General features: G+C 40.1%; 48 protein-coding genes and 1 tRNA gene (1 of these 49 running past the window's edge). 21 read left to right on the forward strand and 28 right to left on the reverse strand.

Going from position 1 to position 57,671, the window contains the following annotated elements:
• Window positions 1-363 precede the first annotated feature (363 nt).
• Window positions 364-723 (forward strand): hypothetical protein, encoded by a 360-nt coding sequence (locus RT138_RS16205; RefSeq protein ID WP_313191507.1) that lies wholly within the window; start codon window positions 364-366, stop codon window positions 721-723.
• A gap of 97 nt (window positions 724-820) precedes the next feature.
• Here the strand turns inward: RT138_RS16205 and RT138_RS16210 are convergent, their stop codons facing one another.
• From RT138_RS16210 to RT138_RS16230, 5 genes are read right to left on the reverse strand one after another with little or no spacing between them, the layout of a single operon-like run.
• Window positions 821-1,039: a DUF2892 domain-containing protein gene (locus RT138_RS16210; RefSeq protein WP_313191508.1), complete on the reverse strand. Its 219-nt coding sequence runs from the start codon at window positions 1,037-1,039 to the stop codon at window positions 821-823.
• A gap of 17 nt (window positions 1,040-1,056) precedes the next feature.
• Entirely contained in the window at window positions 1,057-1,362 is a 306-nt protein-coding gene (locus RT138_RS16215) for a hypothetical protein (RefSeq protein ID WP_313191509.1), read from the reverse strand.
• An 18-nt stretch (window positions 1,363-1,380) separates the two neighbouring features.
• A complete protein-coding gene (locus RT138_RS16220) occupies window positions 1,381-4,581 on the reverse strand; it encodes an efflux RND transporter permease subunit (RefSeq protein ID WP_313191510.1) in 3,201 nt (1,066 codons plus the stop codon).
• A gap of 44 nt (window positions 4,582-4,625) precedes the next feature.
• Complete coding sequence (locus tag RT138_RS16225) at window positions 4,626-5,711, reverse strand: efflux RND transporter periplasmic adaptor subunit (RefSeq protein WP_313191511.1); 1,086 nt, start codon at window positions 5,709-5,711, stop codon at window positions 4,626-4,628.
• A gap of 8 nt (window positions 5,712-5,719) precedes the next feature.
• Window positions 5,720-7,030, reverse strand: coding sequence for a TolC family protein (locus RT138_RS16230; RefSeq protein WP_313191512.1), 1,311 nt, complete (start codon window positions 7,028-7,030; stop codon window positions 5,720-5,722).
• 484 nt (window positions 7,031-7,514) lie between these two features.
• On the opposite strand from RT138_RS16230, the gene RT138_RS16235 reads away from it, so the two are divergent.
• The 5 genes from RT138_RS16235 to RT138_RS16255 all read left to right on the forward strand — a co-directional run bounded on the left by RT138_RS16235 (window position 7,515) and on the right by RT138_RS16255 (window position 12,599).
• Window positions 7,515-8,219: a hypothetical protein gene (locus RT138_RS16235; protein ID WP_313191513.1), complete on the forward strand. Its 705-nt coding sequence runs from the start codon at window positions 7,515-7,517 to the stop codon at window positions 8,217-8,219.
• Window positions 8,220-8,224: 5 nt separating this feature from the next.
• A complete protein-coding gene (locus RT138_RS16240) occupies window positions 8,225-9,625 on the forward strand; it encodes an RtcB family protein (RefSeq protein ID WP_313191514.1) in 1,401 nt (466 codons plus the stop codon).
• 101 nt (window positions 9,626-9,726) lie between these two features.
• On the forward strand, window positions 9,727-10,164 hold the full coding sequence (locus RT138_RS16245; RefSeq protein WP_313191515.1) for a hypothetical protein: 438 nt from the start codon (window positions 9,727-9,729) through the stop codon (window positions 10,162-10,164).
• Between the two features lie 144 nt (window positions 10,165-10,308).
• Complete coding sequence (locus tag RT138_RS16250; protein ID WP_313191516.1) at window positions 10,309-11,835, forward strand: glycosyltransferase family 39 protein; 1,527 nt, start codon at window positions 10,309-10,311, stop codon at window positions 11,833-11,835.
• Between the two features lie 140 nt (window positions 11,836-11,975).
• Window positions 11,976-12,599: a hypothetical protein gene (locus RT138_RS16255; protein ID WP_313191517.1), complete on the forward strand. Its 624-nt coding sequence runs from the start codon at window positions 11,976-11,978 to the stop codon at window positions 12,597-12,599.
• 73 nt (window positions 12,600-12,672) lie between these two features.
• On the opposite strand, the gene RT138_RS16260 is transcribed toward RT138_RS16255, so the two are convergent.
• Window positions 12,673-14,049, reverse strand: a complete 1,377-nt coding sequence (locus tag RT138_RS16260) for a tryptophanase (protein ID WP_313191518.1) — start codon at window positions 14,047-14,049, stop codon at window positions 12,673-12,675.
• A 195-nt stretch (window positions 14,050-14,244) separates the two neighbouring features.
• Here RT138_RS16260 and RT138_RS16265 point away from each other — a divergent pair, with 195 nt between their 5' ends.
• Window positions 14,245-15,336: a Gfo/Idh/MocA family oxidoreductase gene (locus RT138_RS16265; RefSeq protein ID WP_313191519.1), complete on the forward strand. Its 1,092-nt coding sequence runs from the start codon at window positions 14,245-14,247 to the stop codon at window positions 15,334-15,336.
• Between the two features lie 358 nt (window positions 15,337-15,694).
• Here RT138_RS16265 and RT138_RS16270 read toward each other — a convergent pair whose 3' ends face one another.
• The gene (locus RT138_RS16270) at window positions 15,695-15,919 is read right to left on the reverse strand and encodes a hypothetical protein (protein ID WP_313191520.1); all 225 of its coding nucleotides are present in this window, start codon (window positions 15,917-15,919) and stop codon (window positions 15,695-15,697) included.
• 570 nt (window positions 15,920-16,489) lie between these two features.
• On the opposite strand from RT138_RS16270, the gene RT138_RS16275 reads away from it, so the two are divergent.
• Window positions 16,490-16,993, forward strand: coding sequence for an ankyrin repeat domain-containing protein (locus RT138_RS16275; RefSeq protein WP_313191521.1), 504 nt, complete (start codon window positions 16,490-16,492; stop codon window positions 16,991-16,993).
• A 12-nt stretch (window positions 16,994-17,005) separates the two neighbouring features.
• On the opposite strand, the gene RT138_RS16280 is transcribed toward RT138_RS16275, so the two are convergent.
• Window positions 17,006-17,413: a hypothetical protein gene (locus RT138_RS16280; RefSeq protein WP_313191522.1), complete on the reverse strand. Its 408-nt coding sequence runs from the start codon at window positions 17,411-17,413 to the stop codon at window positions 17,006-17,008.
• Window positions 17,414-17,545: 132 nt separating this feature from the next.
• On the opposite strand from RT138_RS16280, the gene RT138_RS16285 reads away from it, so the two are divergent.
• Window positions 17,546-18,292 (forward strand): copper homeostasis protein CutC, encoded by a 747-nt coding sequence (locus RT138_RS16285; protein ID WP_313191523.1) that lies wholly within the window; start codon window positions 17,546-17,548, stop codon window positions 18,290-18,292.
• A gap of 37 nt (window positions 18,293-18,329) precedes the next feature.
• Here RT138_RS16285 and RT138_RS16290 read toward each other — a convergent pair whose 3' ends face one another.
• Together RT138_RS16290 and RT138_RS16295 are read right to left on the reverse strand one after the other, a co-directional pair.
• The gene (locus RT138_RS16290; protein WP_185213581.1) at window positions 18,330-18,509 is read right to left on the reverse strand and encodes a spore protein; all 180 of its coding nucleotides are present in this window, start codon (window positions 18,507-18,509) and stop codon (window positions 18,330-18,332) included.
• Window positions 18,510-18,540: 31 nt separating this feature from the next.
• Window positions 18,541-18,611 (reverse strand) — tRNA-Cys (locus RT138_RS16295).
• 303 nt (window positions 18,612-18,914) lie between these two features.
• On the opposite strand from RT138_RS16295, the gene RT138_RS16300 reads away from it, so the two are divergent.
• Both RT138_RS16300 and RT138_RS16305 read left to right on the forward strand, forming a co-directional pair.
• A complete protein-coding gene (locus tag RT138_RS16300; RefSeq protein WP_313191524.1) occupies window positions 18,915-19,553 on the forward strand; it encodes a porin family protein in 639 nt (212 codons plus the stop codon).
• A gap of 241 nt (window positions 19,554-19,794) precedes the next feature.
• Entirely contained in the window at window positions 19,795-20,430 is a 636-nt protein-coding gene (locus RT138_RS16305; RefSeq protein ID WP_313191525.1) for a porin family protein, read from the forward strand.
• Between the two features lie 200 nt (window positions 20,431-20,630).
• Here RT138_RS16305 and rpsJ read toward each other — a convergent pair whose 3' ends face one another.
• The 7 genes from rpsJ to fsa form a co-directional block, all read right to left on the reverse strand.
• On the reverse strand, window positions 20,631-20,936 hold the full coding sequence (gene rpsJ / locus RT138_RS16310; RefSeq protein WP_013667229.1) for a 30S ribosomal protein S10: 306 nt from the start codon (window positions 20,934-20,936) through the stop codon (window positions 20,631-20,633).
• A 78-nt stretch (window positions 20,937-21,014) separates the two neighbouring features.
• Window positions 21,015-23,138 carry an elongation factor G gene (gene fusA, locus RT138_RS16315; RefSeq protein WP_185217259.1) on the reverse strand — a complete coding sequence of 708 codons (2,124 nt, stop codon included), beginning with the start codon at window positions 23,136-23,138 and terminating at the stop codon, window positions 21,015-21,017.
• A gap of 126 nt (window positions 23,139-23,264) precedes the next feature.
• Window positions 23,265-23,732, reverse strand: coding sequence for a 30S ribosomal protein S7 (gene rpsG, locus RT138_RS16320; protein ID WP_093095001.1), 468 nt, complete (start codon window positions 23,730-23,732; stop codon window positions 23,265-23,267).
• Window positions 23,733-23,747: 15 nt separating this feature from the next.
• Window positions 23,748-24,161 carry a 30S ribosomal protein S12 gene (gene rpsL, locus RT138_RS16325; RefSeq protein ID WP_002993550.1) on the reverse strand — a complete coding sequence of 138 codons (414 nt, stop codon included), beginning with the start codon at window positions 24,159-24,161 and terminating at the stop codon, window positions 23,748-23,750.
• 224 nt (window positions 24,162-24,385) lie between these two features.
• Window positions 24,386-26,515 (reverse strand): ribonuclease R, encoded by a 2,130-nt coding sequence (gene rnr, locus RT138_RS16330; RefSeq protein WP_313191526.1) that lies wholly within the window; start codon window positions 26,513-26,515, stop codon window positions 24,386-24,388.
• 538 nt (window positions 26,516-27,053) lie between these two features.
• A complete protein-coding gene (locus tag RT138_RS16335) occupies window positions 27,054-27,518 on the reverse strand; it encodes a Fur family transcriptional regulator (RefSeq protein ID WP_185213585.1) in 465 nt (154 codons plus the stop codon).
• A gap of 86 nt (window positions 27,519-27,604) precedes the next feature.
• Window positions 27,605-28,264: a fructose-6-phosphate aldolase gene (fsa, locus tag RT138_RS16340; protein WP_185213586.1), complete on the reverse strand. Its 660-nt coding sequence runs from the start codon at window positions 28,262-28,264 to the stop codon at window positions 27,605-27,607.
• A 276-nt stretch (window positions 28,265-28,540) separates the two neighbouring features.
• Here fsa and RT138_RS16345 point away from each other — a divergent pair, with 276 nt between their 5' ends.
• Window positions 28,541-29,770 (forward strand): MFS transporter, encoded by a 1,230-nt coding sequence (locus RT138_RS16345; protein WP_313191527.1) that lies wholly within the window; start codon window positions 28,541-28,543, stop codon window positions 29,768-29,770.
• On the opposite strand, the gene RT138_RS16350 is transcribed toward RT138_RS16345, so the two are convergent.
• The 4 genes from RT138_RS16350 to RT138_RS16365 form a co-directional block, all read right to left on the reverse strand.
• Window positions 29,737-30,189, reverse strand: a complete 453-nt coding sequence (locus RT138_RS16350; protein ID WP_185213588.1) for a retropepsin-like aspartic protease — start codon at window positions 30,187-30,189, stop codon at window positions 29,737-29,739. The two genes, RT138_RS16345 and RT138_RS16350, sit on opposite strands and share 34 nt — an antisense overlap.
• Window positions 30,190-30,217: 28 nt before the next feature.
• Window positions 30,218-31,162 carry a malate dehydrogenase gene (locus RT138_RS16355; RefSeq protein ID WP_313191528.1) on the reverse strand — a complete coding sequence of 315 codons (945 nt, stop codon included), beginning with the start codon at window positions 31,160-31,162 and terminating at the stop codon, window positions 30,218-30,220.
• A 214-nt stretch (window positions 31,163-31,376) separates the two neighbouring features.
• The gene (locus RT138_RS16360) at window positions 31,377-33,701 is read right to left on the reverse strand and encodes a BamA/TamA family outer membrane protein (protein ID WP_313191529.1); all 2,325 of its coding nucleotides are present in this window, start codon (window positions 33,699-33,701) and stop codon (window positions 31,377-31,379) included.
• The gene (locus RT138_RS16365; RefSeq protein WP_313191530.1) at window positions 33,667-38,856 is read right to left on the reverse strand and encodes a translocation/assembly module TamB domain-containing protein; all 5,190 of its coding nucleotides are present in this window, start codon (window positions 38,854-38,856) and stop codon (window positions 33,667-33,669) included. Before RT138_RS16365 ends, RT138_RS16360 begins: the two co-directional genes overlap by 35 nt.
• A 585-nt stretch (window positions 38,857-39,441) precedes the next feature.
• Here RT138_RS16365 and RT138_RS16370 point away from each other — a divergent pair.
• Complete coding sequence (locus RT138_RS16370; RefSeq protein WP_313191531.1) at window positions 39,442-39,921, forward strand: Dabb family protein; 480 nt, start codon at window positions 39,442-39,444, stop codon at window positions 39,919-39,921.
• Between the two features lie 76 nt (window positions 39,922-39,997).
• Here RT138_RS16370 and RT138_RS16375 read toward each other — a convergent pair whose 3' ends face one another.
• The gene (locus tag RT138_RS16375; protein WP_313191532.1) at window positions 39,998-40,312 is read right to left on the reverse strand and encodes a DUF4342 domain-containing protein; all 315 of its coding nucleotides are present in this window, start codon (window positions 40,310-40,312) and stop codon (window positions 39,998-40,000) included.
• A gap of 157 nt (window positions 40,313-40,469) precedes the next feature.
• Complete coding sequence (locus RT138_RS16380) at window positions 40,470-41,258, reverse strand: sulfite exporter TauE/SafE family protein (RefSeq protein ID WP_313191533.1); 789 nt, start codon at window positions 41,256-41,258, stop codon at window positions 40,470-40,472.
• Between the two features lie 159 nt (window positions 41,259-41,417).
• On the opposite strand from RT138_RS16380, the gene RT138_RS16385 reads away from it, so the two are divergent.
• The 5 genes from RT138_RS16385 (at window position 41,418) to RT138_RS16405 (ending at window position 44,832) form a co-directional block, all read left to right on the forward strand.
• Window positions 41,418-41,966 (forward strand): YeeE/YedE thiosulfate transporter family protein, encoded by a 549-nt coding sequence (locus RT138_RS16385; RefSeq protein ID WP_313191534.1) that lies wholly within the window; start codon window positions 41,418-41,420, stop codon window positions 41,964-41,966.
• Window positions 41,967-41,969: 3 nt separating this feature from the next.
• The gene (locus RT138_RS16390; protein WP_313191535.1) at window positions 41,970-42,383 is read left to right on the forward strand and encodes a DUF6691 family protein; all 414 of its coding nucleotides are present in this window, start codon (window positions 41,970-41,972) and stop codon (window positions 42,381-42,383) included.
• 73 nt (window positions 42,384-42,456) lie between these two features.
• Window positions 42,457-42,765 (forward strand): rhodanese-like domain-containing protein, encoded by a 309-nt coding sequence (locus RT138_RS16395; RefSeq protein WP_313191536.1) that lies wholly within the window; start codon window positions 42,457-42,459, stop codon window positions 42,763-42,765.
• Window positions 42,766-42,814: 49 nt separating this feature from the next.
• The gene (locus tag RT138_RS16400) at window positions 42,815-44,194 is read left to right on the forward strand and encodes an MBL fold metallo-hydrolase (protein ID WP_313191537.1); all 1,380 of its coding nucleotides are present in this window, start codon (window positions 42,815-42,817) and stop codon (window positions 44,192-44,194) included.
• An 11-nt stretch (window positions 44,195-44,205) separates the two neighbouring features.
• Window positions 44,206-44,832, forward strand: a complete 627-nt coding sequence (locus RT138_RS16405) for a Crp/Fnr family transcriptional regulator (RefSeq protein ID WP_185217252.1) — start codon at window positions 44,206-44,208, stop codon at window positions 44,830-44,832.
• Between the two features lie 3 nt (window positions 44,833-44,835).
• Here RT138_RS16405 and RT138_RS16410 read toward each other — a convergent pair whose 3' ends face one another.
• The 5 genes from RT138_RS16410 to RT138_RS16430 all read right to left on the reverse strand — a co-directional run bounded on the left by RT138_RS16410 (window position 44,836) and on the right by RT138_RS16430 (window position 53,135).
• Window positions 44,836-45,420: a sigma-70 family RNA polymerase sigma factor gene (locus RT138_RS16410; RefSeq protein ID WP_313191538.1), complete on the reverse strand. Its 585-nt coding sequence runs from the start codon at window positions 45,418-45,420 to the stop codon at window positions 44,836-44,838.
• A 305-nt stretch (window positions 45,421-45,725) separates the two neighbouring features.
• Window positions 45,726-46,559: a hypothetical protein gene (locus tag RT138_RS16415; RefSeq protein WP_313191539.1), complete on the reverse strand. Its 834-nt coding sequence runs from the start codon at window positions 46,557-46,559 to the stop codon at window positions 45,726-45,728.
• Window positions 46,560-46,576: 17 nt separating this feature from the next.
• Entirely contained in the window at window positions 46,577-48,274 is a 1,698-nt protein-coding gene (locus RT138_RS16420) for a RagB/SusD family nutrient uptake outer membrane protein (protein WP_313191540.1), read from the reverse strand.
• Window positions 48,275-48,282: 8 nt separating this feature from the next.
• On the reverse strand, window positions 48,283-51,774 hold the full coding sequence (locus RT138_RS16425; RefSeq protein ID WP_313191541.1) for a TonB-dependent receptor: 3,492 nt from the start codon (window positions 51,772-51,774) through the stop codon (window positions 48,283-48,285).
• A 173-nt stretch (window positions 51,775-51,947) separates the two neighbouring features.
• Window positions 51,948-53,135, reverse strand: a complete 1,188-nt coding sequence (locus RT138_RS16430; protein ID WP_313191542.1) for a FecR family protein — start codon at window positions 53,133-53,135, stop codon at window positions 51,948-51,950.
• Between the two features lie 105 nt (window positions 53,136-53,240).
• Between RT138_RS16430 and RT138_RS16435 the strand changes: the two genes are divergently transcribed.
• From RT138_RS16435 to RT138_RS16445, 3 genes are all read left to right on the forward strand, one after another.
• On the forward strand, window positions 53,241-53,642 hold the full coding sequence (locus tag RT138_RS16435; protein WP_185217249.1) for a hypothetical protein: 402 nt from the start codon (window positions 53,241-53,243) through the stop codon (window positions 53,640-53,642).
• Window positions 53,643-53,778: 136 nt separating this feature from the next.
• Window positions 53,779-55,134 (forward strand): TolC family protein, encoded by a 1,356-nt coding sequence (locus RT138_RS16440; protein WP_313191543.1) that lies wholly within the window; start codon window positions 53,779-53,781, stop codon window positions 55,132-55,134.
• Between the two features lie 8 nt (window positions 55,135-55,142).
• Window positions 55,143-57,671, forward strand: the 5' portion of a protein-coding gene (locus RT138_RS16445; protein WP_313191544.1) for an efflux RND transporter permease subunit. It continues 627 nt past the right edge of the window; 2,529 of the gene's 3,156 nt are visible here — the first part of the coding sequence; the start codon lies at window positions 55,143-55,145; its stop codon lies beyond the right edge, outside the window.

Below are 57,671 nucleotides of genomic sequence, written 5' to 3' on the forward strand. Positions count from 1 at the left end.
GGTTAAGGGCATGTGCGCTAATACACTCTTATTTGTATAGTTCCGAGACCCTTCCTGTGTCAGGGTGACAGTGTGGGGTTAACGTTCGGTTAAGGGCATGTGCGCTAATACACTCTTATTTGTATAGTTCCGAGACCCTTCCTGTGTCAGGGTGACAGTGTGGGGTTAACGTTCGGTTAAGGGCATGTGCGCTAATACACTCTTATTTGTATAGTTCCGAGACCCTTCCTGTGTCAGGGTGACAGTGTGGGGTTAACCTTCGGTTAAGGGCATGTACGCCAAAACAATCATTATTTGTATAGTTCCGAGACCCTTCCTTCGTCAAGGTGACACAGTAAAGGGATTTTTCTTTATATTTAAATCATGAAACTATGGTCGCTAGCTATTTTATTTTTTTTCATTTCTTGCCAAACTAATTATGTAGGAAAGAAAGAGCCAAAATCGTTATACATAAATACAACCATACCAGCTAAGAGCTCTTTGGAGATTTCAACTGAGGATAACAAATCATTTTCTATAGATGGGCAAAACATCTCGAGCGATCCAATTATTGTGTCAATAGCTACACTGGATACTGCAATGACAAAAAATAGCAAATTCTCTTTTAATGTTGGAGATAATGGAATTGTATTCTTGAAAAATTCCTCAAATCAGGAAGCTGCAGTAAAAGTTAGGATCTATAATCATTCCTCAAAAGTATTACAGAAAACTAGTGCTTTGTAATGGATTCTGCTGTCGGTAAGTGCTTAGGAAATGATAGGCATAAAAAGATAAGAGCTGCCCATTACAGGCAGCCCTTCCTTATTAAACTCATAGGTAATTAACATTTTTCTGTTCCGCAGCATTCCAACTCTGATTTTATCCCCAATGCCTTCAAGATGTTGTTCAACAGGCACCATTTGGTAATGGAAAATTGCAATAGGTTTGCGCCTACAAAAACTGCGAGCCATATCCAATTGATATTGATAAAATAGGCTCCTAAGCTGGATATTAAAACCATCGCCCCAGCGATCATTTTAATGTAGCGTTCTCTAGTCATATATGATATTTAACTGGTTAATTTGATTTTTCAATAGAACTAATGGCGATGTGCACTTTCGAATGCAGGTCCATCGTCCGGTTTAACTCTTCCACCGCCGCGAAAATCTGTTCGGATTGTTCATCCTGGACAAAGGCAAAGAACAGCAAGGATTCGGTCTTGTTCATTTCTGAAGCGAACCAATTATCCTTCACGGCATCCTTTGTACTATCCCTATAGCCTGTTACGGCGCTATAGGAATAGGTGATCACCTTATTTTCTGCTAGCAAATTCTTGACGCTGTATTGGTAGCTATTTGCTGCTGTAATGATTAATAGTTTCATAATAGTAGATCTTAAAAATTAATCCTTATTGTTAGCCCACTTCTTGCGTTCCACGATATAGTATACCAATGGCACGACGAACAAGGTCAGGATCGTAGATACGATGGCACCACCCACCAGGGAGATGGCAAGACCTTGGAAAATAGGGTCGAAAAGAATAACCGATGCACCGATAACAACCGCCCCAGTCGTCAATAGGATAGGAGTGGTCCGTACTGCACCAGCATCAATGATGGCCTGTTTCAATGGAATTCCATCCTTCAGCCTGATCTCGATAAAGTCGATCAATAGCACGGAGTTCCTTACCATGACTCCAGCGAGGGCTATCATCCCAATAAATGAAGTAGCGGTGAAGAAGGCCCCCAGTAGCCAGTGGCCGAGTACAATTCCGATCAGTGATAATGGGATTGCCACCATCATGACGATCGGTGTTTTGAAATCTTGGAACCAGCCTACGATCAACATATAGATAATGATGATCACGACCATGAAGGCAATTCCTAAGTCACGGAAAACCTCTAAGGTAATTTGCCATTCACCGTCCCATTTCACCGTGAAATTGCTGGTTTCTTCGGGCTGCCCCATATACAGGTCGGAGATTTCATATCCTATAGGTAATTTCATTTCCTTCAAGGTTTTCTCCATGCCCAAGATGGCATAAGCAGGACTTTCCAGATCACCAGCCATATCCGCAAGAACATAGACCACGCGCTGTTGATCCTTTCTACTGATGGATTTTCTCAGGGTATCCTGTTTTACCTGTACGATATCACGAACAGGGACCATATTGCCTTGCTGACCTTTGATCTTCAGGTTCTGTATATCCTCTATGTTCGTTTTGTCCTTATCATCTAAGGCCATTACGATTCCCACCGGATTCACCGACTTTTCATCGTATAGATTAGAAATAGGGTATTCACGCAATAGGTAAGTCAGATTACCGACCACTTGTTGTGGAGCAATACCATTCAACATGGCTTTCTCCTTGTCTACCTCTAATTTATATTCGGTCTGCACATCTTCAACTCCCCAGTCCACATCGACTACATCGTTGGTCTTTTTCAGGATTTCCTTGACCTGATAGGCCACCTTAATCTGCTCTTGATAGTCAGGACCATAAACCTCCGCAACAATGGTGGAGAGAACAGGAGGGCCAGGAGGGACCTCGACAATCTTCACATTGGCATGGTGCTTTTGAGCAATGGCCTGAATAGCTGGTCTAATGCGCTTGGCAATAGCATGGCTCTGCTCATCACGATCTGTTTTGTTCAACAAATTAACCTGGATATCCGCCATGTTACTTCCTCCGCGCAGGTCATAATGGCGAACCAAACCATTAAAGGTAATAGGAGCCGAAGTTCCGATGTAATTCTGATAGTTTACAACCTCAGGTACGCTGGTTAAATATTGCGATATCTCCTTGGCAACAGCCGATGTTCTTTCTAAGGTCGTGCCTTCAGGCATATCGATTACCACCTGGAACTCATTCTTGTTGTCAAACGGAAGCATCTTTACAGCGACAGATTTAGTGAAGAACATCCCCACAGAACCTATCAGGAGAACTACTGTAAGACCAAGAACCACCCAACGTTTTTTGGAGTTGTCCAATAATGGTTTTTCAAACTTGTTATAGATCTTGTAGATCCAACTGGTCTGGTGTCCCTGTTCTTCCTTTTCATGTTGCTTCTCTTTTTCATTCAACAAGTGATAGCCTAGGTAAGGCGTAATCGTCAAAGCGACAAACAGCGAAAGCAACATGGCAATGGATGCACCAATTGGCATAGGGCTCATATAAGGCCCCATCATTCCTGAAACGAAAGCCATCGGAAGTATGGCCGCAATAACAGTGAAGGTTGCCAAGATAGTCGGATTACCTACTTCGTTGATCGCATAGATGGCGGCATCTTTGAATGGTAGTTTCCGCATCTTGAAATGCCTGTGCATATTCTCTGCGATGATAATACTGTCATCCACCACGATACCGACGACAAAGACCAGAGCAAAAAGGGTAATCCGGTTCAAGGTGTAGCCCAGCATATAATAGCTAAATAGGGTCAGAGCAAAGGTCAGGGGTACAGAAAGGAACACGACCAATCCACCACGCCAGCCCATAGCCAGCATAACCAATGCCGTAACTGCTACAATAGCTACTCCAAGGTGGAACAGCAACTCATTTACTTTATGTGAAGCAGTTTCGCCATAGTTTCTGGTAACTTCTACTTTTACATTCTTGGGGATCAAGTTATCCTGTAATTTCTCTACGCGCTGCAAGATCTGTTCTGAGATCTGCATCGCATCTGCTCCTTGCACCTTTGCAATAGACAGGGTGACAGCGGGGTATTCCGATGGATTGCTCTCGAAGTTCTCATTGTTCTTGCTGTATCCAAAAGACACATAGCTTTTGGCAGTTCCCGCGGCATCATTGATCTGTGCTACCTGTTTGAGATAAACAGGCATCTGTTGGTGGACACCTACGACTAGGTTTTCCATGTCTTCTTTGGTTGCCAAGAATTGTCCGGTCGTTAATAAAAACTCCTGATCGTGCTGAACAAAGCTACCAGACTGCATACTGCCATTATTGGCTTGGATCATCTGCATGATACTCAAGGCATCCACGCCATTTTCAGCCATCTTATCTTTGTCCAAGATTACCTTTAGCTCACGACTTCGGCCACCAATCTCCTTAATGGTAGAGACATCCTTGATCTTTTTGATTTCTGCGGATACTTCTTCGGCCATCTGACGGATCTGGAAGTCGTCATATCGATCGCTCCATAGGGTCAGTGCCAACATAGGCACATCGTTTATCGACCTTGTTTTTACAATAGGAGGATATACGCCCTGAGGGAATATATGCTGATTTTTAATGAGCTCATCATAGAGTTTTACATAGGAGCGTTCAATATCTTCGCCAACATAAAATTGGACGATGATCATCGCCTGTCCGTTCATGGCCGTACTATGTAGGTGCTCTACACCTTTGATATTGGAAATGATTTTCTCCAAGGGTTCCAATACCCTTCTTTCAACCTCCTCTGGACTAGCTCCAGGATAACCGACCATAATATCGGCCATTGGGACGTTGATTTGAGGTTCTTCCTCTCTAGGTATCAACGAAGAACTATATACACCGATGATCATCAAACCGACCATCAACAGGATGGATAGTTTGGAGTTCAAGAACATCGAGGCTATTTTACCTGATATACCACTTTGCATTGCTCTGAATTTAAATTTTAAAGAATTCTGTCTGTTCTGATGGTCTATTTAGCCTTGATTTGAACGCCGTTGAATAGGCGACCATCTGCTTTTAGCACATACTTTTCATTCTCGGATAATCCGGATAGGACCTCAACATCATTTCCATAGGTCTTACCCAACCTTACCCATCTCAATAGTGCAATGTTCTGGTCATTTAGGACATAGATTCCTTTCAGTTGCCCTTCTTCAATGATGGCTTCCTTCGGGATAACGGTCATGGTAGTTTCAGCAGCTGCCGAAGCACTGCGTTCTATTGGGAATACCGCTTGTACAAACATGCCCGAAAGGATCTCTGCCGGTTCATCCAAGTTGATCTTAACGATGTATTGGCCGCCCGTATTCTGAGCAGAACTACTCATTTCGGCTACTCTACCTTTAATGGTTTTTTGAGTCGATTTTATGGTCACATCGGCCTGCATGCCATTTTTAATATTTAAGATCTCACTCTCCGAGACCATGACTACGGCTTGGAGTTTGGATGCTCCTTCCATACTGATTATCGGCATTCCGGGATTCGCCATATCACCTTTCTTCATGAAGGTTCCGGTAATGACACCACTGAAGGGTGCCGTGATATTGGAATAGGAGAATTGAGCCATTACTTCATTACGCATCTGTTTGGCAGCTTCCAGTCCAGCCTTTGCCATTTCCATGCGGGTGCTCATATCATCCAGTTCCTTTTGGCTTGCACTTTTTTGTGCAAATAGGGCTTCAAAACGTTCGTAATCTTTTCTGGCATTGTTGTAACCGGCATTCGCTTGGGCAATTCCAGCCTCTGCCTGTGCTTTTTTTGCACTTAGGTCATTGCTGCTGATTCGAGCCAATAGTTGCCCTTGAGAGACCTTTTGTCCGGTTTTAACGGTGATATCAGTTACGAATCCCATTAAACGGGTACTGATCATGGCGCTGTTCTCTGCTTCAATTTTACCACTGGCGGTTACATATTTTCCTTGGTTTGTTCCTGCAGTCTGTCCAATAGTTGCAGCAATGGCAGGAAGTTCTACCTTCTTTGGCTCTGCTTGATTCGAGCAGGAAGAAAGAGAACCCAAAAGAGCTAAAAAGCTTATAGATGTTAATATTGTCTTCATTTTATGAGTTAATTTGATGGTTGGGTTAAAAACTTGATTTGTATGATGGAAAGGTTATATTCTTTTATCGCTTCCAGCAATTCCACTTGTTTCTCGAAATCCTTTGCTTGGGCAACCAATAGGTCAGAGGTTTTTTCCAGACCTTGGCTGTAGCGGTTTTCCAAAATCCTTAAGGATTCGGAAGCCTGCTTTTGTGCAGTCTCCGTTAAGCGGATCTTGGCTTGGTTGGCTACTAGATCGCGTTTAGCCTTCTGCAATTCCAATTCATGTTTTTCAACATAGACCAGCATTTCGGATTCAGCCTTTGCGTAAGAAATCTGACTTTGTTTGATTTTATTCTGGGTTTCATTTCCATTGAATACATCCCAAGAGAGCGAGATTCCAGCTAGGTAGCCATTGGCACCGAAGCCAACAATCTTCTTGTCGTTGAAATTATATTCTCCAAAGGCATTGATCCTAGGCAGAAGTTTTTTCCTGTTCATATCAATCATCTGTCCCTGAGCCGCAAGACCAGAAACCATGGCCCTGACATCTGCTCTTTCTTGTGAGAATGTCAATTGATCAGTTGCTAAGGTCATGCTAGCCAGAGGCGTGTCAGGTATGTAGATTTCATCGGCAGGCTTGCCCATTAACCAGTTGAGGTAATCGGAAAGGTTAGAGATATGGTTATTGACTTCAATACCTTTATTCTGAACCTCGGATAACCCTACCTGCACCAAATAGACATCTGAAGTCTTGGCATATCCTTGTTGCTCCATGTTTTTGGTATTTCGCAATACCTCTTCATATGCAATCTGTCCTTTTTCTACAGCCTTCTTAGCTTCATATAAGAACTGAAGGTTGCTATATGCTTTTTCGATTTCCACAATCAGCATCTCCTCCGCAAATTTCTTTTGGTATTGATTGGCAGCAATTTTTTCTTTCAATGCTTTTCTTGCCGAATAGACATCGAAATTCAAAAGTGGTTGTTGAACGGCTAGTTTGGTATTGAAATGAGTCATATCATCAGGGTTATTCAGCAGATGTGGATTGAAGTCTGCTGCGGTCACCGATTTTTGTTGAAGCTTGAATCCGAATGAATTCAAGGGGTCATTGGTGAAAAACGCTGTGTGGCTCACAGAAACCTTCGGGAGAAATCCTGATTTAGTTCCTTCCAGTTCTGCATTTGAGAAATCAATATCTTTTTGTTGTACCCGAAGCTGCGAATTGTTCTGCTTCATTTGGCTGATCGCTTCTTCTAGGCTTAGTGGCTGCTGTGCCATTAAATATGAGCTCCATGAAGAAAGGATAATAATTAGTACTATAAATCTTTTATACATACCTGATCGTATTTAATTAATAATGCAAAATTCAGATATGGCGAAGTGATTCTAGGTTACAGTAGTTACACAAGGAAAAAAAATAATGATTATTTTTTAAAGGGATAAAATGTAGCTGAGTTTAAAGAAAATGATCGTTTTTGATTAATAGAGCGTCTTTTTGAAACTTTAATTTGCAGACTTTTAAACAATTACATACTTTTGCCCATAATTCTTAGATTTATTCACCTATAAATCCAAAGAAATCATGACAGAGCACAACAACATATCATCCCTTTCGCTCATTGCCTAAAAAGGCAGTCAAATCCCTTATATTTTAATATATAGTGAGTATTGTTTATCAACAATGCTGCTGCCTTAATTTCCTTGGGTTTTCTGAGCACTTTCAAAAGGGTATATCCTGATCAAGGACGAACAGAATCAGAAAATCAAATTCAAAAACATGTAATTCATTGCGATGAGCAATTTGGATTGGTCGTGCGTTATGAAATCTGCACGACGCAAAAAGCAACTTGTCAAGAAAGACCGAGACAAAAGGTTGATTGCATTGTGGCGGCGTTATAGCAAACTCAGTAAATACAAATGGAGCTTGCCTTTCGTCGAACTTGAACAGCCTTATCAACGTGGTTGGAAGCGATATTTTGTGTTGCAAGATGATTTAAGGTATAATCCGAAAAAGGATTTCTACGAAGCATTATTGGAAAAGATCAACACTGTTGAATACCATCATGATAAGGACTTTAAGTATAAGAAACGAAAAAGAAAGCGGTCAGGTTATGAATATAGAAGACAATACCTTCGTGAATTCGCTTCTTATGAATGGCTTGAAAATAAAATGAAGTTGACTGAAGAGGAGAAAGCCTATTTCATGGAAGTGGAATCCTACAATGTATATGCAAAACGGACGAGTATCAGCTATGTGTTTACTGAACCGTGGCGTTATAAGTTGAAAGTTTCTCCACATTTTGTGACGCATGCAAGAAAGCTCGATGTTGAAGTAGAGCGAGAGTTGGCATTAGTCAATAATCATATCAACAGGAATTTTCTATGGCCTAGGATCGATCGCTTGACTTCCGGTAAAGGCTATCGAGGTAATCGCTTTCTTGACGAGAAACCGAAGTATAAAAACAGGATTAAAAACATTCCCAGGTACAGTTCAAAAGAACGATTCCTGGAATTAGATATTTAGAGCCAATGGGCAATTTAAGAACAAAAGATTTAAGTAAAATAGGTTATCACAATGATCAGCTGAGAAGCTTGGTCATTAACATAGCCAGCAAAAATTTCAAGCATCACAGTAAACAAGAATTGCTTGACTTGCTTGTGGATATAAAAAATAATCCAGAGGCATTTTTAGAAAACGAAGGGACTCGTAAAATAGCAGAAAAGGTTATCGGAAAAGTGAAGGAGGTAAGTTTTAAAGCTTATGAACTAAGCGAAGAACCAAGCTCCTGCAAGGTGTATGGTAGTAAGGGGATTGAGTCTTCTGCCAAACAGCAGATGGAGATAGCCTGCATGTTGCCGGTAAGTGTACAGGCTGCATTAATGCCGGATGCCCACATGGGTTTTGGTTTACCTATTGGTGGGGTTTTGGCAACAGATCAAGCCATTATTCCATACGCTGTGGGGATGGATATTGGTTGCCGAATGGCACTCTCCATTTTAGATGCTGCAGCAGGATTTAGCAAAAGGAATGAGTTCCAGATCATCCAAGCCATGAAAAACCATACCCATTTTGGTATGGAAGGAGGCTTGGCAATCAGGCAGGATCATGAAATCCTTGACCATCCTCTATTCAATGAAATTCCTTTTCTCAAGCCTTTGCGAGGAAAGGCCGCCAGACAATTGGGGACTTCAGGCAATGGCAACCATTTTGTGGAGTTTGGTGAAATCGAGTTGTTGGAAAATAATAGTCTCGGCCTGGAGCCCAAGGTCTACACTGCTTTGCTAACGCATTCTGGTAGCCGAGGGCTAGGAGCCGCTATTGCCAAACAGTACACCCATATCGCTATGGAAACCTGTAAGTTGCCTCGGCATGCACAGCAATTAGCTTGGTTGGATATAGATACTGAAGCAGGACTGGAGTATTGGCTAGCCATGAATTTAGCCGGTGATTACGCCAAAGCTTGTCATGATCGTATCCATAAAAACCTGTTATCTGCCTTAGGGTTGAAGGCGATGGCACTGGTGGAGAATCATCATAATTTTGCTTGGAAGGATAGTCTTTCGAATGGAAAAGAGATCATAGTACATCGAAAAGGTGCAACCCCTGCCCATCAAGGAGAATTAGGAATTATCCCTGGTAGTATGACAGCCGCGGCATATTTAGTTGCGGGCAGAGGAAATGAACATGCCTTAAATTCGGCTTCCCATGGTGCCGGACGTGCAATGAGTCGCCAAAAAGCGAAGGACAACATGACCAACTCTGCAATGAAGAAGCTGATCTCCAATGCAAATGTTAAACTGATCGGGGGATCGGTGGAAGAGAATCCTTTGGCTTACAAGGATATTGAACAGGTTATGTTGGCACAAAAGGAACTAGTCGATATCCAGGGAAAGTTTATACCGAAGATTGTAAGAATGCACAAGGAGTAAAGTTTTAATGGAGAATAATTAAGGCGGCAAGAAATTGCCGTTTTATTTTTATTCGTTTGTTTTTAAAGGAACTAGTCCTAAAATTAACTTATATTTAAGAAGTGAAAAACACATTAATATCTTTAGGATCCATCTTCATTGCTTTTTCAGTCGGTTTCCTTCAAAGCTGTTCGGAATCGAAACAAAAGGGTTTAATTGAAAAAAAACTAATCTCTTATCAAGGTAGAGATACCGTCACGATTGATTTGATGCTACATCAGAAGCGTTTTGTTGGGAAGTATACCGTTAATGGTCCTGGTAATTATCTCGTAACTGGGGAGGTAGAAGGCGAAATCAAAGCCGATACATTGCTGGGCAGCCTCTATTATACCCCTTTTGGTTGGCGTGATAAAAAACGTAAAGCCTTTGCATTACTGGCCAAAAACGACCAATATCTTTCGGGTAAAGGCACTGAATTGATCTATATGGGCATTCCTTATTTTGTGCCGAATACAGTTAGCTTCGGTCCTGAAAAGGGAGTCTATCAAGTTGTTGAGTAAATATTAATTCTATTTGCAACTTATTTAAGATCAATAAGCTACCTCAAATTAATCTTAAATTTTAGTAACTTGGATAAATAAAACTCATTCAGATTGTTTTGCATGTCTATGTAATAAATTGCATTGCTATTCTGTCTTTGAATTATGACCAAGACTAACATTATTATCCTAATCAGCTTTATTATCTTAAAGTTTATCCTGCAATATGCTTTGGTTCACCCTATCTATGATCTCCAACGTGATGAGTTTTTACATTTAGATCAAGCCAATCATCTGGCATGGGGTTTCCAGTCTGTACCGCCGATGACTTCTTGGATTTCCCTAATCATAAAGTTCTTGGGCAATGGAGTCTTTTGGGTTCGGTTCTTTCCTGCACTTTTTGGAGCATTGACCGTATTTGTAGTTTGGAAGGCCATCGAAGAACTGAAAGGAAATCTATTTGCACTGATATTGGGCGCTACTTGTGTCACCTTCTCCGTTTACCTGCGATTGAATAGCCTTTATCAGCCTAATTCATTGGATGTGCTCTGTTGGACTTTGATGTTCTATTTCTTGATCAAATACCTGAACAGAAATGAAAGCAAATGGCTTTTTTACCTATGCCTATCCTTTGCTGCTGGTTTCTTGAACAAATACAATATCCTATTTCTTGTGTTGGGATTGATCCCAGCCTTTATGCTTGTGCCAGAAAGGAAGGTCTTTGGGAACCGTAAATTATATTTCGGTATCCTTGTGGCATTCCTCTTGGTCCTTCCCAATATCATTTGGCAATACAGTAATGATTTCCCTGTCTTGCGCCATATGAAGGAATTGTCCGAAACCCAACTCGTTCATGTGGACAGATGGGGATTTATCCGTTCTCAATTGATGTTCTTTCCAGGTACCTTTCTGTTGTTTTTTCTTGGGCTTTATGCCTTAATAAAATATCCAGCGTTTAAAAAATACAGGGTTTTCTTTTGGACCTTTTTCTTTGTCCTCAGCATATTCCTGTTCTTAAAGGCCAAGGATTATTATGCATTAGGACTTTATCCTATTTATTTTGCATTTGGAGCAGTATACTTATCGAATTTATTGGAAAAGAAAGATTGGACAAAAAAATTAAAGCCAGTCATCTTAGTTTTGTGTTTTGTGCTATTCCTTCCTTTGCTTTTTATTGCTTTCCCAAATAAAACCCCTGAATATATAGTTAAACATCCTGAATATTACCGAGAGTTTGGAATGTTGCGATGGGAAGATGGACAAGAGCATCAATTGCCACAGGATTTTGCCGATATGTTAGGTTGGTCTGAATTAGCTCGCAAGGTAGATTCTTTGTATAAAACAATGCCTGAACCTCAGAATACCCTAGTATTATGCGATAATTATGGTCAGGCTGGAGCAATAAATTATTATTCAAAGTTAGGCATCCAAGCCGTTTCTTTTAATGCCGACTATCTGAATTGGTTTGATTTGGAAATCCCTTATAGAAACATCATACGTGTTAAGAATGCTTCCGAAGTTGAGAAAGAGTTAGCAGAAACTGGGGCCTTCTTTGAGCGGTCACATTTAGCTGCTTCAATCGATAACCCCTATGCGAGGGAATATGGAACAGGCATCTTTTCCTTTATTGGTGCAAAGCTGAATGTAAATGAACGTATTAGGAATGAAATCGAAGAGGAAACTACTTATTGATCTTTTAGATGTATGCTTTGTAGGATTATATTTACCTATTTGTTAACAATGTAATAATAATTTAACTCTATTTCTATTGAGTTATATCTTTGCTGATTGTATGATTTCATATCAAGCAGGCTTGATGATTATTGAATTTTATGGTTAAAAAAAGTGTATTAGAAAAGCTATCAGACAAGGAGCTTGAAGGATTTATCCAACCAGGCTCGAGAAAGGTGCCTGATGCGAAAAAGATGGCCTATGAAATCTTGGTTGAAAGAGGGCGTGTGTTTTCAGAGGAGGAGAAAATCAAGGTAGAAAGTTTAATCGAAGAGCAAATCCAAACCGAATACCAAGAAGATCTAACAAGAAGAAAGGCAATGGATAAGCAGTTGACAGATGATCAAAATGCTGTCGCACTGTACACTAATTTTTTCATCTTCGTCATCAGTATAATATTTGGTGTTTTATATGGCTTTATTCTGGCCATGATAAATTATATTATCCTGAAAAAGTATGGTTTAGCCCTATTGTTATTTGCGATTGGTATTATTGCATTTTCTATTTCTACTTATTTTGTTGGCTTACTCATGACGAAAGTCTCTTTGTCGATTGATATTTTAGGTTTTATTGTTGGGGTTTTTGTTTCTGCCTTTGGTTTGGCTATCATCTCCTTGTTCAATAAGAACTTTATTCCGAAAGACCTCGAGTACAGGTCAAGATCCATTCTTATTCCAACAATCATTTGTATTGGTCTTTCTATTCTAATCAATTTCTATACATAAGGAAAGCTTGGTTTATATTCAAAAAAGAGTGAACATGGGATTTATCCTTAATGTTCACCCTTTTTTATGCTTTTTATTTCTTTTTCAGCAAGATGGTGAAATGTCTCAAGATTTCTGACTCCCACACGATTTCTAGACCTGATTTGATCTCTTCTCTTCTATCAAAAATGTTTTTTAGGGCAGCTGCTACATAATCCAGATGTTTATAGCTATAAGTCCTTCTTGGTATTGCCAATCGAAGTAATTCTAACTTTGGAAAACGATCCTTTCTTGTTTCAGGGTCCCGATCTGCAAGTAAGGTCCCAATTTCAACGCCGCGAACACCGGATTCCTTATAGAGCTCGATCGCTAAGGTTTGGGCAGGATATTCCTCGCGCGGTACATGGGTCAGGAAGTTTAAGGCATCCACAAACACAGCATGTCCTCCAATGGGTTTCTGGATTGGGATTCCGTATTCAATAAGTTTATTGCCTAGGTATTCCACTTGATCGATCCTGGCTTTTAAATAGGGAAGCTCCGTGGATTCCAACAGCCCTTGTGCCAATGCTGCCAAGTCTCTTCCTGCAAGACCTCCGTAAGTGATAAATCCTTCGTAGATAATACCCATATTGCCACAGGCACGGTAAAGCTGTTCGTTTCGCATTCCCAGAAGCCCTCCTATATTCACCAAACCATCTTTTTTGGCAGACATCGTAAATCCATCCCCATAGGAGAACATTTCTTTCACGATTTCCTTGATAGTTCTGTCTTTGTACTCAGCTTCGCGCTCTTTGATGAAATATGCATTTTCGGCAAATCGAGCAGCATCAAAGAATACCGGGATTCCATATTGCTCGGATAGGGCCTTGACATCCTTGATATTTTGCATGGATACCGGTTGACCTCCAGAAGAGTTACAGGTAACTGTAATCATGCAGAACGGAATGTTTTCTTTAGGATGCGCCTTATAGACCTCTTCAAGTTTTATGAGATCGATGTTGCCTTTGAATGGATGTAGGTTATTGATGTCAAATGCTTCATCAATGGTACAGTCTATTGCATGGGCCTTGCGGAATTCGATATGTCCTTTGGTCGTGTCAAAATGAGAGTTTCCAGGTACCACATTGTTTTCTTTCACGAGGATGCTGAAAAGTACATTCTCGGCAGCTCTTCCTTGGTGCGTTGGCAAGAAATAAGGAAAGCCCAGGGTATGGCGTACGACTTCGCGGAGCTTCAGATAGGATTGAGACCCGGCGTAGCTTTCATCGCCCATCATAATTTCTGCCCATTGTTTATCGGACATAGCTCCCGTTCCGGAATCTGTCAATAAATCAATAAAAACACGGTCGCTTGCCAGGTTAAAAAGATTGTTTCCTTCCTCCTCAATCCACTTTTCACGTTGTTCTCGGCTAGACATAAAGATTTCTTCAACCATCTTTACTTTATAGGGCTCTGCCCATGGTAGTTCCATAAAATTTATATTTGGTTCACTGTTGTTAAAGTTAAAAAATTAATCTAGGATATTTTATATTGCTGCTTCCATGTAATGGAACAATTTTGTTATCAAAGGATAAATATGAAATGGGTAGGGATTATTGTTGTTGATTTTCTATAAATTAGATAGAAAATATTTGTCACATAAACCATCACCTAAACTTTATTAAACATGAAATCATTCTTGCTCAGCATTTTCATTATTGTTTGTTCCGCACCATTATTTGCGCAAAAGCCATTAAAATTAGCGGTAGCTGGCTTGAGCCATGGACATGTGGATTGGGTATTCAATCGAAAGGAAAAGCAGGATATGCAGGTTGTTGGGATCTATGAAACCAATCCGGAATTGGTAGAGCGATATATCAAACGTTATCAATTGGATAGATCCTTGTTCTTTACGAATTTAAACGAGATGTTGGACAAGGTCAAACCTGATGCGGTTTCGGCTTTTGGAGCGATCTCAGAGCATATCTCGGTGGTAAGGGCATGTGCTCCCAAAAAAGTCCATGTTATGGTAGAGAAGCCTTTAGCGACCAACCTGGCCGATGCCAAAGAAATTGAAACCTTGGCAAAGAATAACAATATCCATGTCCTGACCAATTTTGAAACTTCTTGGTATGAAAGTAACCAAAGGATTAAAGGTCTTTTGACTGAAGGGAAATTAGGAGAGATCAGGAAAGTCATGGTCAATGACGGTCATCAGGGACCTAAAGAGATAGGAGTAAGCAAGGAATTTTTCGAGATATTGACTGACCCTGCGAAAAATGGGGCAGGAGCCCTAGTCGATTTTGGATGCTATGGAGCCAATCTGATGACTTGGTTGATGAATGGCGAACGACCCATATCGGTGACCGCAGTAGTGCAACAGAATAAGCCTGATATTTATAAAGAGGTAGACGATGAAGCAACCATCATTCTGCAATATCCCGAAGCCCAATGTGTCATCCAAGGTTCTTGGAATTGGACCTATTCGCGGAAAGACATGGAGGTTTACGGAAATAAAGGCTATGCTATAGCATCTGATGCGAAAACCTTAAAAACTCGCCTAAAAGAAAACCAGCCAGAGGAGATAGAAAAATTAGAAGCTCGACCAGCTCCATTCCATGACCCTTTCTCCTTGCTTGCGGCAGTAGTGAACGGTTCGATTGTTTTGGACCCATTGGACCAATATGGTTTACAGGTCAATGTTACCGCTGTTGAGATCTTGGATGCAGCCATGAGGTCCGCAAAGGAGAAAAGGACCATTATGTTAGGGGGTAAATAAAGGGGAAGATACTGATGTTATTATTTTCAATTGCATTTGTGAACAGTTCTTTCAACTTTCCCTTCCGTGTTGAGGAACGAAATATCTCCGAATAATGTATAATTATCATTGTTATTCAATGAAGATTGCATTGGCGTACAGTTCCTGTACCTTCGGTACAGAATGACAAGACCTGTTGGAGGAGAACCGCACAGATTCTTTATTAATCGTTCAGAATCAAAATGTGCTAAAGTGAATCACGAATAAGGTTAATATGAAAATGTAAGATAAATCTCTAAGAATTTCCTGTCAGGTAAATGGACAGTAAAGGTGGTCGTAATTCTTCCAACCACCTTTATAGAAATCCTTTTTTACTTCGCTATGGCTGAGTTGGCTGGTCTGTTGGTGTCTCATCCTTGACTTCGTCCTTACCGGCAAACCACCATATTGCAGCTCCGACAAGTACGAACGCTATTTTAATTAACCATGCTGTTCCTTCTCCCCAATTGTAGATCCAAAGCAGGATGCGAGGTACTGCATTGAAGAAATTCATAATGATGGCCAATATGCCATAAATAAATAAAATTGAACCGATATTTTTCATGCTATTTTGATTTTGTTTAAGAATGAAATTTGAACCTTGTAAGGCATATTAACCCGTGTGATTAAATATTAATCAAATGTAGGGATGTTTCATTTTTCGGAACATCCCTGAAATCAGGTATTTATGTGGTTGGGGTGGGGTCTGTCTGTTCTATAACCTTTTCGTGTCACCCTGACGCCTTCCGGAAGGGTCTCGGAACTATACATCCATCATTTGAAATAGTTTTCAATAAATCTTCTTGGAGAAAGAAAACAGTTCGTTCGCTGTACTTTCGGTGACAACGACCTTAAAAAAATTAATAAATAGATTCTTCGTTTCACTCTGAAACCTGCTTTAGCGAATTGTGATTCTGAACGATCAGTGAAGACTTGTACGGTTCTCTTCCGGTAGGTTCTATCATTCTGTACCGAAGGTACAGGAACTTTACGCCCATATAATTCTTATTAACCATGTGTTATTTTGATGTTCATCAAATATTTCTTAACTTATTTATAGACGGCTTAGGCTTAAATCTGATCCGATCTATGGATTGGGTCTATTTTTCAAAGCATAAAAGAAAGGAGTTTGGCTTTGAGTTTAAAGATAAAGAGGATAGATAGTATACTTGAGGCTATTAAGAAAAGTGAGATAGAATCAGTGAAGGACTATTATAGCAACCTGGATATCAACAAGCCGGATCGATTCAATCGGACCTTGTTGATGAATGCCATTTTGTACGGTGAAATGGAATTGGCTAAATGGGCCATTAGCAGACATGCCGATGTCAACCATCAGGATAAAAAGGGTTTAAGTGCATTGCATATCGCAGTTGAAAGGAACCAATCCAAACTAGTTTCCTTCATCTTGCAAAATGGGGTAGCCGTAGATCTTCAGGATCATTATGGAAATACCGCACTTTGGCGCGCTATGATGGACAACGTTGATATCAAAATTATTTACATTTTATTTCAATACCAGGCTAACCCAGACCTTAGGAATCATTATGGAATTTCGGCTCGCGATCTTCTCAATGAAGAAAATCGGAATTGGGAACTCCTTCATAAGATTTTTAATGAGGTCAGCCCGGCTAATTAAGGATTTAAAGCGTTACCGATTAATAAAAAGATTGCCCTTTACGTGATCATGCCATTTCTTGATCACGGCACAGGTCTCGTAAGCCTCCTGACGGACGAATTGTTGCAGAAGGGTTTCTAGGGTTAGGATAAATTCTTCGAGATGGATAAAATTGCCTTCTTCATCGCGGTAGTCGGTAAGGATATCAAGTAAAAAACAATGGGTTTCGAACTCACGGAACTTGTTTTGATAGTTCTGGTCTGCCCTCAACCAAAGTTTTTCCAATTGAAATCCCGACTTGATGTGCATGTGACAGGCGTCCTCATATTCTGACCGGTGCGTCTTGAGTTCCTTTTTCATTTTTTCGACACTGGTTTGCAGATTTTCATACATGGATGATAAATGAATCTGTACCTCTCGTTGTTTTGAAATAAGTGGCATAATGATGGAATTTGGATGCTCGCAAAATTTTCAACAAGTAACACCCCGATTTTGTTTTAATAATTTATTGATTTATTGTGAATTAAAAAATCAAGAGTTAATTACAGCAGCAAAAAGGATATATTTGAAAATATGAATGAAGCTAGGATAAATGGAATTCAATTGGAGATATGCTCCAATTCGATATACTCGGCAAAGCAAGCTCAGGCAGGTGGAGCAAGTAGGGTAGAGCTGTGCCAAAATCTGGAAAATGGCGGTACGACGCCTTCATATGGGCAGATCAAATTGACTAGGGAATCTCTACAAATTGGAGTCCATGTATTGATCAGGCCGCGGTCAGGTGATTTTCTCTATACCGAGGAAGAGTTTCAGGAAATTGTTGAGGACATCCGTTACTGTAAGGAGGTCGGTTGTGATGGCGTCGTTATCGGGATATTAAGGGCAGATGGTTCTGTAGACATGGAAAGGATGAAGGTTTTAGTAGAAGAGGCGAAACCCATGTGCGTCGTGTTCCATAGGGCTTTCGACCGTTGCAAGGATCCTAAACAAGCATTGGAAGATATCATTGCCTTGGGCTGTGACCGAATATTGACTTCTGGTCTGCAAAATACAGCATGGCAAGGACGGGAACTTTTAAAAGAGTTGATAGAACAGGCTGCCGGCCGGATAGAGATTATGCCGGGATCGGGTGTTGATGTAGGCAATGTGAAGGCAATATTGGAATACACAAAGGCGAGTAGTATACATTCTTCTGCAAAGGTCGTGGTAAGATCAAAGATGGAGTATAGATCGGACTCGGTAACAGGGATGGACGAGGATGAAATCTATAGTTCGAAAGAGAAGGTCGAGCAGATCGTAGAGCAAATAAAAAGCCTGTAGAATGTCTACAGGCTTTTTAATATAATGTTTTCTAAACTTATTTAGCGTCTGCTGAAAGTTTATCTAAGATATCATTGTTCTTAGTGATTTGGCTGTTTTTCGGCATTTTGCTTTTTGAACCTGGTTCAATATTACGGCCAAGTTTTAAAAACTGTACTTCAACGCGTGCAACAGTTTTATTTCTTCTATCTTTTCTTTTTAAACGTGTAACTCCCATTGTGATCAAATATTTTTAATTGTTATTAACGAGGTCGGAAGCGGATTCGAACCGCTGTAGGAGGTTTTGCAGACCTCAGCCTAGCCACTCGGCCATCCGACCCTTTTACCTTTACAGGCATGCAAAAATAGGATTAAATTTTAAAATAAAAAAACCTTTTTCGCTTTTTGTTTTTCTAATTGCTTTTAGCCCCCTTAAAGGCTTGATTTTGAATTTAATGCTGATAAATCAGCTTTGGAGGAAAAGGATAATTCATGAAAACTTGAAAATTAATGGTTTGATTATTAATTATTTGCATGAAATAAAATTGCTAAAATAGAGTTTGGTCTAAACTTTGCAAGACTTGGGTGTCTCTCGATAACATGTGTTGGAGGGAGCATAACAAAAAGATAAAATAATAAGACTATGAAAAAATTATTACTTTCATTTGGTGCTGCACTTTTATTAGCAGCTGGAGCTCAAGCTCAAACTAGTTATGGTTTAAAAGCTGGTGTGAACCTAGGTAAATTCTCTAATCAATCTGATTTAGCGAAAGACTACCAATCTAATAATGTTTCATTCTACGTAACTGGTTTTGCTGACCTACCTGTAGCTCCTCAATTCTCCATTCAACCAGGAGTTTCCCTACAAGGAAAAGGAAATAAATACAAATTTGATGGTGATGGATTGGATGGTTCTTCAACTACGAATTTAATGTCAGTTGAGATTCCGGTAAATGCAGTTTACTATATTCCTGCAGGTTCAGGTAATGTATTCTTGGGTGCTGGTCCTTATGTAGGATTCAATGTTTCTGGAAAAGCTAAAAACAAAGGTAACTTAGGTGATTTTGGTGCTGAAGGAGAACGTGATCTGAAATTCTCTGGTGACGACAAAAACATGAACCTAATTGATGCTGGTGCTAATTTTATGGCTGGTTACAAATTCAACAACGGTTTATTGGTTAACGCTGGATATGGTTTAGGATTAACTAATCTTAACCCAAATTCGGATGGAGATAAATTCTCGACTCGTACATTATCATTTGGATTAGGTTTCCAATTCTAGTCGAAATTGAAAAAGGCTTAACAGCCTTAGTGAATAAATTATTGGGCAGTCCTGTTGGGCTGCCTTTTTTTGTTGTATCATTTGGGTTGATATTTAATTTAAAATGAAGGCCTATTTTTTTGGTTTTCATTTTTATCTAAAGAAAATAATGTAATTGTGAAATAATGTTAATTAACTAAATGCTAACAATTAACTTGGTCGATGCTGTTTAGTTTTGGTTCATAAACTAAAAATATTAAGTATGAAAACATTTTTATCCTTACTTGGCATCGCTGGATTGTCCATCTGTGCAGCAAATGCTCAAACTTCCTATGGCCTAAAGGCCGGAATGAACCTTGGGAAAATCACGAGCTATGATTCCCAAAAATTTAATCCTTCCTATTTTGTGACAGGTTTCGCAGATATACCTTTATCAGGTATATTTTCTATCCAACCCGGGATTTCCCTACAAAGCAAAGGGACTAAATTTGTAGACGCCATTCCCAATTGGGATCAAACTGCAACGGACCTCCATACCTCTAGTCTCAATGTGATGTCCATTGAAATCCCAGTCAATGCAGTTTATTACATTCCTGTTGGGACTGGCGATGTTTTCCTTTCGGCAGGTCCTTATTTAGGCTATAACCTCAGTGGGAAATTGAAAAATTCAACGTCTAATTCAAATAAATCCAGTTCTCGGGATGTAGAGTTCAGCGGAAGTAATAAAATGATGAATCGTTGGGACGCTGGGGTCAATTTTGCAGTAGGGTATAAGCTTTCCAACGGATTCTTGATCCAAACTGGCTATGGTTTAGGTATAAGCAACCTGAATGCAGCAAGTAAATCCAAGGATTTCTCAAGCAGAACGTTGAACTTTGGTGTAGGATTTCAGTTTTAGCGAGGGGAGTATTGAGAAGTGAGATTTAAGATTTGAGATATTGAGGAGGACTAAGTACAGCTTAAGAGCAAAGGGTTGGTTATATGCTATAATTCAGATCGGAGTCTAAAAAGTCTTTCAAATTTCTCATATCTCAAATCTTAAATAAAACAAAAGCCCATTTTTCAATGGGCTTTCTTGTTTTTTTCAAAAGAAATCTATCACACTTTGATTTCAACTTCAACACCTGAAGGTAATTCTAATTTCATCAACGCATCAACTGTTTTTGAGTTAGATGAGTAGATGTCCAACAATCTCTTGTAAGAACATAATTGGAATTGCTCACGTGCTTTTTTGTTAACGTGTGGAGAACGTAAAACGGTATAGATTTTTTTCTCAGTAGGCAATGGAATAGGACCACTAACAACTGCACCTGTAGGTTTTACTGTTTTTACGATTTTCTCAGCTGACTTGTCAACCAAGTTGTAATCGTATGATTTCAATTTGATTCTGATTCTTTGGCTCATTATATGAATTTGTTTTTAAGATGACCCCTGGTTAGAGCTATTTGCAACCAGGGATCGGTTTGTTTTTATTCGTATGAATTAGTCTTCGATACCTTTAACTTTTCCTTTAGACTTCGCGATTACGTCATCTTGAACGTTACGAGGTGCATCAGAATAGTGATCGAATTCCATGGTAGAAGTAGCACGTCCTGAAGTGATGGTACGTAACTGAGTTACATATCCGAACATTTCAGAAAGAGGTACTAATGCTTTGATTACTTGTGCGCCATTACGTGAATCCAAACCTTGCATTTGACCACGACGACGGTTCAAGTCACCCATTACATCACCCATGTTTTCTTCTGGAGTCAATACTTCCACTTTCATGATAGGCTCCATCAATACTGGAGAACATTTAGGAAGAGCTTGACGGTATGCCATCTTCGCTGCTAATTCGAAAGATAAAGAGTCTGAATCGACTGCGTGGAATGAACCATCAATCAAACGAACTTTCATACCTGACAATTGGTAACCAGCTAAAACACCATTTTTCATGGAAACTTCAAATCCTTTTTGAACTGAAGGGATATATTCCTTAGGAATAGAACCACCAACGATCTCATTAACGAATTGAAGAGGGTTTTTAACTACATCCCAATCCTCATCTGCAGGAGAGATAACCACTTTGATATCCGCGAATTTACCACGACCACCTGATTGTTTTTTGTAAACTTCACGGTGTTCAGTTGTTCCGTTGATAGACTCTTTGTAAGCTACTTGAGGAGCACCTTGGTTAACCTCTACTTTGAACTCACGTCTCAAACGGTCGATCAAGATATCTAAGTGAAGCTCACCCATACCTGAAATAACTGTTTGACCAGTATCTTCATCAGTTTTAACTACGAAGGTTGGATCCTCTTCCGCTAATTTGTTAAGTCCGATACCTAATTTATCAACGTCAGCTTGAGTTTTAGGCTCGATCGCCAAACCAATAACTGGCTCAGGGAATACCATAGACTCAAGAACGATTGGGTTTTTCTCATCACAAAGGGTGTCACCAGTTTTGATGTCTTTGAAACCAACAACAGCACCGATATCACCAGCTCCGATTCTTTCGATCGGGTTTTGTTTGTTCGCGTGCATCTGGAAGATACGAGAGATACGTTCTTTGTTTCCTGAACGAGTGTTCAATACATAAGAACCAGCATCTAAGAATCCTGAATATACACGAGTGAAACACAAACGACCTACGAATGGGTCAGTAGCGATTTTGAAACCTAATGCAGCGAATGGTTCAGCTTCAGAAGGTTTACGAGAGATCTCTTCGCCAGTACGTGGGTCAGTACCTTTAACAGCTTCTTGATCCAATGGAGAAGGCAATAACTCCATAACGAAGTCAAGCATTGTTTGAACACCTTTGTTTTTGAAAGATGAACCACAAACCATAGGAACGATAGCGTTATCCAATACTGCTTTACGTAAAGCGTCTAAGATTTCACGTTCTGTTAATGAATCTGGATCATCGAAGAATTTCTCCATCAATGACTCATCGTATCCAGCAACAGCTTCTAATAATTTTTCACGGTATTCAGCAACCTCCTCAAGCATATCGTCAGGGATTGGAACTTCAGTAAAGGTCATACCTTTATCAGCTTCATTCCAAACGATACCACGGTTGTTGATCAAGTCAACAACACCAGTGAAGTTGTCTTCCGCACCGATAGGCAATTGAAGCGCTACAGCTTCAGAACCTAACATATCTTTAACTTGCTTAACTACTTTTAAGAAGTCAGCACCAGAACGGTCCATTTTATTGACGAAACCAATACGAGGAACTTTGTATCCGTCAGCTAAACGCCAGTTAGTCTCTGATTGCGGCTCAACACCATCAACAGCAGAGAACAAGAATACTAATCCGTCTAATACACGTAAAGAACGGTTTACTTCTACAGTAAAGTCAACGTGTCCCGGTGTATCAATTACGTTTACTTGGTATTTTTTGTTACGGTAGTTCCAGAATACTGTTACAGCAGCAGAGGTAATGGTGATACCACGCTCTTGCTCTTGTGCCATCCAGTCAGTAGTAGCAGAACCTTCGTGAGTTTCTCCTAACTTGTGGTTAACACCTGAGTAGAATAAAATACGCTCTGTAGTTGTAGTTTTACCGGCATCGATGTGTGCAGCGATACCAATATTTCTTACTAATTTTAAATCTTTTGCCATGTTTTTTATTGCAGTTTGCCTATTGGCTGATTGTTATTTCCTTTGAAATAAATACACCGACTTTGATAATTGAAAAATCCATTATCTAAAGTCGGTGTAAACATATTTGATTCTTTTTGTTCAAAATTAGAATCTGAAGTGTGAGAACGCTTTGTTAGCTTCCGCCATCTTGTGCGTATCTTCTTTCTTCTTAACAGCAGCACCTTCACCTTTAGAAGCTGAAATGATTTCTCCTGCTAATTTCTCAAACATAGTTTTTTCACCACGTTTGCGAGCATAAGAAATTAACCATTTCATACCTAAAGCGATCTTGCGCTCAGGACGAACTTCCATAGGTACTTGGAAGTTTGCACCACCAACACGACGAGATTTAACCTCTACGGCTGGCATTACATTGTTAAGAGCTTTTTTCCAAGTCTCAAGACCATTCTCTTGAGTCTTTTGCTCTACTAATTCAACTGCATCGTAAAAAATTGAATAGGCGATAGATTTCTTACCGTCTACCATCATGTTGTTTACGAAACGAGTTACCTGAACATCGTTAAACTTTGGATCAGGTAAAATGATTCTCTTTTTTGGTTTTGCTTTTCTCATTTTCTTTTCCTCCGTTTATTTTTTCTTACCTTTTGCTGGTGCAGCAGCTGCTTGTCCTGGTTTAGGACGTTTTGTTCCGTATTTAGAACGACGTTGGTTACGACCGGCAACACCTGAAGTATCTAATGCACCACGAATGATGTGGTAACGAACTCCTGGTAAGTCTTTAACACGACCGCCACGAATTAATACGATCGAGTGCTCTTGTAAGTTGTGGCCTTCTCCTGGGATGTAAGCATTCACCTCTTTACCGTTTGTTAAACGAACACGAGCTACTTTACGCATTGCTGAGTTTGGTTTTTTAGGGGTAGTAGTATATACACGTGTACACACACCTCTTCGCTGTGGACATGAGTCCAACGCTGGTGACTTACTCTTGTCTACCAGAGCTACTCTACCTTTTCTAACTAGTTGTTGAATAGTAGGCATTTACCTGTTTTTCTTTTTTGTTTTTGTTAAAAAATGTTTTTAAGTCCGCAAAGATATAAAGAATAATCTAAACTGTAAAGAGTTGTGTGCTAAGTTTTTTGAAATAAATGCCTATTTGTCAAAATTTTATTGTTAAATCTCCGTAACCTCGTCTAATCCAAATAAAAATGCCCTCTAGAAAACTAAAGGGCAGGTATTTTATTCTGATAGGATATTCCTAAGATCTAGCTTAATAGCGTGAAGTCAATCTGTCTTTTTTCAAGATCCACTTTCTTGACCTTGATCTGAACCTCATCCCCCAATTGGTAGACTTTTTTCTTTCGCTGGCCAATGATGGCGAAATTCTTTTCGTCCAAGGTGTAAAAATCGTCAGTGATATCTCTCAAACGGACCATCCCTTCGCATTTGTTCTCTTCGATCTCTACATACATACCCCATTCGGTCACGCCAGAGACGATTCCGGTGTATTCTATGCCGATCTGATCCTGTAAGAACTCCGCTTGTTTGTACTTGATGGAAGCTCTCTCTGCCTCTGCAGCTTTCTTTTCCATTTGCGAGGAATGTTCAGACATTTTTTCATAATGCTCTGCATTCACGTTTTTACCGCCGTCCAGATAGAATTGAAGCAGTCTGTGCACCATCACGTCTGGATATCGACGGATAGGGGAGGTAAAGTGGGTGTAATAATCAAAAGCCAGCCCGTAGTGAGAAGTCTTCTTGGTCGTATAGATTGCCTTTGCCATCGATCGGATCGCCAATGAGGTCAAAAGGTTCTGTTCTTTGGAACCTTCGATTTTTGTCAACAGCGCGTTTAAGGACTTTGCGGTCTCTTTGTCGGTCTTGATGCTCAGGCGATGTCCAAACCTAGAGGCAAACAAAGAAAAGCTGGTCAAGGTCTCCGGATTGGGTACATCGTGGAATCTGTAGACGAAAGGAAGCTTGTTTTTTCCTTTGCCCATTCTTCCGATGAATTCAGCAACCTTACGGTTGGCCAATAGCATGAAGTCCTCGATTAACTTATGGGCTTCTTTTCTAACTTTGGTGTAAACCCCAAGAGGTTCTCCGTTTTCATCAAGATTGAATTTTACCTCTTCGGACTCAAAGCTGATCGCTCCAGCCTTAAATTTACGGTCGCGCAGGATAAAGGCAAGTTCGTTCAGCTTTAAGATTGCTTCGGATAATTCATCTTCTTTTCCTTCGATGATTTCCTGCGCTTCCTCATAGCTGAATCTTCTGTCTGAATGAATGACCGTTCTTCCAAACCATTGATCGATCACATTTGCTTTTTCGTCCATTTCAAATACGGCTGAGAAACATAGCTTGTCCTCATTAGGGCGCAAGGAACAGAGGTTGTTAGAAAGTCTCTCGGGTAGCATGGGGATTACGCGGTCAACCAGGTAAACCGAGGTTCCGCGTTCAAATGCTTCCTTATCCAAAGTGGAGTCCGGAGTCACGTAGTGCGAAACGTCAGCAATGTGTATGCCGACCTCGTAGTTTCCGTTCTCCAGTTTCTTAAATGAAATCGCATCGTCAAAATCTTTTGCGTCCGCAGGGTCGATCGTAAAGGTGGTCGTCGACCTGAAGTCGTGACGCTTTGAAATTTCCTCAGCAGAGATGGAGTCCGAAATTGAATTCGCTGCGTCTTCTACTGCCTTAGGGAATTCGAGTGGGAATCCAAAGTCCGCTAAGATCGCGTTCATCTCGGTGTTGTTCTCGCCTTTTTTACCAAGGACGCTTTTTACAATACCGATGGGATTCTTTGCATTCTTTGGCCACTCCAAAATAGACACCAAAACTTTCTCTCCATTTTTCGCTCCGTTCAGGTTGTCCAACGGGATGAAAATATCGTGCAGCATTTTCCGGTCGTCCGGTTGAAAGAAGGCATAGGATTTTGAAATGTCTATGGTACCGGTAAAGTCTGTCTTTGCACGCTGCAAGATTTCCACCACTTCACCTTCTCGTTTTCTTCCTTTCTTCCTTTCGTAGACATGGACTTTCACGATGTCATTGTGCAGTGCTTGTCTCAGTTTTCTAGGGGCTACATAGATGTCGCTTTCACTGTCATCATCAGGTACGATATAGGCAGATCCGTCGGCAGTCATATCCACCTTTCCAGTGACATAAACATGCAGTTGTTTAAGTTGGAATTTTCCTCTCTCAGGTTGGTGGAAAAGACCTAGTCTTGAACCATCCGAAAGGATGTCTGAAATGGTGGCTTTCGAGTCGCTGTCGGTGATGTTAAGTTTGGCAGCTACTTGCTTATAGTTAAGTGAGGTGTTTCCGGATTTTTCAAAAATGTCTACGATCAGTTGGGTTAAAACTTCTTTGTAAGGATTCTCTTTTTTTGATTTCATAGTCTGTCGTTTTGTCTGTTCCTTCCTTTGAAAATCTTTAAGGGAAGGAGAGGGGAGAGGGTGGAACTAAATGGTTTGCCAGTCAGTATTTTTTGTACTCCTCTGAAACCCGAATCTAATATACTGAAAACTGTCGGTTATTGGTTCATAGCGTTGAAATTGGCTATTTGATTTTTGATCTCATTTGTAAATTAATTAAATATGTATTTTAGCTTATATAAATAACTGATAAATAACATTATAAATAAATTATGCTAAAACATTTTTAACCTGTTGTTTTCGTAAGTTGTTGTTTATTAGGTGTAAATGGGTTTTAATGGAGAAAAACCTGTGTTTTGCTAAAATGTATTTATTGAATTTTTATAACATGTTTGAATACATAAGCGCTTATAAAATAAACATCTATATATTTAAATACTAAATATTAGCAAGTAGTAAAAAAGTGATTTAGCTTAAGGTTTAGGGGTAAAAAAAATACTCTTGAAATTTCTTTGGGTCATGAAATTTCAAGAGCAATTTATAAAAAAAATATGAATATTTACGAGGATTTCTCGTTACAAATGTCGCAGATTCCTACAGCGTTTATGGCAATGGAGTGCAAAGAAAAATCGGTAGGAAGGTTGATTTTGGGCAAGGCTATCTCCTCCAGACAGTAGACAGAATTGCAGACTGAACAGATGAAATGAACGTGCTGATCATGGTGATGGTCCGCTGAGCACTTCGTCGAACAGAAGGCATAAGTCGCAGTTCCATTCAGGTCGAAAACCTTATGGAGGATACCCTTTTCTTCAAAGCTTGCCAAGATTCTATAGAGGGTTACACGGTCTATTTCAGACCCTAAAATCTTCTCCAATTCGGGTTGTGAAATTGCTGAAAGTTTGGTGGAAATAATATCCAAAACTCTTAGTCTCGGTTGGGTGATTTTAAGTTGATTTGCCTTTAATACCTGGCTGAATTCTTCTAGTTTTTCCGGATCCAATTCCGTGCTCATATCCGCTTTCATGGTATAAATTTACACAATTAAATTGGGTATAAAAAAAGCCTCCAATTTCGCATTGGAGGCCTTATATTTTATCAGGAAACAGTAGACTATTTACCTGCTGCTTTTGCGTGGTCAGCTAAGAATTGAGCCAATCCGCTATCAGTTAATGGGTGCTTCAATAAAGCTAAAATAGCTGATAAAGGACCAGTCATTACATCTGCACCAATCTTAGCACAGCCTAAAATATGTGCACTATGGCGTACTGATGCCGCTAAAATCTGTGTTTCAAACCCGTAATTATCGTAGATTTCACGGATTTCTTCGATTAATCCTAAGCCATCAACAGAAATATCATCTAGACGGCCAATGAATGGAGATACATAGGTAGCACCTGCTTTAGCCGCCAATAGCGCCTGACCAGCAGAGAAAACTAACGTACAGTTGGTTTTGATGCCTTTTTTACTGAAATATTTAATCGCTTTAATACCGTCTTTGATCATTGGAACTTTAACAACAATCTTGCTGTCTAATGCTGCTAATGCCTCGCCTTCTTTGATCATTCCTTCATAATCTGTAGAAATTACCTCTGCACTAACGTCTCCATCAACGATATCGCAAATAGCTTTATAGTGATTTATTACATTTTCTTCGCCAGAAATACCTTCTTTAGCCATTAAGCTAGGGTTGGTTGTTACTCCGTCTAAAACGCCAAGATCTTGAGCTTCTTTGATTTGTTCAAGGTTTGCGGTATCAATAAAAAATTTCATGATAGTATTTGAATTAATTTGTTTTGTAGAACTTTTGATTATCCTTTAGGATAGGCAAAGGTAATTATATTGTTTCAAGATTTGAAGTTATTGGCTTCATATCCAAGATATTTATTACGTTTCAGCGCATTTTTAATATCAGATGCAACAATTTCCAGCTTTCTCCTGTTAATAATGGAGAGCCATTGTAATAATTCATTCACTTACAATAGGTTTTTTCCGTTTTGGGTTTCAATCCTTTATCTTTAAAAAAGCTGTAACAACAATCCGCATTTCATGCAAATATTTAGATCTCTCCAATACCCCAACTATCGATTACATGTTATAGGGCAATCAATTTCCCTTTTAGGTACTTGGATGCAACGGATAGCCATCAGCTGGCTGGTCTATCAACTGACAAATTCTGTCTTTTGGCTAGGTTTTGTTTCCTTTATTTCCTTACTTCCATCGCTTGTTTTATCCCCTTTTATTGGTGCTTTCGTCGATAGACATAAGAAATATAAACTTGTTCTTATTACCCAGATCGGCCTGATGGTTCAAGCCGGCTTATTGGCATTATTGGTCTATTTAAAGCTGGAATCCGTGCTGTATTTATCTATTTTAGGCTTTATTCAAGGCGTTGTGAATGCATTTGATGTATTGGGAAGACAGGCTTTGCTGGTGAATTTGGTCGATAATCGTAAAGATTTACCCAATGCTATCGCTTTGAACAGTTCCATATTCAATGCTGCGCGGATGGTCGGACCGGCAATTGGAGGGATTTTACTCTCAACTTATGGGGAGTTGGCTTGTTTTACACTAAATTTTTTGAGTTTTATCCCGGTAATTATCTGTCTTTTGCTGATGAAAGTAACGGAACATGTCATTGTAATTCCAAATGAAACTTCCTTCCAAGGCCTAGTACATGGTTTTAATTACCTCAAGAGATCACCGCATATTGCATCTTTGATCGTGATTTTAAGCATTTCTAGCTTATTGGTTATTCCATATACCTCACTTTTGCCTGCCGTGGCGAGGGAATTATTTTCGGGAAATGAGCGAACCTTCTCCTGGTTTGAGAGTGCTGCTGGATTAGGAGCCATGATCGGAGCGATCAATATGGCAAGGTTAAAAACTGGCGAAAACCTGAGGTATCGGATTATGTTTGCAGCCTTTTTTATGGGTATTTCTTTGGTCTTATTGGCTTTTGCCCATTATCTACCGTCTGCTTTACTGTTCACAGGCGCGGTTTCATTTTCCATGATGATGCAGAATTCATCGATAAATACCTATATACAAACCCACGCAATGCCAGCATACAGAGCTAGGGCAATGTCTTATTATGTGATGGCATTCCAAGGGATCTTCCCAGTCGGAAGTTTATTGACAGGGGCCATTGCTGAAATTGTAGGTATTAAAAACACCCTTTATATCATGGGTGGATGTGGAATTCTATTGGCTATAGGGTTCTATATTTATTTAAGGCTTCATATTCAACGCCGGTTGTTTAAGTTCAATTTACGCTGATTTAAGGTCAATATATTCTTTTTGTAATCTATTTTAGCTCCATACAATTTTAAGATATCGCCTCCTAAAACCCCGATTACCGGATCTAATCCTATCTGACTATATGCATAATTAATGGAACTCAGGTCTAAAACAGCCGCTGTAAAGTTCTTGGTGGACCAATCTGCCATTTTTATTTGGGGAATGGTGATCATGAAACTCTGCATATTGTTGGTTCCAAGTCCTGTAGATAAGATATCGGTGTTAAGGAACTCCTCCTCATTTATTCCTGAATTCAAAAGGGTTTCCTTGTCCAACACGGTTTTTGAAGCGCCAGTGTCGATGACCATTTTAAAATTCTTGTCAAAAATCTCGATCTCTGTAATAATATGAAAGCCATCGGCTTGCAGGCCGATGACTTCAAATGGAATATTTTGCATTTAAATGAAATTCTGAAATAATATTGAGCTATTTTTTGAGTACCCCTTCGGCATAAAGAACATCGTTCATTTTGCGTACAGCCTCTGCACTTGCCTTGAACAGTTCTTCTTCCTCTGCAGATAAGTTCATCGGCACTATTCTGTCCCAACCTTTATTATTGATGATAACGGGAACACCGATATTGATGTCTTCCTGTCCATATTCTCCTTCTAGGTAAACGGAAGCCGTGAATAATTTATTCTGGTTGTGGACTATACTTTCTACCATCGCTGCTGCTGCTGCGCCTGGTGCATACCAAGCAGAAGTACCGATTAAAGCAGTTAATGTTGCGCCTCCAACCATGGTTTTCTTCACAATTTCTTGCTCTTCTCCCTCAGTTAGGAAATCGGCAACCGGTACGCTGTTCCATGTCGCATGTTTGATCAGTGGAATCATCGTGGTATCGCCATGACCACCAATTACGATGGCATTCAGGTCATTGGCCGATGCATTTAATTTATCACTGATTTGATATTTAAAGCGTGCAGAATCCAATGCGCCGCCCATACCGATGATTCGGTTTTTAGGCAATCCACTAGATTTTAAAGCTAAGTAGGTCATTGTATCCATTGGATTGGAAACAATTAATATGATGATATCTGGAGAATGTTTGATAAGATTTTCAACTACAGTCTTTACAATATTTGCGTTCGTACCGATCAATTCCTCCCTGGTCATACCTGGTTTCCTAGGAATTCCAGAAGTAATCACGGCCACTGCTGATCCTGCTGTTGCTAAATAATCATTGGTAACACCTTTTATCTTTGAATCAAATCCTAAAAGGGCAGAAGTTTGCATCATGTCTTGGGCTTTCCCCTCTGCAAATCCTTCTTTAATGTCTAACAAGATGATTTCTTCTGCTACATTTTTTCTTACCAGATTATCAGCGGTCGTTGCTCCAACTGCCCCTGCTCCAACTACGGTTATTTTCATATAGTTAAGGGTTATGTTTATTTCCACTAAATCTAACAAAAATAATCGTCAATCGCAGGCTAAATAGCGTCAATTTAATGTAAATCAATAATTACAATGCAAATAATCCGAAAGGGAATCAGAAAAAATCACAAGGCTTAACCAGCCTAATTTTTATTAATGTGGATAATCTCAAGGCAAAATAAAAGAGCTGTTTATTAAACAGCTCTTTTTTCTAGAATGGATAACCTATCGCTAGGTTAAACACCAGATTATCTCTTCTCCAATCTCTGTCTCGAATGTCGATATATTTAAATACCCAACGGTCATCTTTAGGACGATATGGTACTCTAAATGGAATGGCAAAGTCTGTACGGATTATCAAGAAATCTAAATCTAACCTTAATCCTAAACCACCACCAACAGCTAACTCACTTAAGAAATCCTTACTGAAACGACCTCCAGGTTTGTTATCATCTTTGTTTTGCAACCACACGTTACCCGCATCGATAAAAGCGGCCCAATGTAGCATTCCTGCAATCTTTGCCCTATATTCCGTGTTCAATTCTAGTTTATAATCACCAGTTTGGTCAGCAAAAAAGTTATCCTCTCCCAAGTTTTCCGGCAGGGATGAACCCGGACCTACCGCACGTGCCCTGAAAGCCCTCAAACCATTGGGACCACCAGTGAAATACTGCTTTAAATAAGGTAGAGAACGCGAGTTTCCGTAGGAATAACTCGTTCCGATCATTATCCTGGATGCCAAGGTTGAAGTAGGCGTAATCTTTAAATAATGCCTTAAATCAGCCTCTGCTTTGATAAATTGCGAATACGGAGTGCCAAATAGTTCCTTGATTTTCCCTTCATTATAGTTGGCCCCTTGAATCAGACCCAGGATATTTCCTGAGGTGTTCAATCCTGCTTTGGCATAAAAAGTATGTTTTTTGTTCTCCATGGTATTCGTGAAAGTGTACACGTAATTTGGACCAAAAGAGAATTGAGGGTCAACAATGTGTCTTAGGGTAGGAACGGTGTCCATTTGTGCCCTATATTCATCTGAAATTCCACGAGGTTGAACATAGATAATCTCGGCAAGCGTTAGATTATGGTCTTTCTGCTGGTTTTCCTTCCATGCATAACCATAGTTTAAGGTCATTGAATTCAAGGTATAGGCAGTCCTACGGTTCAGGAATTCATAACCTGCTTTTAAGAATGTCTTAGGGATATATTGTTTCCCTGGCGTCCATTTATAAGGAGATAGCAAGCGCGGCCAGGTAATCCCTACCTCGGCACCATAACGGATATAGGAAGAATTTAAGTTTACATTTCCACCTGTTTGGGTCTCATATCCGCCAAAAACAGATACAGTTAAGTTCTCAAATCCTTTAAAAGCATTCTTTAGGGTCCAATTGGCAGTTACTTCCGTACCGTTATAAACGGCAGCGGTTTTACCGACCAGCTCCAAACGAATGGATTTTTTCTCCATTGGTGTTAAATAATAGTACACATCCAAATGATCGGTGGAATCAGGACTGTCCACAAATTCGTTCTTTACGAATTTGAAGGTATTCAGGTTCACCAAGTGATTGATGGTCATATTATGGTTCCAACGGTTGTACATCTGCTCTGGTTCCAAGAACAGGTGGTTGGCCAAAACTTTTTTGCGGTATTTGTTCTGCGGGTCTATGATGTAGAACTTATCATCATATTTCTCCACACTTCTGGGAACCCTTCTTCTATTGGATCCAGCAGTTTCCTTATAATCTGCAAAAACATATACATTACCAATATGTTGCGGCTCCTTTGCTTGTCTAGGAGTTTCCGGTTTTACGATCATGAACATGTCGACTTTATTGTCTCCAATTGTACTGTCCACTTCAACCAATAAATTATCAGGACTAAAATAATAATAACCCTGTTCCTTCAACTTATTGTCGATCCGGTCTCTTTCGTTCAAGATAACATCCAGGTTATAGTTGTTTCCGGGCTGCAATAAGGTCTGATCTTTGGTACTGATGATTGATTTTCCCAAGCGAGTATTGCTATCCACGTCAAATTTAACCTCATTGATCCTGTAGATAGGTCCTGGAAAGGCATCATATTGAATAGTGGCCATTTTACCATCGATAAGCGTATCAGAGGTCACTCTCGCGGTAAAGAAGCCCAGGTTTTCCATCTTGTTCCTTAGCAGGTTTTCGTTGTATTCACGATTAACATCGCTTAATAGGACAGGGGCTTCCCCTTGTTTTTTCAACCAACGTCTCACGAAGTTATTGCTGGTATCAGGGCCACCACCCATATTCCAGAGGCCAACCTTAAAGTAAACCCCTAATAGTTTACTGTTTGGCTTGGGCAATAAGGAGTTTTCCAAGAAAGTCTCAAAACCTTCTTTTCGCTCTTTAGGAATAGTATCATTATGGATGACAACATCGCCCTCTTTATAGAACTTGTCCCCTTCAGCAATGTATTTTGTAGGATTACAGCTTGCGACAAGCAATAGTCCAAAGGAGTATGCAAATAGGTGCTTAATTTTCATTATTACCCCCTTCCTCTTCTTCATTTTTAATGGCAGACTTATTTGGTTCAATGGTATTTGTTGAAGTATCTCTATGTGTGCTATCTATGGGAAGGCCAGTGCTATCTGGCTGTGTTTTCAACTCTTCCTGTTTTCTCTCTTTTTCCCGTTCTTCCATGCGTTTTCTGAATTCAGGGCTATGGATCATCAAACTATCACGGATGACCATGCGAACAGAATCACGGTACACCGAATCGGTTTCCATTCTTTCCACATCAAATCTTCTTCTGAACCCACGGCTATCGGTATTATAATATTCCTGTAGCGCTTTGGAATTCATAAACAATTCCCTAAATCTGTTGTAGCTCATGTTGATGATAAAACCTATACCAGTCTCTACAAATTGCCCTTGTAGGGTGGCCTGATATTGGTTTTTGCGGTAAACTCTCGCAAAGTAGCGTCCGTCCTTCGATAATTGATAGTCTAGGGATATATCACCTGCAATATTAGAAGCTTTTTCGCCAGGACGAGTATTTCCTTCAACTTCAAAGTTAGAACCTATCGTGATTTTCAAACGATCATCAAATAGCATCTTAGAGATTCCTACGTTGAGGTCGGTCCTTGTTTCCGCATTTCCGGTCAAGTAATCCTCTTCAGAATTCAAGTTGAAATCAAGCTCCACGCCCTTAATCAGGTCAGAGGCTAAATTGTTCAATTGACCCGTTAGGAATGAACTTACCGTACTTCTAACCATCGCTTCCGTACCACCTCCAGACAAACTTTCAAATGGATTAGCCGACATAAATCGACCCAAGGCAATCAAGGAGAAAACCTGTTTGTTTAGTTCTGCCGGATCCTCACGCATATTTGATAGGGCAATATTTACCTTACTGACCACATCTTGCGAAACAATGGCATTCTTTTCATCCAGATCGATATCGAAATTGATCTGCGGTTTAAACAGTTCGCCGGTCAATTTCAATAATACATTGAATGGAACCCTTTGTTTATATAGGTTTTGGCTCTCAGAACCAATTTGGTTCTGTACCAATTCCAGTGTAGCGAACTTACCGGAGTAAACAGCAGTAATGTCTAATCTGGCATCCAATGGATCTCCATTCCATGTAATGGTACTTCCTTTTTGGAAACTGAAATCCTTTGAAATAGGGCCGAAGGAGAAGGTATAGTCACCTTTTTCCACGGTAAAGGTTCCAGACATGGTAATTTTCTCATTGGCATCAATGCTGGTATTGATTTCTGCCACCCCTTGAATATTTAATGCATCTTGAGTTCCTTCATCCAAGATAACCTTGAATTTAGCATCAGGGTCTGTGCTCAGGTTCAAGGCAATATCATATCCTGATAATTGACTTGATACCGTCGTCAAGGAATCGAGTTGAGCAAATACATTGGCTCTTGCGGTATCACTCTTATCCACGAATTTCACAACGCCTTCGCGTTGCGCAACTCCTGGATCGTCATTAGGCACAATAAAGTTGAAATCTGTCCTGTCATTTGCCTTGACATTACCGTCGATTCTTGGTTTATCCAAATCGCCTGTAATACGCAGGTTTGAAGTCACATACATCTTGCCAAAGAACAGATCATTGTCCAGACGGGTAGAGTTCATGACCTCGAAATCATCAGTGGTCAAGTTCAGGTTAAAGATAAAATCTGTATAGGTAGTCGTTTTGATAGTACCATTTAGTCGAGCAACATTGTTCTTGGAATCCACCAAATTAAACTGACGGAAAGAAATACCTTGATCATTAAAATAGATCTTTTGGTTATCCGCGCGCATATTGGAGTTCAACATCGATGCATTGATAATGGCATCATGGAAAGTCAGCTCTCCATTGATCCTTGGCGCAGAAGTAGTTCCTGTTATTTTCAGGGCACCAGATAAATCCCCTTGAGCATCTCTCAAATTACCCAAACTGAAGGCTTGGATAGTTTGCATGCGCATTGGATTTAGGTTCAGGGTTGCATCAATCTGCATATCACCTTCTGGAGGAGAGATAACATCCCCAACCAAATGAACGTCATTTCCGTTTTCAGTAATTCTAACATCGGCGGAATACGTATTTTCTTTGATGTTGTTTACCTTTAACGCAACATTACCAATGGTATCAGTACCAAAGAAGAACTTATCGATTGTCAAATCGGAAACAAATACTGGAGAAGACTCAAACCTAGATACCGTCGCGTTTCCATTGATACCTCCACCAACTTTTAGCGTTTCAGATTGAAGCATTTCGGTAATGGTTTCAATTCTAAAATTGTTGAAGCTAAGGTCAATAGGGGCGTTGAAGGTTGAATCCTGAGATTGAATACGCAATTCCTGCCCTTCATTGGATAGAACAAAGCCTGAAGCGCGAACACCACTCTGTCCAAAACTGATTACATTGTTCGGTTCGATATCCCAATCTTCATAGTTCAACATCAGTCCATCTTCTTTCAGGGAAAGATTATAGCTGTTGTTGCCAACCAGCATGGTCGCACCTAAATGATACTGTTCCTTATCTTCCTTATCCTTGATCCATAGTCCGAAATCAACATTGTTTTCAACCACACTACCACTGATAACCGTGTTTCTAAGCTCGATATTGCTAACTAAGATATGGCCAATCAAGGCATTGTAATATAGGGTACTGTCGGCCGTGATGATATCGACACCCACATTTTCTATCTCAGTGCCCGCATAAGTGACTTTCGGTGCCAAGAGCTTGGCCATTAAGGTCCGGTCTGCACTGTTGAAAGTACCATCTAAGGTTACATCCTGCAGTTCTTCCAGTTCCGGAAGGAAATCCCTAACGATCCTCGAACGATATAGACGTGCTGAAAATTCAAATTGCTGTGGTGAATATTCATATTTCTGATGTACCCCTGAAGGATTATAGTATGTCTGTATAATATCTGAAATGGAAGAGCCCAATTCAGTCAGTTTATAACTTCCCGTCAAATGGGCACTCATAAACTCAGAGTTTAATATCAACGTATTTTTACCGGTATCAGCCTGTGCTGTTAGTGAAATCGTATCCAAAGCATAGCGTTCCTTCTCATAGGCAATCGAAGAATTGGCCACCAATAATGACCCGTTCAGATTATCCAAATCTAGGCTTTCAAAATCGGCCACAATCTTCCCATGGTATCTGACATCTTGATCCATTAATTTCAAATTCTTGAAATTAATGCTGTCAATCATCATTTCCGCATATAGTTTCGGGAATTGACCACGCATATCTGCTTGGATGTTGGCATCAAGGTCAATGTTAGGGTCAGGACTGTTTATGGTTCCAGCAATATCCCCAGAACGTGCCGTAAGGTCAAAATTAATGTCCTTATAGCTATAGCCCATCGCATCAAAACGGTTCAGCGTACCTAATATATCGGCCTGCATGGTCTTTGGATCTAGGCCAGTACCATTCACTTGGGCTTGTGCAGAAACATAACCCAAAACAGAATCCTGTTTCAGGAATTCGCCCAGGTTGAAATTGTCAACCGTCACATAGGCATTATAGGTCGTATCTCTACCCATGTTCAACTTTCCATTAACCGTGGCATTTCCTTGCTCTGTAATCAATTTCATGTCGGTGTCAAAACCGTTCATGCCTCCTTTAAAGGTACCTGTCAAACTGATGTTCCTAGGTAATTGTATGCTATCAGGCAATAGGGAAGGAGCGATCAATTGATTGAGGTCGTTTCGGCCTGTAACCAATTTTTTCAGGTTCAGGTCAAGATACATTTTATCGACATCCGGAAGCCCCTTAATATGAGCTGTTGCTATTACATGGGTGTTGTTCAGAGTTTTAAACTCAAAACGAGGAATGCGAAGGTCGTTCAATTTACCCAACACTTTGCCATCAATATAAAAGCGCTTGTTCATTAACGGCTTCATAACATCCTCTTTTTCAAGATCAGGAGCTAAAAACCTAATGTCTTTCATATCAATGTGACTCTTTTTGATATTGGCATTGATAGTCATGGCCGCTGGATTGTTTGAAACAGCATCCAATGATGGATATGAAATGACAATCTCATCCTGAATCAGGGTATTTGGAGTTTCAATCAATAAGTCCTTGATGGTTGCTCCTGTATTGGTATAGACGAAATCACCTTTCAACATTTTTAGGTCAAAACCAGAATGGTCTTTTACCGTGAATCCTTTTAGATCACCTGAAATAGAGTCTGAAGAATAATAGAGCTCATCTAAAGCTCCTGCAATATCGGTAAGCTTAAGGTTGAAATAGTCAATTCCCTTGGTCCTGGCTTGATTATCATCCTTAAACCAGAAATTCGTCTTTTCTATGGCCAGTTTATCAACAGAAACCTTCCAGTTGACTGAAGATGTTGTGGTATCAGCCTTATCGTCAAAAGTGTGTTCGGTAGTTGTTTTTCCAAATAGAACCTCAGAATCTGATTGCGAAAGCTTGATTTCTTTCAGCTTTACGATTTCTTTGTTCAGGTCAATCTGATCAATGTTACCAGCAAGATTCTTGATATCAAATTTGCTCTGCATATTGATCGCCTTATCATCATATCGGATAAAGATATTCTTCAGGTCAACAGTCTTGATATCTATGTCTGGAAGAAGGGAGCTTTGTTCTACACTCTGATCGGTAATACCAAAATCCGATGCTTTAACAGAATCTTGCGAGCTGATGACAGCCCATTGCTTGATATCAGCAGATAAACCATCGATTTTTACATTCGGCATGCCAAATGCCATATTATTCGTCAGGTCAAATTTAGATACCCGGGTATCAAACTTATTTAAGTAAATATCTGCGGAGGTACCAATGACATCATCCTTATAGACAAATTTTATTCTTTCAAAATTGACTTTGTCAATATCAAAGGTTAGGGCAGAGGAAGAGTCAGCGGTAGCTGTGCTTTCCTTTTCTGAAGAAAATGCAGCTACAATATAATCAAAGTTAAAAGAACTATCAGGAAGCTTTCTGTTGATTTTGGCAGTAATCCCTTTTAACTGAAGTTCGTTGATTTCAACAGTGTTCTTTAATAATTTGAACATATTGATGTCGACCATCAGGGATTCTCCCGCAATGAGGGTGTCCTTCGATTCATCCGCAAAAAAGACATCGTTCAACTCCAGCTTTTTGGGAAAGTTGATATAGATGTGGCCAATATCTACCTGAGTTCCAAGCTTGTTCTCTAAATAATTCGAAACCTTGCCAACCACATAGTTTTGAACTGAGGGAAGACGGATCAGAAAAATTAGAAGTAAAATTAAAGCTATTATGGACCCTATAATCCACAAGACCGTTTTTAATACAATTCGACCAAATCTATTCAAAGCCTGAAAAATATCCTTTTATAATTAATATTGTATCTCTTACTAACACCTATTAGCTGCATTTGTTTAATAATAAATCAATTTAATTGCAGCATAATTTCCCTGCAAATATATAGTTTGAAAAGGAAAATACCCTAGATTTCTTTATTGTCTTTCGGTGAATTAAAGCAAGGAATGTGCCGTATATTCTATTAATAATCAATTTGTTTACACTAAGTATTTTCATTTATGAATATTGAAACAACAATAAACTATTGTTTAAAAATTTTGAATTATTGGTTTCTTATGTTTCTGTTTCCTAGGTCTATAATAATAATTGCTTAGCTACTTTTGTAAAATTTTAATATTGCTGTAGCGTTTCTCTTTCCATTTGTGAAACCTGTGCAATATTTTGCTTTTACATGGTCCATCAAGTGAATAAAAAGAAAGAATTCTTATATTTATATACCTTCATCAATCTAAATTTTAAACATGAAAAGAAAAAACTTTATCACAACCATTCTAGTCGGAGCAAGTTCAGGAGCATTATTGAGTTCTTGCGCAAATGAGTCATCTAATGCCAAACAAGGCTCAAATGCCGACTCTACTTCTGCAGCTAGCACTTCAACGACAACAGCTACGCAACAGGATGAGCTTGGTTCGGGACTGATTGTACATAATGTATATTTTTGGCTTAAAGATGGAATCACTCCTGAGGAAGAGAAAGATTTCATGAACTTTTTTGAAGAACTGAAAAAAGTTCCAGGACCTAAAGCCTTGAGATTCGGAAAACCAGCACCTACGACGCCTCGCGATGTCGTAGACAACTCTTTTTCCTACTATTTATTGGTGACTTTCAATACCATGGACGATATCAATACCTACGAACATCATCCGATTCATCTTGAAGCGGTGGATAAATTCAGTAAATATTGGACCAAAGTTCAGGTAAAGGATGCTATCCTGATGTAATCTTGACCGATAAAAATATAAAAGAGGCCGTTGGATTTCCCGACGGCCTCTTTCGTTCAGTAAAAAATCTAAGAAATTAGTGGACTTCAATATCCGTTCTTTGTGTGTTTTCTTCTGTTTTTGCGGCCTCATTAGGGTCTTTATCTTCTGGTTTATCACTGCGTTCCACAGTAATTTTGCATTCAGTCAACAAAGCTGCTATAGCGCCTACCGCTGCAAAGATCGGAGCCAATACAACTCCAATTACACCTAAGGTTACTGGAAAGCTCATAATGTCTTTTCCGTGCTTATCAGCAATGCTGATCTTCGTAACGTTTCCTTCAGCGATTAAATCCTTGATTCTTTTTAATAAGTTCTCTCCAGTTACTGAGAATGTTTCTTTAATTGACATAGTTGTTCGTTTTTATTTGATATACAATTTGTTGCTAAGTTATTTTTGTTACTCAAAGATAAGACTTGTACAACTTTCTCTACTACGAGATTAGGTCAATCAATATATATTTTCGGTAATTGCCAATAAATAATCGGTGAAAATTCCAATCTTGGACCTACTTGCTTATTTCCTGGATGATGACCACAATCCCCATCAATAAAACAAACCAACCGAATGCAGGTTTCAATTTTTTTCCATCAATCTTCTGGCTCAGTTTAGAACCGATCAATATGCCTGCAATAGCAATTCCGGAAATGGTTAATAGGAAAGTCCAGTTGATCAAATGGAAGTCTAATTTTCCAATGAAGCCAAAAAGTGAATTCGCAGCAATGATCAATAGGGAAGTACCTACCGCTTTTTTCATCGGCATTTGATTAAAGATGATCAATGCCGGAATAATCAAAAAACCTCCTCCAGCACCGACTAGTCCGCTGATTAAGCCTACAGCAGCACCTTGAAATACCAATGGCAGGATACTTTGACGACTTAATTTCTTAGATTCCTCCTCCTGATTTCCTTTTATCATTTTCAAGGCCGCAAACAGCATCAGGACAGCAAATAGGAGCATGATTCCCATATTTTTGCTTACTGCAAAGCTGCCAATCTGAAACAAATGATTCGGGATGGCCTCAATGACATATAACCGGGTCAAAAACACCGTAATAATGGAAGGTAAACCAAAATATAATGCTGTTTGAAAATCAACTAAATTATTTCTGAAATAGGGGATTGCTCCAACTGCAGAGGTAGAACCAACAATAAATAGGGAATAGGAAGTGGCCAGTAATGGATCTATATGAAATAGGTAAACCAAAACAGGCACAGTTAAAATACTGCCTCCACCACCAATCAATCCAAGTGAAACTCCAATCCCAATCGACGCAAAATATCCTAAATACTCCATAAATAAATTTTTCTTCCGCAAAGTTCAGGTAAAGATTTTTTGGAGTTAGTTACATTAGTTACATAGCTATGAAGCAGTTTTGCTCAGGATATGAGTAACTTTGGTTACTGAAAGACTTTTTTAAAGACCGTACTTTTGCACAAAATTTATTTAACGACTATGGATTTATTAATGGGGCCTTGGCCCTGGTACGTCGGCGGCTCATTGGTCGCCCTTATTATGCTGGCTTTAATTTTACTAGGTAGAACATTTGGATTTTCATCCAATTTCAGAAACATCTGTGCCGTCTTGGGTGCAGGCAATTCCTGTAGCTTTTTTAAATTTGATTGGAAAAAACAGATCTGGAACCTGTTGTTCCTGCTAGGGTCTGTTATTGGTGGCTTCCTTGCCGCTCACTTCCTTTCCGACAATCAAATTCCTCAAATTTCCGAACAGACAGTCACTGACCTGAAGGAATTAGGAATTGAAAGCGCCGGAAAAGCCTACTCTCCAACGGAAATCTTCGAAACCATAAACGCTAAAAACATCGCTATCCTTGCAATTGGTGGTTTATTGATCGGTTTCGGAACACGATATGCTGGTGGATGTACTTCTGGACATGCAATCTCTGGTCTGAGTGACCTACAATGGCCTTCGTTGATTGCTGTTGTCGGATTTTTTATCGGTGGACTTGCCATGGTTCATTTATTCTTCCCCCTTATTTTTTAAGACATGAAAAAATTAATTTATATATTATTAGGTGTGGCTTTTGGTATTGTCATGTATAAAGCAGAAGCGGCATCATGGTTCCGAATCTTTGAAATGTTCAGCTTTCAATCCTTCCACATGTTTGGATTTATGGCAACCGCTTTATTGATCGGCGTTCCTGCGGTACAATATTTGAAACGCAACAAAGTGAAAAATGCCAATGGCGATGCCGTATGTATTGCTCCGAAGGCTAAATCCATTCCTAGGTATCTCATTGGAGGAATCCTGTTTGGGCTTGGATGGGCGTTGGTGGGCGCATGTCCAGGACCAGTTTTTGTGTTGATCGGTTCAGGATTGTACAGCATGTTGATCGTTGCGGGTTTTGCAATCTTGGGAACCTATTTATATGGTCTTGTGAAAGATAAATTGCCTCATTAACAAATTGATGTGTAACAAAAGTAGCGGATACTGATTTTTGATAGACCTAACTTTGTTGTATAAAATTTGTGATATGATAAAATTATTAACAGTACCAGAGTTTAAGGCTCAAATAAAAAACAATGACGTTCAACTCATCGATGTGAGAACAGAAATGGAATATTCATTAGGTAAGATTGATGGATCTACGTTGATTAATGTTCAGTCTTCTGATTTTATGGATCAGGCTAAAAAATTCATTGATTTTAAAAAGCCAATCTTTATATATTGCCGTTCTGGAGCTCGCTCACATATGGCAGCCAAGATCTTGGAAAACATGGGTGCAAAAGAAATTTTCGATCTACAGGGAGGATTTTTATCTTGGGGCCAAAACAATAAGTAAGAAACATTAACTTAACAGAATTATAAATTTAATATTTTAAAGGAATACTATGTTTTTTCAACAAGTTTATGATAAAACCTTAGCTCAAGCCAGTTTTTTTATTGGCTGTCAAGCTAAAAATGAAGCGATTGTAATTGATGCAAAAAGGGATATAGATACCTATTTGGAAATTGCAAAGCAAAATAACATGAAGATTACGCACATTGCTGAAACACATATACATGCTGATTTCCTTGCAGGTTCCCGCGAACTGGCAGAAGTAACCGGTGCTAAATTATATCTTTCTGATGAAGGTGGTGAGAATTGGCAATATGAATTCCCACATGAAGGGCTAATGGATGGCGATGTCATCAAAGTGGGTAACCTAAGTTTGGAGGTTATGCATACCCCAGGTCATACCCCTGAAAGCATCAGCTTTTTGTTAAGGGATCACCCTGCTTCCGAAGAACCTGTAATGATTTTTACAGGAGACTTCGTTTTCGTAGGTGATATTGGTAGACCTGACCTGTTGGAAGAAGCTGCTGGCCTGGTTGGGACCAAGGAAATTGGTGCCCAGCAAATGTTTGAATCATTGAAAAAGTTTGCTGCATTACCTGATTACGTGCAAGTATGGCCAGGCCACGGTGCCGGATCAGCTTGTGGTAAAGCCTTAGGAGCGGTTCCGAGCAGTACAGTGGGCTATGAAAAAATCAGAAACTGGGCATTCCAATTCGGAGATGACTATGAAGGGTTTAAGAACTACCTATTGAGCGACCAACCTGAAGCTCCTGTTTACTTTGCCATGATGAAGAAATTGAACAAGGTAGACAGACCTCTGCTGGTTGAAGTTCCTGAGCATCCTACCTTATCGGTGGAAGAGGTTGAAAAAATGGAAGATATCACCTTAATCGATACCCGCCATAAAACTGAATTTGCAAAAGGACACTTAAAGGAGGCCATCAATATTCAAAACAACAATTCCTTGGCAAATTGGGCCGGATGGATGATTGGCTATGATGAAAATATGGTCATGATAGCTGACGAAGGCAATCAAGAAGAGATCACTAGAAAATTGATGCGAATCGGTTTAGATAACATCAAAGGCTTTGTGACTGATCTGGAAACAGCAGAATTGGAAAAAACCAAGCTTGTCGATGCAGATACGGTTGAAGCGATGAAAGATAATGCCGACACGGTATTACTGGATGTACGCGGTTCATCTGAATTCAAAGCTGAACATATCCCTGGAGCAGAACATCGTTTCGTGGGCTCTTTTAGAAAGAAATTGCCTACAGATATCAAAGATAAAAAGATCATTATTCAATGTCAATCTGGAGACAGAGCTACTATTGCGGCTTCTTACCTAGAGAAAAATGGTTTCGATCAAGTTTATAATTACGCCGGTAGTTTTATAGACTGGAAAAACCAAGGTAAAGAAACAACAAAATAGTATATTTGAGTATGAGTCTAATAGAAAACGCTTATACCGGAATATTAGAACCCGCCTTAATTGAAGAAATTGAGGCGGTTGCTACTTTAAAGACCTTTCAGTCTGGTGATATTATCATTGATATCGGCCAATATATCCGTTCCATGCCGTTGCTGTTGACAGGAGCGATTAAGATCATGAGGGAGGATGAAAAGGAAGGGGAGTTGTTACTTTATTATTTAGCCAAGGGTGAAACTTGCACCATGTCGATTGCCTGTTGTTTAGGCAATAAGAAAAGTGAAATCAGGGCTCAAGCAGAAATGGAGACAGCGGTTGCCATGATCCCTAATCAGTACCTCAATGAATGGCTTGTCAAATATAGTTCTTGGAGAAGCTTTATCCTCAATAGTTACTCATCCAGAATGAATGAAATGCTTGGTGCAATCGATAACTTGGCATTTTCAAAAATGGAAGATCGGATCATGAACTATCTCAAGGAGAAGGTAAAGCTTACTGAAGATAGAATTCTTACAGTCACTCATCAAGATATAGCCCTAGACCTTAATACTTCACGTGTGGTGGTCTCTAGGATACTTAAGAAGCTGGAAAACGAAGATAAGATCGTATTACTTCGGAATGAAATACGGGTATTAGTGTAAAAGCTAACGCTCTAATAAGAATAATATTAGGGACAAGTGATAATAGGAAATGTTTTTATGTTTGAATACCTTTTTCAACGTAGAGATTGCCTTAGATCTTGAAAAATAAACATTACTGGCAGTTGTCCCTAATTCCTCACAGATCTCGGCTGTTTCCTTACCCTCCAATACCGATAACTGAATGATTTTTCCCTGCTGTTTCGGTAATTTCTCAATCTCTTTTACAATCAATTCAATCAACTCAGTATAGATGATCTTGCTCAGGATGCTTTCCTCACCAGACTCTAGATCAACCAACCATTCTTCATCATGCTGAAGTTGATTCCTTTTCAATTTCAAATGGTCCAAACATTCGTTCCTTGTAACAAGGTATAGGAAAGATTTAATGCTCTCCTCGGCATGAAAGTTTTCTTTCTTTTCCCATAACTTAAAAAAGGCCTCAGAAACAATTTCTCTGGCAATGTCCCTGTCCTTGATAATTTTGAAGGCATAGAAGTGCAAGGCATGGCTGTATTGATCCATGAAGTAGCATAAAGAAGATTCTTTACCCTGCTGTAAGCCAATGACTTCCTTGTCAAAATTATTCATGTTGTGATTTGATAGGCAATATTAAAATGGTCAATATAAATTTAATGTTAATTTGACGAATAAAAAAGTTTAAAGCATTTTTTTAAGCAATAAAATAGAAAGAAATTAGCCTGTTTTAAATTAATTACAATATCCCTACATAATATAGTAACAGGAAATGCAGAGGTTTGAGGATAAAAAAATCGAGATCTGCTTTCGCAAACCTCGATTCCTCAATTATAATAAAATGACTCTAACAAAACTTACTCATTTTCAATTTTAGACAACCCAAAATTCTCAAGCCTGTAGTCTACTGTCTTATGTCTTTAAATAGCTTTAAAGTTCCAGAACCATGCAGTTCCCCAAGGGCCTACGCCAGGTTCAGGATAGCTTAATACAATTTCTGAATCATTGATTATCAGGATATCATATTCATAGACAGGAGCATTTCCTTCATTAGGAGATTTTCCACAAAGGACAGTCACCCCTTTGGTGGTTAATTTTCCTTTCGCCCAAACGGTTCCATCGTCCAAGGTTACTTTCTTGCCCATGTCAAAAGAAAAGCTTCCCACTTCTTGTTGGCCTGTAGATTTTACTTTGGTCAATTTCGCTCCGCGAAGGGAAAAGATCATTTTAGCGCCTTTTCCCTCACCAGGAGCCTGACCATCTATATCGGCCTCTTTCAAGGTCCACCATGCTGGACCATTGCTGCCCATATAACCTCCATTTCCCCAAACTGCAGGTTTGGTCGTATCCCATACCCAAGTCTTGTCCTTACCATCGGTTAGCATTCCCCATTCCAAAGGAACAGCAAATGACAACTCATCAACAGTGACTTTCAAGGACTTGCTGATCTTACTGCCATCAGGGTTTAGACCAGTAAAGATGATTTCATTTTCTCCAGTGGAAACTAGAAGAACAGTATCTGTTTTCTTTTGTGTTACGCCGGTTCCATAATCCCAGGAGGATAGGACCGGACTATTGTTGTTGACTACTACCTTATTGCTCTTTTTACCATTTACGGTCAGAACAGTGGCAGAGATATCCAGTTGCTCAGCGGCAATGGCCGAACCCAATTCCATTCGATCTTCTATAGGTTCACAACCCAATAACAAGGCAAATGAAATCGAAAATATGATGATATTGATTAAATTTCTCATTTGTTTAAGTTTATTGATTACCAACCTGGAAATTCATTGCTTGAATCTCCCCAACCTTTATTTTGAACCAATACGCCTTCTGAAAGCGCAATCTGCGAACTTGGAATCGGCCAAAAACCGCCTGTAGCATCGAAACGTGCCTTATATCCGCCGCCAAACCCCTTCATTTTCGTATCAATCCCTTTGTTTTTGATGTCCACACCTTCTTGTTTTGCCAAGGCAGCACTAGCATCATTCCAACGCATCAAATCAAAATAGCGTAAGCCTTCAAATGATAGCTCCCAACGGCGTTCTCTTTTTAATGCAGCCAATGAATAGGCTACTGGTGTCAATTTAGCCCTTGCTCTTACCCTGTTTAGGTTAGTTGCAGTCTCCGTTAATTCCGCATGCATCAGCAGTACATCTGCAAACCTGATCAATGCTAGGTCCTGGGTATGCGCAAGTTGCATTTCGGATTGTGCGGCATTGGCCAAGATGGCATAGGATGGGAGTAGAGCTCCGCTTTCCTTGTCATAGGCTGTAATGGATATGTATTTCTTCTGCCAAAAACCCGTTTCTTCCATTTGGTTATCGGCCCCAAAGATATAGGAGTCTACATCAGCTGTCGCATTGATGATGGAGCCTTCACGTCTCACATCTGTTGGCTCTGCCTGTTTCCATTCGTTCCAAAGGTTGCTGTTCACTGGTCCTGCTCCCCAGCCTTGGCCAAATGGGAATGTTCCAGCTAAACCGTTGTTAGAACGCAATCCAAAGTGTAAGTTGTATTGATTGGAATACCCCAAATTATACTGATCTCCCCAATCCACCAAGGTGCCGAATTTCACTGCAAAAACAGTTTCCTTATGGCCCTCGCCTTCATACTTAAGGTTGTTATCCTTTGCGTATTTATAGTCCAGCTTGGTGAACTCATTGGAATACGGCCACAGATTCCTGAAATCACTTACCAGATCATGACCGCTGTTTTTGATACAATCATCTAACCATTGGATGACCTGCCCTTTGGTTACCGATCCACCAGATGCTAAAGGAAGATCTGCTTTTTTATAATATCCAGTGTAGAAAAGGAAAACCCTTGCCATCAATGCTTCTGCTGCCCATTTGGTCGCATGACCCGAAGGAATTGAATTATATGGCGTTGCTGGCATCAGGCTGATCGCAGTCTTCAAATCCTCCGCAATCAATGCATAGGTCTCCGCCGCTGGGTTTTTAGGGATATTGGTAACTTGAGTACTGGTTACCAAAGGAACCTCACCAAACATTTGGGAAAGTTCGAAATAATATAAAGCCCTTAAAAAATGAACCTCACCAAGGACTTGATTCTTCTGTCCTTCGCTGGTCCAACCTTGAACCTGATCCAAGGTTTCCAATGCCGTATTGGCCCTGAAGATCCCTTGGTATCTTGCAGTCCAAAAGGTCAAGAAACGGTCAGGCTGGGTATTCATCAGGTGATCTAAACCTTGCATATCGCGGTCATTCTCACCACCACCGCCAAAACGGTCGTCCGAAGCCAGTTCTGCCATGTAGAAATGCGTGTTCGCTACATTCGAAATTGCTGCGCTTAAACTTGAATAAATACCTGTAAGCATGGAGTTTGCATCCGATACATTGACCGGAAAATTCGCTGTATTTTTCTTATCGTAACTCTCAGAATCTAGAAACTTTTCACAAGAACTAAGAAATCCTACAGCCATCAATAATAATATCGTCTTTTTCATGATTGCAATTAAAATTTAAGGTTTAAACCAAACATTATTGTTCTCGGCTGCGGATAGAATCCTAAATCAATTCCAGTAACCCATGACTTATCATATCCATAACCGATTTCTGGATCCATTCCGCTGTATTTGGTAAATGTGTACAGGTTCTGAACCGTTCCATATAAACGGATCTGGCTGAATGGTGATTTATTCCATAATTTGGAGAAATCATAGCCTACAGTAATGTTTTGGATCTTCACAAAATCGGCATCTTCGATATAGATATCAGAGATATATTGGTTATTGGTATGGCTACCACTGGTTAAGCGTGGCAATTTGTTGGATGTTCCTTCACCATGCCATCTTTCAAAAATCTCTGTCGTATAGTTCTGTAATGGACTGTCAGCAAATGAACGGTAAGATTTTGCAATCTGATGTCCAAATGAACCATGAGCAGTAATGCCCAAATCAAATCCTTTGTATCCCAAGCTGATGTTCATACCACCACTAAAGTCAGGATGTGGGTTTCCGATCATCATTTTATCCTCATCGGTGATTGCACCATCCATGTTCGCATCAACAAAGGCCACATCGCCAGGTTGTGCGGTAGGTAATACGCCTTTTCCAGCAGCACGCCATGCATCAATCTGATCTTGGTTTTGGAAGATGCCATCAGTCTTGAATCCATAGAAATAACCTATAGGAAAACCGACTTGAGCACGGTACATCTCTTTTGTCCCTTGACTCAGTACATTTTCTTCACCGTGGATAATTCCTTCTGAATTGGCGATACGCACAACTTCATTTTTGTTATAGGCACCATTCAGTCCGATACTATAATTGAAATTGTCATTTCTATCAGACCAGTTCAATCCGAGTTCAAATCCTTTGTTAACGATGTCACCACCATTGATAAATGGGGCAGAGGTTCCATAGATCGCGAGTACCGGAGCCTGAACTAACCAATCCACCGTTGATTTTTTATACCAATCGAAGACTACGGATAATTTGTTGTCTACAAACCTGGAATCTAAACCTACGTTGATCTGTTCGGAAGTTTCCCAACTCACATCTGGATTAGGTAGAATATCTGGATATGCTCCGCGAAGAAGCGTATTCATGTTATTGCCAAAGTAATAGCCGTTCTTGTTGTTGATGGCAATGGTAGCCAAGTATTGGAACGGTGAAATGCTTGCATTACCATTTTGTCCCCAGCTAGCTCTTAATTTAAAGAAATTGATGCCTTCATTGCCTTTTAGGAAATCTTCATTGCTCACTACCCAACCCACAGATGCTGATGGGAAATATCCCCAACGCTTTCCAGGAGCGAAATTGGATGAACCATCCGCTCTTAGGGTTAAAGTAGCCATATAGGTCTCATTGTAGTTGTAGTTGATACGTCCAAAAACAGAGGCTATGGAACCCATTGGCCAATGAACACCATTTACAGTTGGAATAAATCCATCATATCCTTGTCCATTGCTGACCCAAGCTTTATCCCATTGACCAGGGAATGAGGAGTTGGAGGTCGATACACTTAAATCTTCCCCAATACCACTTTTCTCCATGGATTGACCGGCTACAACATCAAATTGATGACCTGTAATCGGTTCAAAATGGTAGCTTAACGTGTTTTCTAAAACCCAATTATATCCTACAGATTGGTTCTGACTGATATCATCTACCGCATTTTGAACCGTCGTAGATAGGTTATAAACATCCGTATATTGCCTGTAGGTCGATGCACTCATTCTATATCCAAAATTTGACTTGAATATCAAGTTTTTGATAGGCTGGACCTCTATATAGGCATTGGCAAATAAGCTATGGCTTTTTGCTTTATTCTGACCTCTACGGAAGACCATCTCCGCCATAGGGTTGGAAATAGCACCATCCAATGCCCATTTATCTGCTACTTTGCTCGGTTGATCATAGTAATCCCCGTTTTCATTGAATGCAGGCAATAGTGGATTGCCGACTAACATGTTATGTACGTCATTCCAATAGATGTTACCAATACCGATTCCTGAGCGGTTGTTGTAACCGTAATTAATGTTCTCTCCAATTTTGATGATATTGAATTCATCATTTTTCAATAGGATATGGTCTGAATTAATCCGAACGGTATGTCTTTGGAAATCAGGTTGAACTGGTTTTCCGATGATCCCTTCACGATTGGTAATGGAATAACCCATAGAGAATTTTGATTGCTCATTTCCTCCCATGAGGTTCAAGGATGTGTTCTGTAAAATAGCATTGTCATTATGGATCTCTTTCATCCAGTTGGTGCCATTCCAGGTTCCATCTTGAATTTGCTGATATTGTTTAGGGATAAGGTTAGCCCAGTCATAAGGAGCTCCACCCTCATTAAAGCGACGTTCATCTTGGATCGTCATATATTCTTTTGCCGTTAATAGGGAAGGCAGTTTATAGGCATTTTGGAAACCTAAATAATTATCAATATGCAAGGACATTTTTCCTTCCTTACCTTGCTTGGTAGTGACCAAAACTACCCCATTTGCAGCTCTTGCTCCATAAATGGCTGCAGATGCTGCATCTTTTAAGACGTCAATACGCTCAATATCCGAAGGGTTCAGCATATTGATGTCTCCACCTGCAATTCCGTCAATGACATATAAAGGGCTTGAGTTACCAATGGTTCCTAGACCGCGGATCGTAACTTTAAAGCTTTCACCCGGCATCCCTGAACTTTGGGTTATCTGCACGCCCGGAGATTGACTTTGTAGAGCCTCCAAGATACTTGGGGTGCTTAATTTCTCAAGATCTTCACCCTTTACCTCAATGGTTGCTCCTGTAGTCAATTTCTTTTTTTGGGTACCATAACCAACAACAACAATCTCATCTAAGTCACCTAACTCTTCTTTTAGGATGATATTGATGTTCTGTTGATTGCCAATACTAACTTCAGATTTCAAAAAGCCTATATAGCTCACGATCAAGGTTATATTGTTGCCATTAACCTCTAAGGAGAAGTTTCCGTTTGCATCCGTCGAGGTGCCATTGTTACTGCCTTTTACAACTACGGAGGCACCTTGAATAGCATTTCCAGATTCGTCGATTACCTTTCCGCTGATGCGTCTCTGTTGGGCGGATCTGTTTTCTGCAGTAGAAACTTGGTTTCCTAAGGTTGGATTTTCTGATCGACGTAGGATGATCGTGCCATCAACCAATTCCCAGGAAATAGGTTTCCCGGTAAATAGATTGGTCAAGGCCGTTTCAAGTTTTTCATCCTTGATGTCTGCATTGATCTTGGTATTTGCAATGTCTTTGCCGTTCAAGAAAAATGGAATGCCACTCTGTTTCTGAATGGATTGCATTACTTGAACCAATGGTGAGTTCTTTGCTTTTATGCTGACATGCTGTGCATAGCTGCTCGCATATACTTGAACTACACTTAGGACAGTCAATAAAAAGGTTAATTTCATGGTCAATACCCAGTGTTTTAATTTAGGTATGGCAGACCTACTGCCATAATCAAATTGTTGTATAAAAATCATATTTTTGTACAATTAGGATTTTAAATGATTAAGGTTTACTATCAGTTTACTGTATTCTTGAGATCCTCATTTATAGCCGAACATTGGTGTGAGAGACCATGTTCGGTTTTTTTATGACGATCGCCCTAAATGGGAATTGTGTAATGGTTTCTTTTCATAATTTGTTTAGTTTATTAAATGATGATTAGTTTATAAGTACTTCCTTTTTGTTTCAATTTGAATTTCACGCCACTTTTCTCAATCAAGCGAATGACCTCGGCCAAGTTTTTGTCCCTACCGATTTCTCCATAGAAATAGGTAGCAGGGATATTTCCTTGGTACTCCACCTGTATGTCATACCAACGGCTCAAGCCTTTCATCACATCCCTTAGCTCCGTTTCATAGAACATGAATTTATTGTTCTTCCAAGCAATAAAGCTCTCAACATCCACCGTTCTTTTGCTGAGACCATTTGCTGTATTGATCGCTTGTTGATTGGGTATCAGGCTTACTTTTCCTGAGGCGGAATGGATATTGATGGAACCTTCCACCAAGGTAGAAATGGTTTGGGCCTCATCTGGGTATGCCGAAACATTGAATTGTGTTCCCGTTACTTCAATGGTCTGTGCATTACTGGTGACCTCAAATGGCACTCTTTTGTTGTTCCTTTTCAGCTTCGCAACTTCAAAATAACCTTCACCTTCAAGTTTTACCGTCCTTCGGTTTGGCTCAAATGCCAAAGGATATTCCAATTTGGACATGGAGTTTAACCATACCTTGCTGCCATCTGGCAATACAATCTGATACTTACCTCCCTTGGGTACATTAATTGTCGCCATAATCTTGCTGAGGTCTTTTTTGTCGACAGCAAGGAGTGGGGTACCATCAGAATACTCCAAATCCTGGTCTATTACTATCCCATCCTTATCACTTCGTAGGTTTATCGTTCTTCCGTCGGATAATGTTAATTCTGCTTTATTGGAACCAGGCAAAACGGCCGATAGTTCTGCGTCGATTTCTGTAATGGATGGCGTACGATAATGATAATAAGAATAGCCTATGCCCAGCATCAGGATAATGGCGGCTGCATAATACAACCAGGTCCGTTTCTTAGCATGGATAGGTTTTGGTTCGGCCTTTCTGATTTTTTGTAAGGTATCGGACTTCATGTCTTCCAGCCATCCTGCATGGTCGGATTGGTTTAGGTTTACCCATACCAAAGCGTCCTCAAACAATTCATCATCGGTCAATAGTTTTTTGAAGAATGCTTCATGTTCTGGCTTTTCCTTTATCCATTGGTCTAATTGGACACTCTCAAGCGAACTGATATTCCCCTCAATGTATTTTTTGATCAATGCAGCTACTTCTCTGGAAGTTTTCATTTTGTTTATAATGGTCGTTGGAGCTAAAACGAACATCTAGGTCAAACCTTAGTAACTTTTTTAAAATATTTTTTATTTCCTCCCAGAAGCCATAACTTTGCACCTATGCTTAACACAACAATCGGGTTCAATCAGCAATTTCCCCTTATCGCTAAGGTATTAGGGATTGTATTGCTGTTTGTATTAACCTCCTGTCCGATTAAGGCATCAATCAAGCAAAATCTGTATCAGGATACCAAAACTGAAAGCAGAAGCAACAAATCAGCAAAACCTGATTCTTGGATTGACTACGAAACGGTAGATTGTAGCGTTGCGAATGAGCAAATCAAAGCTCATGATCTCGTGGTTAAAGATTTTCAAGTACAGCCCGCTGTATTTGCTTTGTTTAGCCTTGCCTTAATCCTTTTTTCTTTCCTGCCCAGGAAAGAAGTAAAAAACTACCATTGGAATTCCCAAAAGACAAATTCCAATGACCTATTCCTTCAATTCCGTCGATTAAACTTATAGAATTGCTATCCTGACATCTGTTTGTCATTCTGACAAATGTATGTTGGCCTGGAAATGGACTGTCTTGTCCGTTCCTAAATTTTCTGTGCAATGGCGCGGCCAAGCCATTCAATCAATTCAAATTTTAATATTTAATATGGGTTTAAAATTAAATAGCCTATTGATCCTGCTGGGAATGTTTTTTGCCATGGACAGCCATGCTCAAAACCTGCAAGATCTCTGGGATAAAACAAGGAATTATTATAAAGGATTTGAAGTTCAGAAACAACAGATCCTACTGGCAAAACAGGATAGTATTGCCCAACAGATAAAATACAAGCCGCAAGTTCAAGCGCAATTCCAACAAGGGTTTAGCTCCGTGGAGGGGACAACAGGTGCTTTTCTGCCGCTGCCCGGAATCATGAATATTTCCGGTCCTAATCAATTGGATGGAGCTTCCTCCACCTTTAATCATTTCCTTTCCGGAAGTATGAACTGGGATTTGATCAACTTCGGAAGAAAAGGTCTTGACAAGGACATATCCAGTAGCAAGGTTGACTATTCCAAACTGAAAGAACAGGATTTCTCTTACAACGTCCAGCAAAAGTTGAGTAGACGCTATATCGAATTCCTGTTTTTCCAGGTAATGGATGATTGGTACAAAAAACATAGCGAACGCTATCAGTCAATTTTGGAGATTACCAAAGGCCTGGCACGTGCAGGTATTGTTCCTGGTGCAGATACCTTATTGGCTACCTCATCGCTAAAGAATGTGGAAAGTAACCTGCTTCAAATCCAAGGGAAATTAAATGGCGCCAAGATCTTGTTGAAAGAATTTACCAACGAAGAGGTCGTAAGTGCCGGAAATTCCAATCCGGATGCTTTTTTACAGGTAATAGGTAGTCAACAGACCAATGCGGTTGAGCATCCATTGCTGATGATGAAAAAGAAAGAAGAGGAATCATTGACCCTCTTGGAGAAAAAACAGGGAAAAGAACTTTTCCCCCGGGTGATGTTATTGGGAGGATTGGCCAATAGGAGCTCAGGCATTACAGCCAATGGATATGTGCATGGTAACTACAGTGAAATCTATAATGATTTTGCCAATAATTATTTTGTAGGTGTTGGTGTAACCTGGAATCTTCAGGATATGTTCCGATCCAAATCGGATAAGAAGCAATACAACTTAAAACTTCAGAACAATCTCTATGAACAGGAACTGCTACAGAATGAAATCAGCAGCAACCTGAATCAGTTGAATGCCGAAATATCAGCGGCCGCTGAGGGCATTGAAGAATCAAATATCAGTAGACAACAGGCAGAAGAGGCCTATCAGCTCTATAAGGCCCGTTATGAAGGTGGATTAATAAACCTTTCGGAGCTCTTGCAGGTTCAGGAAATCCTGCTTCAAACAGAAAGGCAGAACCTGACGGCTTATTTGAATTACTGGAACCTGATGGTTAACAAAAGCTATCAACAAGCGGATTTCAGTCAGTTGTTTACTCACTTTTAAAGAATACTATGAATTTAATACGTTTTGCTTTAAGAAAACCGATCGCCATCATCATGGTCATCTTCGCGATTGCCTATTTTTCATGGCCGGTTATCAAAAAGATTAAAGTCGATATATTTCCGGAGATCGAGTCTCCTGCCATGTACATTGCCATGCCATACGGTGGACTCTCACCGGCCTATATGGATGGCTTTATGGCCAATGAATTCCAGAAAGTACTACTCTTTGTAAACGGCGTCAAAGAGCTGGATTTCAAGAGTGTGCAAGGTCTTTCCTTAATGAAATTGACGTTCTACCCCGGTACGGATATGTCCCAAGCATCTGCTGAAATCAGTATGCAGGTTTCTAGGGCAATGGGTTTCCTGCCTTCCGGAGCGGTACCACCCATGGTTGTACGCTTTGATGGTAGTTCATTGCCGGTCGGTCAATTGGTCTTCGACTCGGACCAACATTCGGTTACCGAACTTCAAACCATGGCAGTTACGAAAGTACGGCCGATGTTCGTGAATATCCCGGGGATTACGGCTCCTGCACCTTTCGGTGGTAATATGCGAAGTTTGGTGGTCAATATTGATCCCCAGAAGATGAAAGCCCATGGCTTAAGTCCAGAGGAAGTGACCCTTGCTGTCACTAAAAACTCCATGCCTTCACCTGCAGGAAATGTGCGGATCGGCGATAAGAACCTGATGGCGCCTATTAATTCCATTTCCAATGGGGTGGAAGAGTTTTTACAGACGCCCATTAAATCTTTGAACGGACGAACCATATTGATCGGAGACGTAGCGACGGTCATGGATGCGGCGGATCAAACCGTTGGTTATGCCATCATCAATGGAAAACGATCGGTATACCTGCCAATTATCAAAAAGCCCGATGCATCCACTTTAGATGCGGTTGATAACCTGAAGAAAGCTTTGCCCATGTTGGAAAGCCTACTTCCTGAAGGGGTGAAAATTACCTACGCCTTCGACCAATCTGTTTATATCTCCCGGTCACTGTCCAATTTGATTTTTGAAGGTGCCTTGGGAGCCTTATTGACGGGCTTGATGGTATTTCTCTTCCTTCGAGACCCAAGAGGTGCACTGATTGTAATCCTGACCATTCCGATTGCCATTATTACTGCAGTGATTACCCTGCATATGATGGGACAGAGTATCAATATCATGACCCTTTCGGGATTGGCACTTTCCATCGGTATTCTCGTCGACGAGGCCACGGTGACCATTGAGAATATCCATCAGCACATGGAGCTAGGGAAGAAAAAATCCCGGGCCATCCTGGATGCTCTGTTAGAAATATCAGCTCCAAAATTGCTGATCCTACTCAGTATTTTGGCAGTGCTGACCCCAGCATTTATGATGGAAGGGATACCACGCGATATGTTTATGCCATTGTCCATGGCCGTTGCCTTTGCGATGATCGCTTCGTTTATATCTTCCCAAACCTTCGTGCCGATTATGGCCAATTGGATCATGAAGACCAAGAAGCATCATGCTGGGAAATATAAACGGTCTTTTGTGGACAAAGTAGGAGTGAAATATGTATATAGATTACGCTCTTATTTTGCGAAATCAAAATTGATTTCCGTGCTCTATATTGCGGTAGCTCTGCTGTTGGTTTTTGGTGCCGTGAATATCTTAGGTACGGATATCATGCCCAAATCAGAAGGTGGCGACTTCCAAGTCAGGTTGCGCATGCCAGATGGTACCAGATTGGAGCGTACGGAAGAGGCGGTAAAATCGATGACCAATAGTCTCGTTGCCGAGTTGCCTGAAAACAGTCTGAAGATATCATCTTCTTTTGTCGGCATGCATCCATCAGCAAATCCAATCAACCCTATTTTCTTGTTTACGAGTTCAACTGGAGAGGCAGTCATGCAATTCTCCTTGGACAAGAAGAAATTAGGGATGAAAACAGATGAGTTCAAGGAATTTGTTCGGAACCATGTTAAGGAGAATTATCCAGATGCAAGGATAAATTTCGAACCGATTGAGCTGATGGAGAAAATTATTGGACAGGGCTCCATGACTCCAGTGGAGGTGAAAGTAAGCGCTGCGCAATTGAAGAACGCCGAAGCTTTTGCTGAAAAAATCAAAAAGGAATTGGCAACCTATCCTTTCTTAAAGGATGTGCAGCTAGCCGAACCCTTACATTATCCAACTATTGACATCAAGATTGATCGCAGAAGGTTGGCAGAATTTGGTCTAACGGTTCAGGAAGTTTCCCGAAACTTGGCTGCAACAACTTCATCGACCCGTTTTACGGATAAGAACCTATGGGTGGATCCTAAATCAGGTTTGGTTTTCCAAGTACAGGTCCAGGTACCTGAAAACATGATCCAGACGCTTCAAGATTTGAGATCTATTCCGGTTAAAGCTGGCTCATCAACGCCATTGTTGGAAGATATTGCCACCATTACAGCCAATGAGGTTCCCGCACAGGTAAACCGTAGAGGACCTAATAGGTATGTGAGCATTATTGCAGATATCCATGAAAAAGATCTTGGTGCTGCCAATAAGGCGGTCAATGAATCCCTG

Source organism: Sphingobacterium sp., assembly GCF_032065005.1.
GTDB lineage: Bacteria > Bacteroidota > Bacteroidia > Sphingobacteriales > Sphingobacteriaceae > Sphingobacterium.

What these genes read in the sequence shown, in the direction of transcription:
- RT138_RS16380 (WP_313191533.1), bottom strand. Translation starts at nt 41,258, where the DNA reads ATGGAGTATTTAGGATATTTTGCGTCGATTGGGATTGGAGTTTCACTT.
- RT138_RS16230 (WP_313191512.1), bottom strand. Translation starts at nt 7,030, where the DNA reads ATGTATAAAAGATTTATAGTACTAATTATTATCCTTTCTTCATGGAGC.
- RT138_RS16260 (WP_313191518.1), bottom strand. Translation starts at nt 14,049, where the DNA reads ATGGAACTACCATGGGCAGAGCCCTATAAAGTAAAGATGGTTGAAGAA.
- RT138_RS16235 (WP_313191513.1), top strand. Translation starts at nt 7,515, where the DNA reads ATGAAATCTGCACGACGCAAAAAGCAACTTGTCAAGAAAGACCGAGAC.
- RT138_RS16405 (WP_185217252.1), top strand. Translation starts at nt 44,206, where the DNA reads ATGAGTCTAATAGAAAACGCTTATACCGGAATATTAGAACCCGCCTTA.
- fsa (WP_185213586.1), bottom strand. Translation starts at nt 28,264, where the DNA reads ATGAAATTTTTTATTGATACCGCAAACCTTGAACAAATCAAAGAAGCT.
- RT138_RS16400 (WP_313191537.1), top strand. Translation starts at nt 42,815, where the DNA reads ATGTTTTTTCAACAAGTTTATGATAAAACCTTAGCTCAAGCCAGTTTT.
- RT138_RS16335 (WP_185213585.1), bottom strand. Translation starts at nt 27,518, where the DNA reads ATGAAAGCGGATATGAGCACGGAATTGGATCCGGAAAAACTAGAAGAA.
- rpsL (WP_002993550.1), bottom strand. Translation starts at nt 24,161, where the DNA reads ATGCCTACTATTCAACAACTAGTTAGAAAAGGTAGAGTAGCTCTGGTA.
- RT138_RS16285 (WP_313191523.1), top strand. Translation starts at nt 17,546, where the DNA reads ATGAATGAAGCTAGGATAAATGGAATTCAATTGGAGATATGCTCCAAT.
- rnr (WP_313191526.1), bottom strand. Translation starts at nt 26,515, where the DNA reads ATGAAATCAAAAAAAGAGAATCCTTACAAAGAAGTTTTAACCCAACTG.
- RT138_RS16225 (WP_313191511.1), bottom strand. Translation starts at nt 5,711, where the DNA reads ATGAAGACAATATTAACATCTATAAGCTTTTTAGCTCTTTTGGGTTCT.
- RT138_RS16420 (WP_313191540.1), bottom strand. Translation starts at nt 48,274, where the DNA reads ATGAAAAAGACGATATTATTATTGATGGCTGTAGGATTTCTTAGTTCT.
- RT138_RS16250 (WP_313191516.1), top strand. Translation starts at nt 10,309, where the DNA reads ATGACCAAGACTAACATTATTATCCTAATCAGCTTTATTATCTTAAAG.
- RT138_RS16390 (WP_313191535.1), top strand. Translation starts at nt 41,970, where the DNA reads ATGAAAAAATTAATTTATATATTATTAGGTGTGGCTTTTGGTATTGTC.
- fusA (WP_185217259.1), bottom strand. Translation starts at nt 23,138, where the DNA reads ATGGCAAAAGATTTAAAATTAGTAAGAAATATTGGTATCGCTGCACAC.
- RT138_RS16415 (WP_313191539.1), bottom strand. Translation starts at nt 46,559, where the DNA reads ATGAGAAATTTAATCAATATCATCATATTTTCGATTTCATTTGCCTTG.
- RT138_RS16290 (WP_185213581.1), bottom strand. Translation starts at nt 18,509, where the DNA reads ATGGGAGTTACACGTTTAAAAAGAAAAGATAGAAGAAATAAAACTGTT.
- RT138_RS16355 (WP_313191528.1), bottom strand. Translation starts at nt 31,162, where the DNA reads ATGAAAATAACCGTAGTTGGAGCAGGGGCAGTTGGAGCAACGACCGCT.
- RT138_RS16435 (WP_185217249.1), top strand. Translation starts at nt 53,241, where the DNA reads ATGCTTAACACAACAATCGGGTTCAATCAGCAATTTCCCCTTATCGCT.
- RT138_RS16300 (WP_313191524.1), top strand. Translation starts at nt 18,915, where the DNA reads ATGAAAAAATTATTACTTTCATTTGGTGCTGCACTTTTATTAGCAGCT.
- RT138_RS16280 (WP_313191522.1), bottom strand. Translation starts at nt 17,413, where the DNA reads ATGCCACTTATTTCAAAACAACGAGAGGTACAGATTCATTTATCATCC.
- RT138_RS16270 (WP_313191520.1), bottom strand. Translation starts at nt 15,919, where the DNA reads ATGAAAAATATCGGTTCAATTTTATTTATTTATGGCATATTGGCCATC.
- RT138_RS16385 (WP_313191534.1), top strand. Translation starts at nt 41,418, where the DNA reads ATGGATTTATTAATGGGGCCTTGGCCCTGGTACGTCGGCGGCTCATTG.
- RT138_RS16395 (WP_313191536.1), top strand. Translation starts at nt 42,457, where the DNA reads ATGATAAAATTATTAACAGTACCAGAGTTTAAGGCTCAAATAAAAAAC.
- RT138_RS16370 (WP_313191531.1), top strand. Translation starts at nt 39,442, where the DNA reads ATGAAAAGAAAAAACTTTATCACAACCATTCTAGTCGGAGCAAGTTCA.
- RT138_RS16350 (WP_185213588.1), bottom strand. Translation starts at nt 30,189, where the DNA reads ATGCAAAATATTCCATTTGAAGTCATCGGCCTGCAAGCCGATGGCTTT.
- RT138_RS16255 (WP_313191517.1), top strand. Translation starts at nt 11,976, where the DNA reads ATGGTTAAAAAAAGTGTATTAGAAAAGCTATCAGACAAGGAGCTTGAA.
- RT138_RS16425 (WP_313191541.1), bottom strand. Translation starts at nt 51,774, where the DNA reads ATGATTTTTATACAACAATTTGATTATGGCAGTAGGTCTGCCATACCT.
- RT138_RS16215 (WP_313191509.1), bottom strand. Translation starts at nt 1,362, where the DNA reads ATGAAACTATTAATCATTACAGCAGCAAATAGCTACCAATACAGCGTC.
- RT138_RS16265 (WP_313191519.1), top strand. Translation starts at nt 14,245, where the DNA reads ATGAAATCATTCTTGCTCAGCATTTTCATTATTGTTTGTTCCGCACCA.
- RT138_RS16440 (WP_313191543.1), top strand. Translation starts at nt 53,779, where the DNA reads ATGGGTTTAAAATTAAATAGCCTATTGATCCTGCTGGGAATGTTTTTT.
- RT138_RS16220 (WP_313191510.1), bottom strand. Translation starts at nt 4,581, where the DNA reads ATGCAAAGTGGTATATCAGGTAAAATAGCCTCGATGTTCTTGAACTCC.
- RT138_RS16205 (WP_313191507.1), top strand. Translation starts at nt 364, where the DNA reads ATGAAACTATGGTCGCTAGCTATTTTATTTTTTTTCATTTCTTGCCAA.
- RT138_RS16360 (WP_313191529.1), bottom strand. Translation starts at nt 33,701, where the DNA reads ATGAAGAAGAGGAAGGGGGTAATAATGAAAATTAAGCACCTATTTGCA.
- RT138_RS16305 (WP_313191525.1), top strand. Translation starts at nt 19,795, where the DNA reads ATGAAAACATTTTTATCCTTACTTGGCATCGCTGGATTGTCCATCTGT.
- RT138_RS16345 (WP_313191527.1), top strand. Translation starts at nt 28,541, where the DNA reads ATGCAAATATTTAGATCTCTCCAATACCCCAACTATCGATTACATGTT.
- RT138_RS16410 (WP_313191538.1), bottom strand. Translation starts at nt 45,420, where the DNA reads ATGAATAATTTTGACAAGGAAGTCATTGGCTTACAGCAGGGTAAAGAA.
- rpsJ (WP_013667229.1), bottom strand. Translation starts at nt 20,936, where the DNA reads ATGAGCCAAAGAATCAGAATCAAATTGAAATCATACGATTACAACTTG.
- RT138_RS16375 (WP_313191532.1), bottom strand. Translation starts at nt 40,312, where the DNA reads ATGTCAATTAAAGAAACATTCTCAGTAACTGGAGAGAACTTATTAAAA.
- RT138_RS16240 (WP_313191514.1), top strand. Translation starts at nt 8,225, where the DNA reads ATGGGCAATTTAAGAACAAAAGATTTAAGTAAAATAGGTTATCACAAT.
- RT138_RS16210 (WP_313191508.1), bottom strand. Translation starts at nt 1,039, where the DNA reads ATGACTAGAGAACGCTACATTAAAATGATCGCTGGGGCGATGGTTTTA.
- rpsG (WP_093095001.1), bottom strand. Translation starts at nt 23,732, where the DNA reads ATGAGAAAAGCAAAACCAAAAAAGAGAATCATTTTACCTGATCCAAAG.
- RT138_RS16430 (WP_313191542.1), bottom strand. Translation starts at nt 53,135, where the DNA reads ATGAAAACTTCCAGAGAAGTAGCTGCATTGATCAAAAAATACATTGAG.